The sequence below is a fragment of the Rhodococcus sp. ARC_M12 genome (assembly GCF_022810385.1).
GTDB lineage: Bacteria > Actinomycetota > Actinomycetes > Mycobacteriales > Mycobacteriaceae > Rhodococcoides > Rhodococcoides navarretei.
In genome coordinates, this window is sequence record NZ_JALGQI010000001.1 from 461,372 (window position 1) to 519,042 (window position 57,671).

Annotated in this window: 57 protein-coding genes (1 of these 57 cut by a window edge); 13 read left to right on the forward strand and 44 right to left on the reverse strand. The window is 65.5% G+C overall.

Annotation, left to right across the window (positions count from 1 at the left end; genetic code table 11):
- Positions 1 to 126: 126 nt before the first annotated feature.
- Complete coding sequence (locus MTX35_RS02145) at positions 127 to 645, forward strand: M23 family metallopeptidase (RefSeq protein ID WP_374230214.1); 519 nt, start codon at positions 127 to 129, stop codon at positions 643 to 645.
- A 3-nt stretch (positions 646 to 648) separates the two neighbouring features.
- Here MTX35_RS02145 and MTX35_RS02150 read toward each other — a convergent pair whose 3' ends face one another.
- The 13 genes from MTX35_RS02150 to MTX35_RS02210 form a co-directional block, all read right to left on the reverse strand.
- The gene (locus MTX35_RS02150; protein ID WP_308198094.1) at positions 649 to 1,818 is read right to left on the reverse strand and encodes a MinD/ParA family protein; all 1,170 of its coding nucleotides are present in this window, start codon (positions 1,816 to 1,818) and stop codon (positions 649 to 651) included.
- Positions 1,819 to 2,026: 208 nt separating this feature from the next.
- Positions 2,027 to 2,953 (reverse strand): tyrosine recombinase XerC, encoded by a 927-nt coding sequence (locus MTX35_RS02155; RefSeq protein WP_243593367.1) that lies wholly within the window; start codon positions 2,951 to 2,953, stop codon positions 2,027 to 2,029.
- 69 nt (positions 2,954 to 3,022) lie between these two features.
- The gene (locus MTX35_RS02160) at positions 3,023 to 3,805 is read right to left on the reverse strand and encodes a siderophore-interacting protein (protein WP_308198095.1); all 783 of its coding nucleotides are present in this window, start codon (positions 3,803 to 3,805) and stop codon (positions 3,023 to 3,025) included.
- A gap of 97 nt (positions 3,806 to 3,902) precedes the next feature.
- A complete protein-coding gene (gene dprA / locus MTX35_RS02165) occupies positions 3,903 to 5,027 on the reverse strand; it encodes a DNA-processing protein DprA (RefSeq protein WP_243593368.1) in 1,125 nt (374 codons plus the stop codon).
- Entirely contained in the window at positions 5,024 to 6,529 is a 1,506-nt protein-coding gene (locus MTX35_RS02170; protein WP_243593369.1) for a YifB family Mg chelatase-like AAA ATPase, read from the reverse strand. Before MTX35_RS02170 ends, dprA begins: the two co-directional genes overlap by 4 nt.
- Positions 6,529 to 6,885, reverse strand: a complete 357-nt coding sequence (locus MTX35_RS02175; protein ID WP_243593370.1) for a YraN family protein — start codon at positions 6,883 to 6,885, stop codon at positions 6,529 to 6,531. The genes MTX35_RS02170 and MTX35_RS02175 overlap by 1 nt, the downstream gene beginning before the upstream one ends.
- A gap of 350 nt (positions 6,886 to 7,235) precedes the next feature.
- Positions 7,236 to 7,580 carry an Lsr2 family protein gene (locus tag MTX35_RS02180; RefSeq protein WP_243593371.1) on the reverse strand — a complete coding sequence of 115 codons (345 nt, stop codon included), beginning with the start codon at positions 7,578 to 7,580 and terminating at the stop codon, positions 7,236 to 7,238.
- A 416-nt stretch (positions 7,581 to 7,996) separates the two neighbouring features.
- A complete protein-coding gene (locus MTX35_RS02185; RefSeq protein ID WP_243593372.1) occupies positions 7,997 to 8,302 on the reverse strand; it encodes a DUF2469 domain-containing protein in 306 nt (101 codons plus the stop codon).
- A 37-nt stretch (positions 8,303 to 8,339) separates the two neighbouring features.
- Complete coding sequence (locus tag MTX35_RS02190; RefSeq protein ID WP_243593373.1) at positions 8,340 to 9,134, reverse strand: ribonuclease HII; 795 nt, start codon at positions 9,132 to 9,134, stop codon at positions 8,340 to 8,342.
- On the reverse strand, positions 9,131 to 9,907 hold the full coding sequence (lepB, locus tag MTX35_RS02195; protein WP_243593374.1) for a signal peptidase I: 777 nt from the start codon (positions 9,905 to 9,907) through the stop codon (positions 9,131 to 9,133). Before lepB ends, MTX35_RS02190 begins: the two co-directional genes overlap by 4 nt.
- Before the next feature lie 186 nt (positions 9,908 to 10,093).
- Positions 10,094 to 10,435 carry a 50S ribosomal protein L19 gene (gene rplS / locus MTX35_RS02200; protein ID WP_243593375.1) on the reverse strand — a complete coding sequence of 114 codons (342 nt, stop codon included), beginning with the start codon at positions 10,433 to 10,435 and terminating at the stop codon, positions 10,094 to 10,096.
- A gap of 132 nt (positions 10,436 to 10,567) precedes the next feature.
- Positions 10,568 to 11,422 (reverse strand): hypothetical protein, encoded by an 855-nt coding sequence (locus MTX35_RS02205; protein WP_243593624.1) that lies wholly within the window; start codon positions 11,420 to 11,422, stop codon positions 10,568 to 10,570.
- 113 nt (positions 11,423 to 11,535) lie between these two features.
- A complete protein-coding gene (locus tag MTX35_RS02210) occupies positions 11,536 to 13,896 on the reverse strand; it encodes a Tex family protein (RefSeq protein WP_243593376.1) in 2,361 nt (786 codons plus the stop codon).
- A gap of 68 nt (positions 13,897 to 13,964) precedes the next feature.
- Here MTX35_RS02210 and MTX35_RS02215 point away from each other — a divergent pair, with 68 nt between their 5' ends.
- Entirely contained in the window at positions 13,965 to 14,918 is a 954-nt protein-coding gene (locus MTX35_RS02215; RefSeq protein ID WP_243593377.1) for a serine hydrolase, read from the forward strand.
- A 5-nt stretch (positions 14,919 to 14,923) separates the two neighbouring features.
- On the opposite strand, the gene trmD is transcribed toward MTX35_RS02215, so the two are convergent.
- The 12 genes from trmD to ftsY all read right to left on the reverse strand — a co-directional run bounded on the left by trmD (position 14,924) and on the right by ftsY (position 27,677).
- Positions 14,924 to 15,604 carry a tRNA (guanosine(37)-N1)-methyltransferase TrmD gene (trmD, locus tag MTX35_RS02220; protein ID WP_243593378.1) on the reverse strand — a complete coding sequence of 227 codons (681 nt, stop codon included), beginning with the start codon at positions 15,602 to 15,604 and terminating at the stop codon, positions 14,924 to 14,926.
- A 3-nt stretch (positions 15,605 to 15,607) separates the two neighbouring features.
- On the reverse strand, positions 15,608 to 16,150 hold the full coding sequence (rimM, locus tag MTX35_RS02225; RefSeq protein WP_243593379.1) for a ribosome maturation factor RimM: 543 nt from the start codon (positions 16,148 to 16,150) through the stop codon (positions 15,608 to 15,610).
- 14 nt (positions 16,151 to 16,164) lie between these two features.
- Positions 16,165 to 16,407, reverse strand: coding sequence for an RNA-binding protein (locus MTX35_RS02230; protein WP_027496687.1), 243 nt, complete (start codon positions 16,405 to 16,407; stop codon positions 16,165 to 16,167).
- Positions 16,404 to 16,880 carry a 30S ribosomal protein S16 gene (gene rpsP, locus MTX35_RS02235; RefSeq protein ID WP_243593380.1) on the reverse strand — a complete coding sequence of 159 codons (477 nt, stop codon included), beginning with the start codon at positions 16,878 to 16,880 and terminating at the stop codon, positions 16,404 to 16,406. The genes MTX35_RS02230 and rpsP overlap by 4 nt, the downstream gene beginning before the upstream one ends.
- Before the next feature lie 187 nt (positions 16,881 to 17,067).
- On the reverse strand, positions 17,068 to 17,829 hold the full coding sequence (locus MTX35_RS02240) for a CPBP family intramembrane glutamic endopeptidase (protein WP_243593381.1): 762 nt from the start codon (positions 17,827 to 17,829) through the stop codon (positions 17,068 to 17,070).
- 65 nt (positions 17,830 to 17,894) lie between these two features.
- Positions 17,895 to 19,001, reverse strand: coding sequence for an amidohydrolase family protein (locus tag MTX35_RS02245; protein ID WP_243593625.1), 1,107 nt, complete (start codon positions 18,999 to 19,001; stop codon positions 17,895 to 17,897).
- Between the two features lie 17 nt (positions 19,002 to 19,018).
- Positions 19,019 to 20,578: a signal recognition particle protein gene (gene ffh, locus MTX35_RS02250; protein ID WP_243593382.1), complete on the reverse strand. Its 1,560-nt coding sequence runs from the start codon at positions 20,576 to 20,578 to the stop codon at positions 19,019 to 19,021.
- Positions 20,579 to 20,708: 130 nt separating this feature from the next.
- Positions 20,709 to 21,653 (reverse strand): M23 family metallopeptidase, encoded by a 945-nt coding sequence (locus tag MTX35_RS02255; protein ID WP_243593383.1) that lies wholly within the window; start codon positions 21,651 to 21,653, stop codon positions 20,709 to 20,711.
- A gap of 202 nt (positions 21,654 to 21,855) precedes the next feature.
- Positions 21,856 to 24,387, reverse strand: coding sequence for a [protein-PII] uridylyltransferase (locus tag MTX35_RS02260; RefSeq protein ID WP_243593384.1), 2,532 nt, complete (start codon positions 24,385 to 24,387; stop codon positions 21,856 to 21,858).
- Entirely contained in the window at positions 24,377 to 24,715 is a 339-nt protein-coding gene (locus MTX35_RS02265) for a P-II family nitrogen regulator (RefSeq protein ID WP_019664269.1), read from the reverse strand. The genes MTX35_RS02260 and MTX35_RS02265 overlap by 11 nt, the downstream gene beginning before the upstream one ends.
- Positions 24,716 to 24,787: 72 nt before the next feature.
- Positions 24,788 to 26,077 (reverse strand): ammonium transporter, encoded by a 1,290-nt coding sequence (locus MTX35_RS02270; protein WP_243593626.1) that lies wholly within the window; start codon positions 26,075 to 26,077, stop codon positions 24,788 to 24,790.
- 202 nt (positions 26,078 to 26,279) lie between these two features.
- Positions 26,280 to 27,677 carry a signal recognition particle-docking protein FtsY gene (gene ftsY, locus MTX35_RS02275; protein ID WP_374230215.1) on the reverse strand — a complete coding sequence of 466 codons (1,398 nt, stop codon included), beginning with the start codon at positions 27,675 to 27,677 and terminating at the stop codon, positions 26,280 to 26,282.
- 103 nt (positions 27,678 to 27,780) lie between these two features.
- On the opposite strand from ftsY, the gene MTX35_RS02280 reads away from it, so the two are divergent.
- Positions 27,781 to 28,413, forward strand: coding sequence for a pyridoxamine 5'-phosphate oxidase family protein (locus MTX35_RS02280; RefSeq protein WP_243593386.1), 633 nt, complete (start codon positions 27,781 to 27,783; stop codon positions 28,411 to 28,413).
- Positions 28,414 to 28,429: 16 nt separating this feature from the next.
- Here the strand turns inward: MTX35_RS02280 and smc are convergent, their stop codons facing one another.
- The 14 genes from smc to MTX35_RS02350 all read right to left on the reverse strand — a co-directional run bounded on the left by smc (position 28,430) and on the right by MTX35_RS02350 (position 45,962).
- Positions 28,430 to 32,092, reverse strand: a complete 3,663-nt coding sequence (gene smc, locus MTX35_RS02285) for a chromosome segregation protein SMC (RefSeq protein WP_243593387.1) — start codon at positions 32,090 to 32,092, stop codon at positions 28,430 to 28,432.
- Between the two features lie 60 nt (positions 32,093 to 32,152).
- Entirely contained in the window at positions 32,153 to 32,428 is a 276-nt protein-coding gene (locus tag MTX35_RS02290) for an acylphosphatase (protein ID WP_243593388.1), read from the reverse strand.
- The gene (locus tag MTX35_RS02295) at positions 32,425 to 33,324 is read right to left on the reverse strand and encodes an SMP-30/gluconolactonase/LRE family protein (protein WP_243593389.1); all 900 of its coding nucleotides are present in this window, start codon (positions 33,322 to 33,324) and stop codon (positions 32,425 to 32,427) included. The genes MTX35_RS02290 and MTX35_RS02295 overlap by 4 nt, the downstream gene beginning before the upstream one ends.
- Positions 33,324 to 33,752: an OsmC family protein gene (locus MTX35_RS02300; protein WP_243593390.1), complete on the reverse strand. Its 429-nt coding sequence runs from the start codon at positions 33,750 to 33,752 to the stop codon at positions 33,324 to 33,326. The genes MTX35_RS02295 and MTX35_RS02300 overlap by 1 nt, the downstream gene beginning before the upstream one ends.
- Positions 33,753 to 33,843: 91 nt before the next feature.
- Entirely contained in the window at positions 33,844 to 34,710 is an 867-nt protein-coding gene (mutM, locus tag MTX35_RS02305) for a bifunctional DNA-formamidopyrimidine glycosylase/DNA-(apurinic or apyrimidinic site) lyase (RefSeq protein ID WP_243593391.1), read from the reverse strand.
- On the reverse strand, positions 34,710 to 35,492 hold the full coding sequence (gene rnc / locus MTX35_RS02310) for a ribonuclease III (RefSeq protein ID WP_243593627.1): 783 nt from the start codon (positions 35,490 to 35,492) through the stop codon (positions 34,710 to 34,712). Before rnc ends, mutM begins: the two co-directional genes overlap by 1 nt.
- A 26-nt stretch (positions 35,493 to 35,518) precedes the next feature.
- The gene (gene rpmF / locus MTX35_RS02315; protein WP_032397784.1) at positions 35,519 to 35,701 is read right to left on the reverse strand and encodes a 50S ribosomal protein L32; all 183 of its coding nucleotides are present in this window, start codon (positions 35,699 to 35,701) and stop codon (positions 35,519 to 35,521) included.
- Entirely contained in the window at positions 35,702 to 36,310 is a 609-nt protein-coding gene (locus MTX35_RS02320; protein ID WP_243593392.1) for a DUF177 domain-containing protein, read from the reverse strand.
- Between the two features lie 91 nt (positions 36,311 to 36,401).
- A complete protein-coding gene (locus MTX35_RS02325) occupies positions 36,402 to 37,193 on the reverse strand; it encodes a DivIVA domain-containing protein (protein WP_243593393.1) in 792 nt (263 codons plus the stop codon).
- 135 nt (positions 37,194 to 37,328) lie between these two features.
- On the reverse strand, positions 37,329 to 37,817 hold the full coding sequence (gene coaD / locus MTX35_RS02330) for a pantetheine-phosphate adenylyltransferase (RefSeq protein WP_243593394.1): 489 nt from the start codon (positions 37,815 to 37,817) through the stop codon (positions 37,329 to 37,331).
- A 35-nt stretch (positions 37,818 to 37,852) separates the two neighbouring features.
- Complete coding sequence (gene rsmD / locus MTX35_RS02335; protein ID WP_243593395.1) at positions 37,853 to 38,407, reverse strand: 16S rRNA (guanine(966)-N(2))-methyltransferase RsmD; 555 nt, start codon at positions 38,405 to 38,407, stop codon at positions 37,853 to 37,855.
- Entirely contained in the window at positions 38,404 to 41,820 is a 3,417-nt protein-coding gene (locus MTX35_RS02340) for a pyruvate carboxylase (protein ID WP_243593396.1), read from the reverse strand. Before MTX35_RS02340 ends, rsmD begins: the two co-directional genes overlap by 4 nt.
- Positions 41,821 to 41,998: 178 nt before the next feature.
- Entirely contained in the window at positions 41,999 to 44,272 is a 2,274-nt protein-coding gene (recG, locus tag MTX35_RS02345; protein ID WP_243593397.1) for an ATP-dependent DNA helicase RecG, read from the reverse strand.
- A gap of 13 nt (positions 44,273 to 44,285) precedes the next feature.
- Positions 44,286 to 45,962: a DAK2 domain-containing protein gene (locus MTX35_RS02350; RefSeq protein WP_243593398.1), complete on the reverse strand. Its 1,677-nt coding sequence runs from the start codon at positions 45,960 to 45,962 to the stop codon at positions 44,286 to 44,288.
- Positions 45,963 to 46,238: 276 nt separating this feature from the next.
- On the opposite strand from MTX35_RS02350, the gene rpmB reads away from it, so the two are divergent.
- The 6 genes from rpmB (at position 46,239) to MTX35_RS02380 (ending at position 50,868) form a co-directional block, all read left to right on the forward strand.
- Positions 46,239 to 46,430, forward strand: a complete 192-nt coding sequence (gene rpmB, locus MTX35_RS02355; RefSeq protein ID WP_008717389.1) for a 50S ribosomal protein L28 — start codon at positions 46,239 to 46,241, stop codon at positions 46,428 to 46,430.
- Positions 46,431 to 46,628: 198 nt separating this feature from the next.
- Positions 46,629 to 47,195: a M15 family metallopeptidase gene (locus tag MTX35_RS02360; protein ID WP_243593399.1), complete on the forward strand. Its 567-nt coding sequence runs from the start codon at positions 46,629 to 46,631 to the stop codon at positions 47,193 to 47,195.
- A gap of 2 nt (positions 47,196 to 47,197) precedes the next feature.
- On the forward strand, positions 47,198 to 47,842 hold the full coding sequence (locus MTX35_RS02365; protein ID WP_243593400.1) for a phosphatase PAP2 family protein: 645 nt from the start codon (positions 47,198 to 47,200) through the stop codon (positions 47,840 to 47,842).
- A gap of 52 nt (positions 47,843 to 47,894) precedes the next feature.
- The gene (locus MTX35_RS02370; protein ID WP_243593401.1) at positions 47,895 to 48,596 is read left to right on the forward strand and encodes a response regulator transcription factor; all 702 of its coding nucleotides are present in this window, start codon (positions 47,895 to 47,897) and stop codon (positions 48,594 to 48,596) included.
- Positions 48,596 to 49,990: a HAMP domain-containing sensor histidine kinase gene (locus tag MTX35_RS02375; protein WP_243593402.1), complete on the forward strand. Its 1,395-nt coding sequence runs from the start codon at positions 48,596 to 48,598 to the stop codon at positions 49,988 to 49,990. Before MTX35_RS02370 ends, MTX35_RS02375 begins: the two co-directional genes overlap by 1 nt.
- Positions 49,991 to 50,073: 83 nt before the next feature.
- Positions 50,074 to 50,868 (forward strand): enoyl-CoA hydratase/isomerase family protein, encoded by a 795-nt coding sequence (locus MTX35_RS02380; RefSeq protein WP_243593403.1) that lies wholly within the window; start codon positions 50,074 to 50,076, stop codon positions 50,866 to 50,868.
- Between the two features lie 21 nt (positions 50,869 to 50,889).
- Here MTX35_RS02380 and MTX35_RS02385 read toward each other — a convergent pair whose 3' ends face one another.
- The 3 genes from MTX35_RS02385 to MTX35_RS02395 are packed head-to-tail and all read right to left on the reverse strand — an operon-like array spanning position 50,890 to position 53,076.
- Positions 50,890 to 51,582: a uracil-DNA glycosylase gene (locus MTX35_RS02385; protein WP_243593404.1), complete on the reverse strand. Its 693-nt coding sequence runs from the start codon at positions 51,580 to 51,582 to the stop codon at positions 50,890 to 50,892.
- Positions 51,579 to 52,103: a gamma carbonic anhydrase family protein gene (locus MTX35_RS02390; RefSeq protein WP_243593405.1), complete on the reverse strand. Its 525-nt coding sequence runs from the start codon at positions 52,101 to 52,103 to the stop codon at positions 51,579 to 51,581. The genes MTX35_RS02385 and MTX35_RS02390 overlap by 4 nt, the downstream gene beginning before the upstream one ends.
- Before the next feature lie 37 nt (positions 52,104 to 52,140).
- Positions 52,141 to 53,076 (reverse strand): thiamine-phosphate kinase, encoded by a 936-nt coding sequence (locus tag MTX35_RS02395; RefSeq protein WP_374230216.1) that lies wholly within the window; start codon positions 53,074 to 53,076, stop codon positions 52,141 to 52,143.
- Between the two features lie 245 nt (positions 53,077 to 53,321).
- On the opposite strand from MTX35_RS02395, the gene MTX35_RS02400 reads away from it, so the two are divergent.
- Both MTX35_RS02400 and MTX35_RS02405 read left to right on the forward strand, forming a co-directional pair.
- Positions 53,322 to 53,570 (forward strand): Lrp/AsnC ligand binding domain-containing protein, encoded by a 249-nt coding sequence (locus MTX35_RS02400; protein WP_243593406.1) that lies wholly within the window; start codon positions 53,322 to 53,324, stop codon positions 53,568 to 53,570.
- 3 nt (positions 53,571 to 53,573) lie between these two features.
- Entirely contained in the window at positions 53,574 to 54,179 is a 606-nt protein-coding gene (locus tag MTX35_RS02405; RefSeq protein WP_243593407.1) for a DUF3515 domain-containing protein, read from the forward strand.
- A gap of 19 nt (positions 54,180 to 54,198) precedes the next feature.
- Here the strand turns inward: MTX35_RS02405 and MTX35_RS02410 are convergent, their stop codons facing one another.
- Complete coding sequence (locus MTX35_RS02410) at positions 54,199 to 55,305, reverse strand: D-alanine--D-alanine ligase family protein (protein WP_243593408.1); 1,107 nt, start codon at positions 55,303 to 55,305, stop codon at positions 54,199 to 54,201.
- 73 nt (positions 55,306 to 55,378) lie between these two features.
- On the reverse strand, positions 55,379 to 56,377 hold the full coding sequence (locus tag MTX35_RS02415) for an NAD(P)H-dependent glycerol-3-phosphate dehydrogenase (RefSeq protein ID WP_243593409.1): 999 nt from the start codon (positions 56,375 to 56,377) through the stop codon (positions 55,379 to 55,381).
- 120 nt (positions 56,378 to 56,497) lie between these two features.
- Here MTX35_RS02415 and cofC point away from each other — a divergent pair, with 120 nt between their 5' ends.
- Together cofC and MTX35_RS02425 are read left to right on the forward strand one after the other, a co-directional pair.
- Entirely contained in the window at positions 56,498 to 57,274 is a 777-nt protein-coding gene (cofC, locus tag MTX35_RS02420) for a 2-phospho-L-lactate guanylyltransferase (protein ID WP_243593410.1), read from the forward strand.
- 193 nt (positions 57,275 to 57,467) lie between these two features.
- A protein-coding gene (locus MTX35_RS02425) for an RNA degradosome polyphosphate kinase (protein WP_243593629.1) crosses the window boundary here: on the forward strand, positions 57,468 to 57,671 show its 5' portion. It continues 1,917 nt past the right edge of the window; the window shows 204 of its 2,121 coding nt (coding positions 1-204); its start codon is at positions 57,468 to 57,470; its stop codon lies beyond the right edge, outside the window.

The following is a 57,671-nucleotide window of genomic DNA, read 5'->3' on the forward strand; positions in this document are numbered from 1 at the left end:
CCGCGGCCCCCGTCATAACCAGGGCCGACTGTCAAGAGATTCCGTCACCTGTGGACAGAGTTTCCACTTGTCCACAATCGACGGTCGTCGTCGTTTCCACGTCCGAATCCACGAGATGGTCGACGGGTGAACGTCTCACTCACTCGCCGCACACTCGCGATCTGCGTCGCGATCTGCGTCGCGACCTCGGTAGCACTCTCGACGCCGGTCGCATCGGCGCGGCCGGATGCGTTCGGCTGGCCGCTGCAGCCGAGGCCGCAGGTCGTCACCTCGTTCGACCGGCCCGAGCAGAACTGGCTGCCCGGCCACCGTGGTGTCGACCTCGCCGCGCAGGAAGGCCAATCGGTACTGGCCGTCGCCGACGGCATCGTGGTGTTCGCCGGGCCGGTCGCGGGCAAGCCCGTCGTGTCTGTCGACCATTCGAGCGGACTCAGATCGACCTACGAGCCGGTGGTGGCATCGGTCGCCGCCGGCAGCCGGGTTCGCCGCGGGACGATACTGGGATCGGTGGCCGGAGGGCACGAGAGTTGCTCGGCCACATGCCTGCACTGGGGCATCAGACGTGGCCGCGAATATCTCGACCCCACGGCACTGGTGCGTGCGAGTCCGATCAGGTTGAAGCCGCTGGAGGCAGCGCCTCGGTGATCCCTACCGCTGTGGGCCGGAGTGCCTGCCCGACGCGGCAGGGAAATCGTCGGCCACCATGGCGGCAAGCTCGACGAAGGCGTTTCGCGTCTGGGGCCGCAACAGCTCGAGATCCACCACGGCACCCTCGGCCAGGTGCTCGTCGAACGGGATCACCAGCACGGCGCGGCATCGCTCGAGGAAGTGCTGCTGCAGCAGATTCATGTCCACTGCCGACGAGCCCGGCCGAACAGAGCTGATCACGACGACCGTTCGCTCGACCAGATGTCCGTAGCCGTGCAGCTCCAACCAGTCCAGCGTGGCCGCTGCACTGCGAGCACCGTCGACCGCCGGAGAGCTGACCAGCACCAGAGCGTTCGCCAGCTGCAGTACTCCGTTCATCGCCGAGTGCATGATGCCGGTACCGCAGTCGGTCAGAATCAGGTTGTAATAGACCTGCAGCATGTCGATGACTGCGCGGTAGTCCTCTTCGCCGAACATTTCCGACGCGGCGGGGTCACGCTCGCCGGCCAGTACTTCGAGTCGACTCGGTGCCTGCGAAGTGTGCTCGCGAATGTCGGAGTAGCGACGAATACGCGGGGCGGCGGCCAAGAGATCGCGGACCGTCGACGACGTCTGACGCGGCACACGCTCGCCCAGGGTGCCGAAGTCGGGGTTCGCATCCACGGCAATGACGCAATCTCCGCGCAGCGACGCGAAGGTCGAACCGAGGCCGAGCGTGGTGGTGGTCTTGCCGACGCCGCCCTTGAGCGACAGAAACGCGATCCGATAATCGCCGAGCACCGGCTGCCGGATGCGCTCGACCTGGTTTCGGTACCGCTCCTCCGCCGTCGATTCGCCAGGATTGATGACGCCGCCGGTGAGCCTGTGCACTCCACGTCGCCACCCCGAATTCGAGGCCCTCTTGGGACGCTTGAGCAGCGAATCCGCGCCCAGTTCCTGGCTGGCGGGTCGATAGGCGTTGGGTCCCCCCGCCCACGGCTGCGGCGACCCACGATCGGGGTATACGGGGAAGTCGTCGGACTGCGGCCGGACGGGCTCGTGCCGATCGGAGGGCGGACCGGGCTGCAGCGGCACCGGTGGGTTGTACCGCGGCAGGAGGGGCTGCCGGCCGACAGAATCGGGCGTCTGCCAGGGGGGCGGCTGCCGCGGCGTCGAGCGGGGAGTCTCCATCGGATCCGACGATACGGCTGTGCCGGACTCGTCGCGTGCACTGTCGGACGACACGGGAGAGTTCCGATGGTCGGCGGTCGAGCCGCTACGGACATGCATCGACCACGTCTCCGAAGTACCTTGCGGTCGGTCGCGGTCCACGGTCCCCCGTATTCGGTGTAGTCAGTCGGCCATGACGCTACCAAACGTTGCGCAGTGGACGCTCGGCTCAGGCTCGGGGGTGAGCCTGATCGTGCACAGCCCGTAACCGCTCGACGGATACGTGCGTGTAGATCTGAGTGGTTGCCAGAGAGGCGTGGCCGAGCAGCTCCTGCACCACTCTCAGGTCGGCTCCCCCCTCCAGGAGATGGGTCGCAGCGGTGTGGCGCAGGCCGTGCGGACCGAGGCTGGGACCACCGGGGACGGTCTCGAGAATCTCGTGAACGGCCGTTCGGGCCTGCCGCTGGTCGAGCCGTCCACCCCGACGCCCCAGCAGCAATGCCGCACCGGATCGGTCACCGGCCAGTTCGGGCCTGCCGCTGACCAGCCACTTCTCGACCGCCTGCCCTGCCGGTGCACCGTACGGAGCAGAGCGTTCCTTGTTGCCCTTGCCGACCACACGGATCAGGCGACGCTCGGTGTCGACATCGTCGACGTCGAGTCCGCACAACTCTCCGACACGGACTCCGGTTGCGTACAGCAACTCGACGATCAACCTGTCCCGCAGCGCGATCGGATCGAGCTCGGCGGCACCCGATTCGGCAGCGGCCAGCGCGCGAGTCGCTTGACTGTGGCGGAGAACACCAGGAAGCGTGCGATGTCCGATGGGCGCTGTCAAGCGTTCCGCCGGTGTCACCTGCACCGCACCGACCCGTTCGAGCCACTTCCCGAAAGTCCGCGCCGACGAGGTTCGCCTCGCCATCGACGTCCTTGCCGCTCCGGCCGCCGAATGCGTGGCCAACCACGAGCGCACTGCGCGAAGGTCGAGATCGGCGATCGTCGCACCCGGCGACGACTCGGCGAAGTGCGCGAGCAAGGAGCGAGCGTCGGCCACGTACGCGCGGACAGTGTGCTCGGAGCGCTCTCGACCGAGTCGAAGGTGTTCGGCGAACTCCTCGACGTGTATGCCGAGATGAGGCGGCAGCGAATCGGTCATCGTCTCAGCTTGGGCGCTCGTACCCGGTGCGACAACCGGACACGCCGACCGAGACGCGTTGTCGCCGGATCAGGCGTCGACTCCGGATTCGGCTTGTGCGAGTTCGCGCTTCCACACTCGGAACGTCTCTTCGGTTCGGCCGCGACGCCAGTAGCCCGAGATCGAGGCCCACTCGGCCCCGACCCCGCGCTCCTTGCGGATGTAGGGCCGGATGTTGTGCATGACGGCCTGCGCTTCTCCGTGTACGAATACCTGGGCTTGCCCCGGCAGCCACTCGGTTCCCTTCACTGCTGCGATCAACGGTGCGTTGTCTCCGGCCCGATCGTCCCCGACCTCGTTCGAGGACGCACCCCGGTGGACCCAGGTCACATCGACGACGGCGAGCGTCTCCATGTAGATCTCGTCGTGCCGGTCGGCGACTTCGATGAAGACCTTGGCGATGGCGTCTTCCGGGAGCGCCTCGACTGCAGCCGAGATCGCCGGAATCGCCGATTCGTCGCCGGCGAACAGGTGCCAGTCCGCGTCGGGGCGCGGGGCGTACCCACCGGAGGGGCCGAAGAACGACATCTCGTCTCCCGGCTTCGCCCGGGTGGCCCACGGCCCGGCGACTCCCTCGTCTCCGTGCACCACGAAGTCGATGGCGATCTCCCGCGCGTCGGTGTCGACCGAACGAACGGTGTAGGTGCGCATGATCGGTTCGTCATCGGTTCCGAGGAACAACTTGACGTAGGCGTCGGTCTCGTCGATCGCATCGAAGTCGTCGAAGTTGGCCCCACCCAGGTAGACCCGGTGCATGTGCGGGGTGAGCGCTTCGGTGCGCAGGACGGACAGGGTGGTTTTCTTGCGTGGCACTTCGGACCCCTCTTCGAGCGAACGACGCCGATACCCGATGCATCGACTAAGCATTACCTAACACCCTACCTTTTCGGGCTCGGCGATCGTGGTGCGCTCATCCACGCACGACCCGGAACCAGCCGGTCTCGTCACTGCCGACAAAACCTTCCATCTCCAACACCGGCAGCGATGCACGCACCTTGCTCAACGGCACACCGGAGTTCTCGGACAGCTCACGACTGGACAGCGATCCCGTTGCCGGCAGCGCGTCGTAGATCAGCAATGCGGTTTCCGAGAGTGCATCCGTCTCACGGAAGAGGTCCGGTCGAGACTCCTCCGTAGACCCGAGAGCGCCCGCCTCGGCGACCACGTCGTGCGAGCTCGACACCAGAACCGCCTCACCGTCGCGGATCATGCGGTGACACCCTGTGGACGTCGGCGAGGTGACCGGACCGGGTACCGCGAGCACCGGGCGGCCCAGTTTGGTGGCCCACGCCGCAGTATTGCGAGCTCCGCTGCGCCACCCGGCCTCGACAACCACCACGGCCGATCCGAGTGCGGCGACGAGTCTGTTGCGAGCGAGGAAGCGATGCTTGGCCGGAGTGGTACCCGGCGCGTATTCGCTCAGAACCAGCCCGCGAGCGGCGATCTGCCGCAGCAGCCGAGAATGTCCCGCGGGGTACGCACGATCGACGCCACAGGCGAGCACAGCCATGGTCGTACCCTCGACGCCGAGAGCCGCGCGATGCGCCGCTGCATCGATACCGAAGGCCGCGCCCGAGATGATCGTCCAGCCGTCGAGAGCCAGATCGGCGGAGATCTCGGCCGTCACATGGTCGCCGTAGGGACTCGACGCGCGGGTCCCGACGATCGAGACCGATCGTTCGGTGACCGCATCGACCGGCTGTGTTCCCAACGCCCACAACGCGATCGGCGGACATGTGTCCACCCCTGCGGACAGACCCGAACCATCGAATCCGAGGAAGCGCCATGCCGGCCACTCGTCGTCGTCCGGCGTGATCAAGCGGCCACCGAGCGCAGCGATGTGATCGAGATCTGCTGCGGCGGTATCGATGTGGGCGCGAACTGCCAGCCGCTCCCCCAACCCGCCCGCCCGCACTGCTTCTGCCGTCGATTCGGGACCGTGAGCTGCGGCGTGATCGACCACCGGTCGATGCGGGCCCTGCGCCACGCGAGAGAGATACGCCCAGGCGAGCCGGCGCGGGTCGTGCGTCGTCATGCCACTCCCCTGTCACGGAAGTCCAACGCGGCCCCGACGTCGTCTGCACCGGGGACCGAACCACCGGCCAGATCGTTCAGCGTCCACGCCACCCGAATGGCGCGGTCTGCGCCGCGTGCGGTCAGCGATCCGTTGCGCAACGCGCGCTCGACCGGAGCGAGCGTCGAGCGCGCCAACCGAAATCGTTGACGCAGAGCGGGTCCCGGAACCTCCGCATTGGTTCTCCAGCCGAACTCCCGCCACCGCTGCGCAGCGGCGTCTCTGGCTCCGGTGACGCGTGCGCGGATCTCGCTCGTACCCTCCCCCACCTCGTCGACCAGTGCACCTGTCGCGACACCCATCATCTGAATGCGCAGATCGACACGGTCGAGCAACGGCCCGGACAGCTTGCCGAGATATTTGCGTCGCGCCGTGGGCGGGCAGACGCAGTCGACCTGCCGCGCAGGCGCACACGGGCACGGATTCGCCGCCAGTACCAACTGAAATCTGGCCGGGTACCTGGCAACACCGTCGCGACGAGCGATGCGAATCTCGCCGTCCTCCAACGGAGTACGCAAGGCCTCGAGGACGCGAACGCTCATCTCGGCGCACTCGTCCAGAAACAGGACTCCACGATGCGCTCGACTGACCGCTCCGGGCTTGGCCATTCCGGTTCCGCCCCCGACCAGCGCACTCACCGACGTCGAATGATGCGGCGCGATGAACGGCGGTGACGTGATCAGCGGCCGGGTGGTGGTCAACAGCCCTGCCACCGAGTGAATGGCCGTCACTTCCAGCGCCTCGGACTCGGTCAGCGGCGGGAGAATCCCCGGCAGACGTTGCGCCAGCATCGTCTTTCCGATACCCGGTGGCCCGGTCAGCATGATGTGATGTGCGCCCGCGGCCGCTACTTCCAGAGCCCATCGCGCATCCGCCTGTCCCGCGACGTCGCTGAGGTCCGGATACAGCTCCTCGTGCCATTCGGTCGGACAGGGCGATTCGAGAGCCTGTTCACCGCGAAGCCAGGCCACCACCTCCCCGAGCGAGCCCGCACCCAGCACCTCGATCCCGTCCACCAGACCGGCTTCCGGCAGACACTGCAGCGGAACGACCACCCGCTGCCACCCTGCACCCTTGACCGCGAGCACACCGGGCAGTACTCCTCGAACTGCCCGCAGCCTGCCGTCCAGTGCCAACTCGCCCAGAAACACCGTCTCGGCAAGACAAGAACGCGGAATCGCTTTCGCGGCATCGAGAACCGCCAACGCGAGAGCGAGGTCGTACACCGATCCGCCCTTCGGCAGGGTCGCAGGAGACAGAGCGAGAATCACTCGGCTGTCCGGCCAGGTACCGCCCGAATTCTTGACGGCGGCTTTGACTCGGTCACGCGATTCGTTCAAAGCAGTGTCCGGCAAGCCGACCAGATGCGTACCGGGCAGGCCCTGACCGATGTCGGCTTCGATCTCCACCAGCACACCATCGACTCCGTTGACCGCCACCGAGTGGGCTCGTCCGAGGGGCATCAGAACGCAGCCCGAACGTGCGTGATGACCGGGCTGCCGTCACGACCGACCACGATCGCGATGACATCGAACCTGATCTGCACCCAGGGACCCTGCTGCAGCGACAACCAGTGCAACGCAAGTCCTCTGATTCGGGTCTGTTTGGTATAAGTCACCGCTTCGGCGGGCGTTCCGTATCCGATTCCCGAGCGGGTCTTCACTTCGACGAACACCACCGCGTCGCCGTCGCGCGCAATGATGTCGAGTTCCCCGGTTCGATGCCGCCAGTTCCGCTCGATCACCTCCAGCCCGATGTCCTCGAGATGGCGCACCGCGAGCTGCTCACCACGCGCCCCGAGTTCTTGGTTGGTCGCCATGTCCGCATTCCTCCACTCTCCGGCCGTGCATTACGGCCGATTCGGTCGTACCGACGGTGGCACGAACGAATCGAGGAGAAGCCGAGAAAGCGCAGGTGGGACATTGGCCTGTGGACAACCCCTCCACGTGTGGAACAACGGGCTCGTCACCTGTGCAGAACGACCACTCTGTCGGACCGCTGTGTTAGGGCTCAGGCACGTTCGACGGCGACGCGGGAATGGCTCCGAACACGAGAAAAGCTCCGTCCGAATTCGGAATTCGGACGGAGCTGATCGAGACATCGGGGTGTGAACACGCTGCCGATGTGGCAGAGCGCGGCCGAGACGACAGTCTCGGCACTGGAGGAAGGTCAGTGAGCAGCCTCGTAGGCTGCCTGCACGTCCTGACTGATGCGGCCGCGGGCACTGACCTCGTGGCCGTTTTCGCGTGCCCATGCGCGAATGTCCTGCAGATCGACCTTGCCGCGAACCGGTGCTGCGCTTGCCCCACCCTTGCGAGTGCGACGACCGGAGATCTTCTCGGCGTGCTCGATCCAGAATGCCAACTGTTCGTGCAATTCGTTGGCGTGTTTGAGATTCAAATCGATGCGGTACTGGTTTCCACCGATGCCGAATTCGATGGATTCACCTTGGCCGTCTTTGATGACCGACCCATCCACGTCGTCGATCATCTGCACAAGCGTCTTGCGTGCCATCTCGTACCTCTTACACGTCGGGGAGTGTGATATTCAAGTTCTACCACCCATTCTCGTTTGGACGCAAAGAACTGATGGCGTTTCGGGACATGTCGAAACGACGAATATGGGTGCAGAATTTCGGTCGCTTTCGAGATATCGACCGATAAATCCGAATCATGTTGTCGTACAATTGATTTCGCACATCCGATTTCCTCGCACGATTCAACCGAGCACAGCAATGGCCGGCACCGAACGCGAAACAGAACACCCGGACCGATTTGGTCGGGTATCCAATTCGTGTGGAGCGATACGGACGGAATCGAGATGAAGGTTCGAATCATGCGGTGCGCAACCATCGCGACGGCGCGGGACGAAGGTACCTTCGCCGCGGACCACGGCGACCACACCAGGACCCCGGCTCCGTGAGCCCGACCCTATTCGGGAAGTCGAAGATCCGGTTTGTCGAGCTCCTCGATGTTCACGTCCTTGAAGGTGATCACCCGGACATGCTTGACGAAACGAGCGGGACGATACATGTCCCACACCCAGGAATCCGACATTCGCAATTCGAAGTAGATTTCACCGTCGACGTTGTGCGGAATGAGTTCGACGGAGTTCGCCAGATAGAACCGACGCTCGGTTTCGACGACGTAGTTGAACTGACCCACGATGTCCCGGTACTCGCGATACAGCGAGAGCTCCATCTCGGTTTCGTACTTTTCGAGATCTTCGGCACTCATCGGTCTCTTTCATCCTCCAGTCGGGCGTGAGAAGCAATCATCGCGCACCTGCGTCGCGGCAGTCCATTCGCCCCAGCGCGTCGACCCCGGGAGTGGAGCCTGCGGAACGACTCACGGACAAATCGCGCGACATGCCTGCGGCCGCGGCGGCAACGTTGGCGTACGACATGCGGTGTTCTCTGCTCGGCCCGAGTGCCGTCATCGCGGCGGAATGCGCGCGGGTGCTGTAGCCCTTGTGCACGGCGAATCCGTAGCCGGGAATCGTCTCGTCCAGCTGCACCATCAATCGATCACGGGAGACCTTCGCCAGCACACTCGCCGCGGCGATGCACGCTGCGGTGGCGTCGCCGCCGATCACCGGTAACGACGGGACCGGAAGACCGGGTACTCGAAAGCCGTCGGTGAGGACGTAACCCGGGGTCATGCCGAGCCCGGCAACCGCGCGTCGCATCCCTTCGATGTTCGCCACATGGACTCCGATGCGGTCGACCTCGGCCGCATCGACGAACACCACACTCCATGCCAGTGCCAGCCTCTGGATCTTGGGAAAGAGCTCCTCGCGCCGCCGCTCGGTCAACTTCTTCGAGTCGTCCAGGTCCACGAGAGCTGCATGCGCCCGCGCACCGAGAACACACGCCGCAACCGTCAGCGGCCCGGCGCATGCTCCTCTTCCCGCTTCGTCGACGCCCGCGACCGGCCCGAGACCACCCCGCTCCAGCGCCGATTCCATCGTTCGTAAGCCGGCCGCCCGTCGGATGATCGGACGCGGCGGCCACGACGATCGGGTCAGGGTTGCGCGCGCACGCGGCGCACGTCGGGGGGTCGCCGTCATCGACCCTGGATGTCGGGCGAATCCAGAATGCCGGTTCGTGACGGCGGCAGAGCGATGAACACGGCCTTGCCGATCACGTTGTCGAGGGGAACGGTGCCGGTGAATTCGTCTGTGACGTGATACCGAGAGTCTCGCGAGTTGCTCCGGTTGTCACCCATGACCCAGACGTTGCCGTCCGGCACGGTGACGGGGTCGAAGCATCGTCCGGACTTCAATTCGGTGTCGCACGTCATCGTCCCCGGGGTGAAGGGGAAATCCATCTGTATGTACGGCTCGTCCAACGGCTTTCCGTCGACGAGTACTCGCCCCTGCTCGTCGCAGCATTCGACGGTCTGACCGCCGGTGGCGATGACTCGTTTGACGAGATCGTTCTCGTCCGGAGCCACAACCCCGATCAACGAGCCGACTTCCTGTGCCCCACGAATCACCGAGTTGTCGGACCGCTGTGACACGAATTCGTCGTTCCACGAATCCGGACCACGGAACACCACGATGTCACCCGGCTTCGGGTCGCCGAATCGGTAGCCGATCTTCTCCACCACGATGCGGTCACCGGTGCAGCCGGTGCAGCCGTGCAGCGTCGGCTCCATCGATTCGGACGGGATCAGATACACCCGAGCGACGAAGGTCTGGAGCAGGAAGCTCAGTACCAGCGCTACCAGAATGAGAATGGGGAGCTCCCGCCAGAACGAGCGGGGCTTGCGTTCCCGACGGTTCTTCCGTGAAGACTCGTCGTCGGGCTCGTCGGTTGGATCCTGTGGGGACTGCGTCACGTGATCAGGTTAGCCGGAACCGTCGCCCGCACGGCCGGACGGTCTGCGCATGGGTGGGTCGCGGCTGTCGATCCACTTGTCGGCCAGGTCGACCGCGGGTCGATCGAGGGCAGAACGCACCATGCCGCGCCGCCCGTGAGGGCGACGCGGCATGGTGTGAACTGATGTGTGTCCGGGCGGAACCGGTCAGCGCTTTTCCTTGATCTTGGCGGCCTTGCCACGCAGATCGCGAAGGTAGTAGAGCTTGGCGCGACGGACGTCACCGCGGGTGAGGACCTCGAACTGAGCGATGTTGGGGCTGTGCACCGGGAAGGTGCGCTCGACGCCGACGCCGAACGAGACCTTACGAACGGTGAACGTTTCGCGAACGCCGCCGCCCTGGCGTCGGATCACGACGCCCTTGAAGATCTGTACGCGCTCCTTCGAGCCTTCGATGACCTTGACGTGCACGTTCAGCGTGTCGCCGGGGCGGAAATCGGGAATGTCGCTACGCAGCGACTGATTGTCGAGAAAGTCCAGTGTGTTCATCGGTTGTGCCATCCTTGCGTTCTGCGCATGAGCAGAGGAACCGAGCGGCTCGCCGATACAGCGGCTCGACTGGTTCGTACTCCGAGTGAGGTCTGTGCCTGCCAGAGGCAACCCGACCATTGTGCCAGACCGTCAGGCGTTCGACGAAATCGCCTCTGCTGAGCTTGTGCCCGTGCCGCCCGCCATCGGCGCAGGTAGCACCGTCCGCGCCAATTCCTGCTCGGTGGCCTCGCGTGCGTGGACGATGCTCGGCTTGCCGGCGATCGCGTCCTGCACGTAGATCTTGGCCCGGATGAGCGGCCGTCGCCACCGCTTCTCTCGGCGCAGAGCGCGTTCCATCTTCTTCGGCCTGGTGGTGTAGCGCCACCTCGCCCACGGCGCACTCGGCCTGCTCAGCCGCACTGCTGCCAGCACGAGGATCGGGAGGACGAACAGCCCCAGCAGGCCGGTCCAGATCTTTCCCTTGAGCAGGACCACGACACCGAGCGCAAGGTTTGCCAGTGCCAACACAGCCAGTGTGCCGCGGACCCACGGGTCGGGATCGGCCCGGAAACTCGCCGGGCTCAACAACTCCAACGGGTGGAGGCCGAGAAGCAGCAGTCCGGTGAACGCCACCGCGGCGAAGACTGCATCGACCGAAGTACGTCCTTGTTCGGACCAATAGACGTCACGCAGGTAGAAGATCAACGCGAACTCGTCGAGAACGAGCGCTGCACCTATCCCGAAAATCGCTGCCAACACCGCACCGACGGACTCGGAACCATCGACGTACACCGTGATCAAGCCGATCCCGGCCAGCAGCATCAACACGATTCCGAACACGACATGGTGGATGTGTTGACCGCCGGGAGTGATGTTTCCCGGCCACCACTTCACGTCTGCGCGAATCATCCTGACGCTGAGCCGGATCAAAACGAAGCCCGCCAACAGTCCGAGCAGGAAGCACAGCAGCGGCAGGCGCCCGTGATCGATGACCCCGTTCTGCAACCACCTCACGTGTGCCTCACGTCCTTCCTGCCGATCAGCGGGACAAGCTGTGACCTGCGCTTCAGCCTATTCGCGTTCGGCATCGCTCAGGACGGCATCGGCGAAGGAACCTCTCACTGTTTCCCGAATCCCGCCTTTCGTAGCGCGTCGGCCATCGAACCGGCTGCCGGTGCCGCCGTCGCGCCACCGGCCGTTCGGCGATCGCGTTGCGGTCGAGCACCTTGACCACGACCACCCTGGTTGCCGCCCGAGCCCCGCCCTTGGCCCTGATTTCGCGGGCGATCACCCTGCTGCCCGCGGGTGGAATCCTTGCCGCCCGGCGCACCGGGCTCGTCGTCGAGTCGCAGGCTCAGACCGATGCGCTGGCGCGGGATGTCGACCTCCATGACCTTGACGCGCACGACGTCGCCGGACTTGACGACCTCACGGGGGTCCTTGACGAAGTTGTGCGACATCGCCGAGACGTGAACGAGCCCGTCCTGGTGCACCCCGACGTCCACGAAGGCACCGAACGCCGCGACATTGGTCACGACGCCTTCGAGAGTCATACCCGGCTTCAGGTCGGCGACCTTCTCGATACCGGCGGCGAAGGTCGCGGTCTTGAACTCGGGACGCGGATCGCGTCCCGGCTTCTCGAGTTCGGAAATGATGTCCGTGACGGTGGGCAGACCGAATCGATCGTCGGCGAACTCGGCCGGATCGAGACCGCGCAGCAGCGCCGTGTTGCCGATGACCTCACGCACTCCGACACCGGCCTTGCCGACGATGCGCCGCACGACGGGGTAGGCCTCCGGGTGCACACTCGACCGGTCGAGCGGATCATCGCCCCCGGAGATGCGGAGGAATCCGGCGCACTGCTCGAATGCCTTGGGCCCCAGTCGAGGTACGTCCTTGAGTGTGCTGCGTCGCGAGAACGGACCGTTCTGGTCGCGGTGCGCCACGATGCTCTCGGCAAGAGAGCCGGCGATACCGGAGACCCTCGACAGCAACGGCACCGACGCGGTGTTGACGTCGACGCCGACGGCGTTCACCGCGTCCTCCACGACGGCACCGAGGGATCGGGCCAGCAGGGTTTCGGAAATATCGTGCTGGTACTGCCCGACGCCGATGGACTTGGGATCGATCTTGACCAGTTCGGCCAGCGGATCCTGCAACCTGCGGGCGATCGAGACGGCACCGCGGATCGAGACGTCGAGTTCGGGTAGCTCGCTCGAGGCGTACGCGGAGGCGGAGTACACCGACGCTCCGGCCTCGGACACCACCACCTTCGTCAGGTTGGCGGCAGGGAACTTGGCGATCAATTCTGCTGCCAGCGAGTCGGTTTCACGCGATGCGGTGCCGTTGCCGATGGCGATCAGTTCGACCTTGTGCTTTGCCGCGAGACCGGCGAGGGTGGCCACCGCCTGATCCCACTTGCCCTGCGGCTTGTGGGGGTAGATGGTGTCGTAGTCGACGACCTTGCCGGTGGCGTCGACGATGGCGACCTTGGTGCCGGTACGGAAGCCGGGGTCCAGGCCCATCGTGGTGCGGTTACCCGCCGGAGCGGCGAGCAGCAGGTCCTTGAGGTTGCTCGCGAACACGTCGACGGCGTCCTTCTCGGCGGACTGACGCAGGCGCATCCGGGTATCGAGGGAGACGGTGACCAGCATCTTGGTGCGCCACGCCCATCGGACGGTATCGAGGAGCCACTTGTCGGCCGGCCGTCCTCGATTCGCGATTCCGAACTTGGTGGCGATCCGACCCTCGTAGACGCTCGGCACCCCGGGGGTCGGTTCGTCACGCTCGGGCTCGAAGCCGAGCGAGAGCACCTCTTCCTTCTCGCCTCTGAGCGTGGCGAGGATGCGGTGCGAGGGCAGGCTCGTGAACGGTTCCGAGAACTCGAAGTAGTCGGAAAACTTGGCACCCTCCTCTTCCTTACCCTTGCGGACCGTCGCGACGAGCTTGCCGGACGTCCACATCAGTTCTCGCAGTTCACCTACGAGGTCCGCGTCCTCGGCGAATCGCTCGACGAGAATCGCCCGCGCCCCGTCGAGTTGCTCCTGATCGAACTGGGCCGGGTCGGTGGTGGGGTCGGAGAACAGGGCATCGGCGACGGGCTCGTGCCCTGCCTCACGCGCGATCTGAGCCTTGGTTCGGCGCTTGGGCTTGAACGGCAGATAGATGTCCTCGACGCGCGCCTTGGTGTCGGCCAGCAGCAACGACTGCTCCAGTGCGTCGTCGAGCTTGCCCTGCGAGCGAATGGACTCGATGACGGCGTCTCTGCGCTCGTCGAGCTCGCGGAGGTACCGCAGCCGCTCGTCGAGCTGGCGCAGTTGCGCGTCGTCGAGGGTGCCGGTGACTTCCTTGCGATAGCGCGCGATGAACGGGACCGTCGAACCTCCGTCGAGCAGTTCCACGGCGGCGCGAACCTGTTCTTCACGAACGTCGAGTTCTTCGGCTATGCGCTTGTTCACAGATTTCAGAGCAGTGGTCACGGCGATGGACCCTACCGCTACTGTGAGACACGTCGGTCAGCGGTTCAACGTGTGGGAGAGATGCGCGGATGGTCAGGGGCCCTCGATTCCTGGCTGCGGTCTGCGCCTGCGTGCTGTTGGCCGGCTGCTCGGCTCCCTCGGACGACCAGATCGGTGACCTCGCCTCGAAGGCGACCGCCGAGACGTCGGCATCGCCCTTTCCCGATATGAAGAAGGTCGACGGCGTTGCCCTCGGGTCTCGTATCCCGATGGCGATCGCGTCGGCCCAGGCCCGTGGTGCCGATGTGGATTTCGCTCTGCTGGATCGCCGGACAGGCTCGTACTACAGCAGCAACGCCGACCTCCAGGTCGAAACCGCGTCGGTGTCCAAACTCTTCATCGCCGACGAGGTGTTGTTCCGAGCTCAGTCGGAGAACCGCCCGGTCTCTGCCGACGAGCTGGCCGTCATGACCAGCATGTTGGAGTTGTCCGACGACAATGCCGCGTACACGCTCTGGTATCGCTACGGCTCGTCCGAGATCGTGCGCACGGTCGCGGCGCGTTACGGCTTGACCAACACCACGGCGCCCGGCGACGACCAGTGGTACAACACCGAAACCACGCCCAGCGACCTGGTCGGCTACTACGCGGGGTTGCTCAACGGCAGCGGCGGTCTGACGACTGCGTCGACGGACGTCGTGATCGGCATGCTGCGGCAATCGGCACCGATTGCCGCGGACGGCTACAAGCAACATTTCGGGATCGTCGACGGTCTGCCCGGTGAGAGCGTGCACGCTGTCAAGCAGGGCTGGATGTGCTGCGTATCCGATAGGTGGGTACATCTGTCGACCGGCACGATCGGGGTGGACAACCGCTACGTTCTTGCTCTGTCGTCTCGCGAGGACATCTTCTACGCAGACGACATGGAGCAGTATCCGGACACCGCTGTCGTCGACGTCAGCGACGACGCCAGCGCTCTGCATGCCAGGGAGACACTCACCGGCTTCGTGTCGATGCTCTTCCCCGACGGTGCCATCGGCTGAATTCGTCAGTCCTGCAGCAGGTCCGGCCGACGCTCGGCGGTCCTGGCGAGCGATTGAGCGCGGCGCCACGCAGAGATCTTCGCGTGATCGCCCGACAGCAGTATCTGCGGAACGTCGAGGTCGCGCCACTGTGCGGGACGCGTGTAACTCGGCCCTTCGAGCAGACCGTCGGAGAACGAATCCTCCTGGTGAGACTGCTGATTGCCGAGCACCCCTGGCATCAGCCGAACCACGGCCTCGGCCATGACGAGGACGGCCGCTTCGCCGCCGATGAGCACGTAGTCGCCGATGCTGACTTCCTCGACACGGACGCGGCGTGCGGCGTCGTCGAACACCCGTTGATCGATGCCTTCGTACCGACCGCAGGCGAAGACGAGGTGCTCTTCGGAGGACCACCGCTCGGCTGTGCGCTGGGTGAACGGCACGCCGGCAGGCGTCGGGACAACGAGGAGGGAGTCTTGTGTCAGGACCTCGTCGAGGGCGTCACCCCAGACGGTCGGCTTCATGACCATTCCCGGCCCGCCGCCGTAGGGCGAGTCGTCGACGGCCTTGTGCACGTCGTGAGTCCACGATCGTAGATCGTGAACCTCGACCGAGACGAGACCGCGATCGATTGCCTTGCCCAACAACGCAGTTCGGAGTGGTGTGAGGTATTCGGGGAAGATGGTGACGACGTCGAGGCGCACGATCTACTCCGGATCCAGCAGACCCTCGGGCGGGTCGATCTCGATCGTCTCGTCGGCCAGCGACACCGAGGTCACGATGGCCGCGACGAACGGCACGAGGATTTCGGCGCGGGTGGCCTCGCCGAAATCCGGACTCGGCGTGATGGAGAGCAGCTCCCCCGCTGCAGAGTGGAGGACCTCGCGGACCGTTCCCACCACGGTGCCGCCGGTCAGGATCACCGTGAGGCCTTCGAGTTCGTGGTCGTAGTACTCGTCCGGGTCGTCGGACGGCGGGAGGTCCGTGGATTCGACGACGAACAGAATGCCGCGGAGTTGGTCGGCGGCCGTCTTGTCGTCGATACCGTTCAGACGCAGCAGAAGCCGCCCGGAGTGTTCCCGGACGGCATCCACTGTGTACGAGGCCGGTGCAACGTTCGATCGGGGCTTGCGGCCCGAGAGAACGGTTCCCTCGGCGAAGCGGTCGTCGGGGTTGTCGGTGCGAACCTCGACGACGACTTCGCCTTTGATGCCGTGCGACTTCGCAACACGACCGATGACCAGCTCCATGATGTGTGCGTGACCTACTGGTCCGTGTCGACCACGTCGACGCGGATGCCGCGACCACCGATTCCCGAGACGAGTGTGCGCAGCGCCGTAGCGGTGCGACCGCCACGGCCGATGACCTTGCCCAGATCGTCGGGGTGCACGTGGACTTCCACGGTGCGGCCACGACGGCCGGTGATCATCTCGACGCGAACGTCATCGGGATTGGCGACGATGCCACGAACGAGATGTTCGACGGCATCGGCGACAACGGCACTCACTTCTCAGCAGCCTCGGCGGCCGGCGCGTCTGCCGTCTCGGTTGCTGCAGCGTCGGTGGTCTCCGCAGCGGAGTCGTCGGCCTTCGGAGCCTTCTTCTTCTTGGCGGTGGTGGCCTCACCCTGGGGCTCGGAGTCTGCCTGCGCCAGAGCGGCGTTGAACACGTCGAGCTTGGACGGCTTGGGCTCGGCTACGCGGAGAGTTCCCTCTGCGCCGGGCAGGCCCTTGAACTTCTGCCAGTCACCGGTGATCTTGAGCAGTGCCTCGACAGGCTCGGTCGGCTGTGCGCCGACGCTCAGCCAGTACTGCGCCCGCTCGGAGTTGATCTCGATGATGCTGGGGTCCTGCTTCGGCTCGTACGTGCCGATGGTCTCGATCGCACGGCCGTTACGACGGGTGCGGGCATCGGAGATGACGACGCGGTAGTGCGGGGTGCGGATCTTGCCGATACGCATGAGCTTGATCTTGACAGCCATGTTCTGGTGGAGCCTTTCGAAAGTTGGTCACGGCGCAATTCAGCGGTCCGCACGGCATGCGAACCCGGTTTTGCGTTGAAGGTTGTTGTGACCGCCGCTCGGTACGTAACCGGATGACGGGCGAACAGCTGTTCATTGTGCCAGACGGGCACCAAGATCGGTGAATCGGCCCGCAGAACCGCTCCCGTCATGCCAGCAGGATCACCAGGGCAGGGAGGGTGTTGTTCAGCGAGTGGGCCGTGGTCGACGCGACGATCGAACCGGAGCGCATTCGCGCGATGCCGATCGCGAACCCTCCCCACAGCAGCACCACGAAGCGCCACCACTCGCGGTGCCAGACCGCAAACAACACCGCGGTGATCGTCAGTACGACCCAACGATTACCCAACCAGGCCATCGGCATCGGGCGGGTGCGCTTCTCGAGCGCTCCCCACAGCATGCCGCGGAACATCGTTTCCTCGCAGATCGGCGCACCTAACCAGATCCACACCGCCAGAACAATTTTCCAGCCGATGGCCGTGTCGGTGACGTTGCCCAGCGGGGTCGGATCGTCCAACTCGATACCGGACAACAGAATCAGCGCCAGCAGGAGGCCACCGACCACCGCAACGCCACCCCACGCCAAGCCAGATCGGACGTGACCGACGAATTCGGGGGTGGACCTGGGGAGACCGAAGTCGACGACGGGGCCGTTACCCCGTGACTTCGAGATCGCCACCGCCAGCCCCGCAGCGAGCAGGCTCGGAATCATGATGCCCACCACGAAGACGGCCGAGGCGTCCGACGTCACGACGAGACCGAGCGCGAGGAATCCCACTAGGTTGAGCCCCAGCACCAGCGCCGCGGCGGGGAGCCCCCACCGTTGGCCGCTTCTGCGTTCGAGCGCGGCCTGCTCGGCCCGCCAGTAGGTTTCGGACAGTCCCGACCCCTGCTGCTGAATGTGATTCATCGGTGCCATTCCAGCCCAGCTGGGACGTGTCGGATCGGACTGTCCTGCACCGCTTCTCGGATCGGTCACCCTCGGGACGCCGATCCACTCGCCGTACGGCCGCGTCGGTCGGTCACGCGTCCGCGCAGAATCACCAGATCCGGGTTGGACAGCACATCCGGTCCCCCTCGCGGATCCTCGGAGTAGACGACGAGATCCGCGGGCGCGCCGTGCTCCAGCCCCTGGCGACCCAGCCATGACCGGGCGTCCCAGCAAGCAGCACCGAGTGCGTCGGTCGACGAGAGCCCGACGGCAGCGAGTGCGGCGACCTCGTCGGCGATGCGGCCGTGTGCGATCGAACCACCTGCGTCGGTGCCTGCGTAGATGGGAATGCCTGCATCGTGAGCTCGTCCGACGGTATCTGCAACGCGCTCGTGCAGCGCCCGCATGTGCCGTGCATAGACGGGATACCGGGTGGCGGAATCTGCGATGCCGGGAAACGTCTCGATGTTGATCAGCGTCGGTACGAGGGCGGTGCCGTGATCGACCATCATCTCGACCGTCTCGTCGGTCAGGCCGGTGCCGTGTTCGATGCAGTCGATTCCCGCCGCGATCAGTCCGGGCAGGGCATCCTCGCCGAACACGTGGGCGGTCACCCGCGCACCCTCGGCATGGGCAGCAGCGATGGCGTCGACGAGGATGGAGTCGTTCCACAGCGGACGAAGATCACCCACCGAGCGATCGATCCAGTCGCCGACGAGTTTGACCCAACCATCGCCGAATCGAGCTTGCTGAGCCACCGCCTCGGGCAGTTGCGACTCGTCCTCGATGTCGATCGCCAGACCCGGGATGTATCGCTTGGGCGACGCGATATGGCGGCCCGCTCGGATGATGCGAGGAAGGTCCTCGTACTCGTCCAGTGCCCGGGTGTCGACCGGGGACCCGGCGTCGCGCAACAGCAGTGCGCCGACGCCTCGCTCGGTCTCGGCCTGCCGGATCGACCCGGTCAGGTCGGTGTGTCCCCCGCCGTATTCGATTCCGACATGGCAGTGGGCGTCGACAAGACCAGGCAGAATCCAGCCGCCGTCGTGCAGTACTTCTGCGTCCGCAATCGATTCGGTCGACAGAACCTCGCCATCGATCCAGAGGTCGATCTCTGTCCCGTCCGGCAGTCCACGGCCCCGCACCCGCATTGCCGACACGTGCGCGCTTACTTCTTCGGCAGTTTGAGCTGCGAGAGGTCGATGCCTTCGAGCCCGGGCGGCAACTGGTCGAGACCCTTGGGCATGGACGACAGATCGGGCATTCCTGCAGGCATTCCACCCGGCATACCGGGGAATCCGCCGCGCATCTTGGGCTGCGTAGGGCCGCGGGCACCCTTCTTGCCCTTCTTGCTCTTCTTGTTGTTCCGCACCTGCTTGCGTGCGCCCGGCATACCCATTCGGCCGGCCATGGCCGACATCATCTTGCGGGCCTCGAAGAACCGATCGACCAGCTGATTGACATCGGAGACCTTCACGCCCGAACCGTTCGCGATACGCAACCGACGTGACGCGTTGATGATCTTCGGGTCGGTCCGTTCCTGGGGCGTCATGCCGCGAATGATCGCCTGAACGCGGTCGAGCTGCTTCTCGTCGACGTCGGCGAGTTCCTTCATCTGGCCGGCACCGGGCAGCATGCCCAGCAGGTTTCCGATCGGCCCCATCTTGCGGACGGCCATCATCTGCTCGAGGAAATCGTCGAGCGTGAGCTGGCCCGAGCCGATCTTGTTGGCCGTCGCCTCGGCCTGCTCGGCATCGAAGTGCTGTTCGGCCTGCTCGATCAGGCTCAGCACGTCGCCCATGCCGAGGATGCGGCTGGCCATACGATCGGGGTGGAAGACGTCGAAATCTTCGAGCTTCTCGCCGGTCGACGCGAACATGATCGGCTGGCCGGTGACCTCGCGGACGCTCAGCGCGGCACCGCCGCGAGCATCGCCGTCGAGCTTGGTGAGCACAACGCCGGTGAAGCCGACGCCGTCGCGGAACGCCTCGGCCGTGCTGACGGCGTCCTGGCCCACCATCGCGTCGAGAACGAACAGTGTCTCGTCCGGCTCGACCGCGTCACGAATTCCCGCGGCCTGGCTCATCAGCTCGGTGTCGATGCCGAGGCGACCTGCGGTGTCGACGATGACCACGTCGTACTGCTTGCTGCGAGCCTCGGCAATGCCGGCCCGGGCAACCTCGACGGGATCCGCTGCCGAGACTCCGAGTGCATTCTCGCCGCCGCCGATGGACGTGCCCGGGTGCGGCGCGAAGACCGCGGCACCGGCGCGCTCGCCCACGATCTGCAGCTGACTGACGGCACCGGGACGCTGGAGGTCGCACGCGACGAGCAGGGGGGTGTGGCCCTGGCCCTTGAGCCATTTGGCGAGCTTGCCCGCCAGCGTCGTCTTACCCGAACCCTGCAGACCGGCGAGCATGATCACCGTGGGAGGGTTCTTGGCGAAGACGAGCCTGCGAGTCTCGCCGCCGAGGATGCCGACCAGTTCCTCGTTGACGATCTTGACTACCTGCTGGGCGGGGTTGAGCGCGCCGGAGACCTCGGCACCCTTGGCCCGGACCTTGATGCGGTTGATGAATTCACGTACGACGGGCAGTGCCACGTCCGCTTCGAGCAGGGCCAGACGGATCTCACGGGCGGTGGCGTCGATATCCGCGCCGGACAGTCGACCTTTGCCACGCAGGTCCTTGAGAGTCCCGGTCAACCTGTCGGAAAGGGATTCGAACACCGATTGCACTCCTGAGCTAGCCGATCACCGAAAACGAGCCGAATCCGGCACGGTCACCAGACTAGCGTCAGCGCGCCGCGTCGGCGTTGGGGAGTTCGACAGTCGTGTCGAACACGGCGATGATGCCCGGTCAGGCGCTGATTGCGGGATCGGTCCACGTCACTGCCACGCCACGCGTCGCGAGCCACTGCGCGGGATCGACCTTGACGCCGGCCGAATCGTGTACCTCGAAGTGCAGATGCGGACCTGTCGACTGGCCACGGTTGCCCACGGTCGCGATCTGTTCACCGGCCGCCACGCGCTGGCCGACTCGGACGGAGAAGTCGTTGACGTGCCCGTAGACCGTCTCGGTCCCGTCGTCGTGCACTACCTTGACCCAGAGACCGAACCCGGCTGCAGGTCCGGCATCGGACACCGTGCCGTCGGCGGCGGCGTAGATGGGCGTCCCGATGGGTGCCGCGATGTCGAGTCCGCTGTGCTGAGTGCCCCATCTCGATCCGAAGTTGGACGTCAGCACCCCTGCCACGGGCTGCACTGTCGCCTTCTTCAGCGAGCGCAGACTCTCCAGAGGCGATGCCACTCCTGTACCCGATCCACCGAGGCCGACGTCGTCGAGCCACTGCTGGGCTGCAGCTCCCACCTCGGGGCCGAGGGCGGCCAGCGGCTCCGGAGTCGGTACCTGCGTGACGGCATCCGACGGGACTCCGGACAGATCACTCGGCGGGGCCGGAGCCAGGTCCGGTGCGGCCTGCGGCGGCGCACCGACAGGCGGCGCGAACGTCGGTAGCTCGAACTGCGGTGGCGTGAACTGGGGGAGCTCGAATCCTGCCGGCAGCAGACCCTCCGGGATCGCGAAAGGGAATCCGGCCGTGGGCGGCTCCGGCACCGGTGCCGCGCCTGCGGTACCTGCTCCCATCGTCGTGGCACCGACGACGATGGCACCGGTGGCGGCCACGATGGTGGCCGCACGCCGACCGGTCTCCTGAACGTCCTCTGCGGCGCGATGTTTGCCGCCCGATGCAGCCGATGACGTGTCGGCCGGTACGTAGATGTTCGACCGTCGGTGTGATCCCACAGTTCGTGCCTCTCGAAATATAAGAATTGGTGCCTGCACGAACGCCGAGACGCTCGAGCAGCGGAGCCGGCAGTCCGACCCGAGGGGCCCGCTGCGCCAGGTGACGAACATAACAAATCGGTATCGAGGGTAAACCCATCGGCCGATAGTTCGTGAAATGTCACCACGACATGTCGATACCCGACGTGCTTCCGACCAGCGGTCAGGTGCCCTCCGGCTTTTCCGGGGGTTTCGGCGGTTCCGGTGCCGGGACGACCGCGAGGATGGCGCGCTCGAGGTCCTCGCGAACCGCCCTGCTGTCTGCTCCCGCCAGATCGATGCAGAACGAGTCGACCACCGAGCTGCCCAGCGTCGAGACGCGGGCCCAACGGATGTCCGACCCCTGCTGTTCGATCGCACTGGCCAGCCTGCAGAGCAGACCGAGCCGATCCTCGGCTCGCAGTTCGAGTACCACCTGACCGGGTTCGTTGTCGTCGAACCACAGCACGCGAGGCGGAGCCTGGGCGTAGAGAACAGGCACTGCGGATTCCTCGCCGTCGTCCTCGACAGCTTCGGCGCGGGCGTCGCGTTCCTTGGCATCGAGCACGGCAACAAGGTCCAGTTCACCGGCCTGAGCGCGAATGATCTCCTGCCGAAGCAGGCCTGCCTGTGGCGGCGCTCCGAAGAGCGGCGCAACATCGAACGAGTTGATCGCCGACCCCTCGTGACTGCCGAGAGAGGCCGAGAGCACGCGTAACGAATGCAGAGCCAGGACTCCCGCGGCATCGGAGAGCAGTCCTGGGGTGTCGGGCGCGATGACCGTGACGACGAAGGTGTGCAAACCCTCGGTCGGCGCGATGTCGACGTGAACACCTCCTCGCGACGCGAGTTCGATGTGCGCCGGGTCGAGCGGATCCGGGGAGGGCAGGGACTCCCCCGCCATCACCAATCGGCAGCGACGCACGAGCTCGCGAATGAGCGAGGCCTTCCAGTCGCCCCACACCCCGGGTCCAGTGGCGAGCGAATCCGCCTCGGCCAGAGCATGAAGCAGCTCGAGCAGGATGGTGTCGGCACCGAGCGCGTCGACGACGGTTTGCACGGTTGCGGGATCGTCGAGGTCGCGCCGGGTTGCGGTCTCCGGCAGCAGTAGGTGGTATCTCACCATCGCTGTCAGCAGCGCCACATCGGAGGGCCACAGCCCGAGCCTGTTACCGATCTGGATTGCCAGATCGGCACCGACGACGCTGTGGTCGCCACCGCGTCCCTTGCCGATGTCGTGAATCAACGCACCGAGCACCAACAGGTCCGGTCGGGCGACACGGGTGGTCAATGCGCTTGCGTAAGCTGCAGTTTCGACCAGATGCCGATCGACCGTCCAGGTGTGCACCGCATCTCGCGGCGGCAGATCTCGAACCGCACCCCATTCCGGAATCAGCCTGCCCCACAAACCGGTTCGATCCAGTGCTTCGATCGCTGCGATGGCCTTGCGACCCGATCCGAGCAATACGAGCAGATCGTTGAGGGCTTCTTTGGGCCACGGTTCCCGAAGTTCGGGAGCGCTGTCGGAGAGCCGATTGAGGGTCGACGCAGACATCGGCATTCCGGTCTGGGCCGACGCCGCAGCGACGCGCATGATCAGACCTGGGTCCTTGTTCGGTCGAGCGTCGCGGGCGAGAACGACTTCGCCGCCGTGCTCGACGACACCCTCGTCCAGCGGCCGCCTGACCGGGACTCGACGCAATCGCGAAAGACCCCGCCTCGGAAGCGAATTGCCTGCGGTTCGCAATCCGACGTCGACCGAATAGCTGATGGTGCGGGCCGAATCGCTCAGTACGCGAGCAAGATCGAAGCGGTCACCGATGCGCAGCGCGGCACCGATCTCGTCGGCGTCCTGTGCGCGCAGTTGATCCCGTGCTCGACCGGCGACGCGATGCAGCTCGGTGCGCACATCGAGCAATCGCCCGTGAGCGAATGCCAGACCGCCACCGGGTGATTCGGGCCCGAGACCGGGCATTCCGTCGGTCAGTTGGGCAATGGACAGTGCGTCGAGCAACTGCACGTCGCGCAGTCCGCCGCGGCCGCTCTTGAGATCGGGTTCGGCACGGTGCGCGATCTCACCGCTACGCGCCCACCGCCCGCGGGTCTGCTCGATCAGCTCGTCGAATCGTCCGCGAATGCCGTTGCGCCACTGACGTCGCACGCCGCCGATGAGGAGGTTGCTCAATTCCACGTCACCGGCGATGTGACGCGCTTCGAGCATTCCGAGCGATGCCGTCATGTCGGCTGCGGCGACCTGCAAGGCCTGCGGCACCGTTCGCACGCTGTGATCGAGCTTGATGTGCGCGTCCCACAGCGGGTACCAGAGCTTGTCGGCAACGTCGGAGACGATGCGAGGTTCCAGATCGTCGTGCAGAAGAATCAGGTCCAGATCGGAGTACGGCAGCAATTCACGGCGTGCCAGTCCGCCTACTGCGACGATCGCGAACCCGGAGTCGGGCTTGATCCCGAGCTCTGCACCTTTGGTGGTCAACCAGAATTCGTGAAGATCGACCAGAGCCTGTCTGAGGGAGGGTGCATCGAGACGACGGTTGCGTGTTCCTCCGTCGAGTAGTTGTTTTCTGGCTCGAGCGAGATCCGCTGCAGCATCGCTCGTGCCCTTCGATGCGGAGCCCGTGGAGACCGAAGGCCCCGATCCTGACGCTTTCGCGCCAGAACCGGGGCCCCCGGCCCGAGACCCTTTGGGGTCAGAGTGCATCGGCGCCACGTTCTCCGGTGCGGACTCGGATGACCGAGTCGACCGGGGAAACCCAGACCTTGCCGTCACCGATCTTGCCGGTGCGTGCAGCCTCGACGATGACCTCGACGACCTTCTCCACAGCGGCGTCGTCGACTACTACCTCGACACGGACCTTCGGGACGAAGTCGACCGAGTACTCCGCACCACGGTAGACCTCGGTGTGGCCCTTCTGACGACCGTAACCCTGAACTTCACTGACGGTCATTCCGAGTACGCCGGCCTGCTCCAGCCCCGTCTTGACGTCCTCCAGGGTGAACGGTTTGACGATTGCCGTGATCAGCTTCATTTTTGCTTCCCTTCACAAGACCTCGAGTGCCCGTTGTCGTACGGTGCAGCGTTCACGTCTATCTCTACCTTGTCAGGCGAAATCATATGCAGTCTCGGCGTGCTCGGCTTCGTCGATGCCGTTCGCCTCCTCCTCGTCGGTCACACGCCAGCCGAGAGGCTTGAGGGCGAGCGCGATGACCGCGGTGACGATGGCGGTGAAGACCAGTGCGAACAACGCGATGACGATCTGCACGACGAGCTGCTTGTAGTCACCGCCGTAGAACAGGCCGGTTTCGGATGCGAGGAAGCCGATTCCGATCGTTCCCCAGAGACCTGCGACGAGGTGAACGCCCACGACGTCGAGTGAGTCGTCGTAGCCGAACTTGAACTTCAGGCCGACAGCCAGTGCGGAGAGCACACCGGCGATGACGCCGAGGATCATGGCGCCGACCGGCGTGAGTGCACCTGCGGCCGGGGTGATGGCGACGAGACCGGCGACGATGCCCGAGGCAGCGCCGAGGCTGGTGGCGTGGCCGTCACGGATGCGCTCGGTGATGAGCCAGCCCACGATGGCGGCGGCAGTGGCTGCGGTGGTGTTGACCCAGGCCACCCCGGCGATGCCGTCGGCAGCGAATGCGGAACCGGCGTTGAACCCGAACCAGCCGAACCAGAGCAGTGCTGCGCCGAGCATGACGAACGGCAGGTTGTGCGGGCGGTAGGCGACCTTGCCGAAGCCGGCACGCTTGCCGATGATGATCGCCAGAATCAGGCCTGCGATACCGGCGTTGATGTGCACCACGGTGCCACCGGCGAAGTCGATCGGAGCCACACTGGCGACGAGTCCCCCGTCACCGTCATCCGTGGTCCCGAAAATCATTGCGGCCAGACCGTTCTCGGATCCGGAGAGCAGTCCGCCGCCCCAGACCATGTGTGCCAGCGGGAAGTAGGCCAGGGTGACCCAGATACCGGCGAACGCGAGCCAGGTGCCGTACTTGACACGACCGGCGATCGAACCACTGATCAGTGCGACCGTGATGATGGCGAAGGTGACCTGGAATGCCACGTCGATGACGTTGGCGTAACCCCATGCGCCGGCGATGTAGTTACCGTCCGCATCGGTGATCGAATCCTTGAGTCCGAAGAACTCGAACGGGTTGGCGAAGACACCGCCGATGTCCTGGGTTCCGTAGGACATCGACCAGCCCCACAGGAAGTAGAAAATCGAGACGACGGCCATCGCTCCGAACGACATCATCATCATGTTCAACACGGACTTCGACTGCGACATACCGCCGTAGAAGAACGCCAAGCCCGGCGTCATCAGCAGTACCAGCGATGCTGCCATCAGCATCCACGCGGCGTTGCCGGAGTTGGCCAACATATCCTCGGGACTCACGTACACCCTCCATTCTCCTGCACACCGGTTGGCGCGCCGTTACGCAAGAAGAGTGGTTTCACGAGGTTTCATCCGTGACACTCGGGTGTTTCGGACATGTGAACGGATGACCGAATTCTGTTGCTAAAAGGTTTCGTGCTGGCGTTTGTGCTTTTTCCCCGGTTCGTGGGCCACCCGCCGGGAGACGTCAGCCCAACAGAGCATCGACGAAAGCGCCCGGCTCGAACGGAGCCAAATCGTCGGCACCTTCACCGAGCCCGACGAGCTTGACGGGCACCCCGAGTTCGCGCTGCACCTGAAAAACGATGCCACCCTTCGCGGTTCCGTCGAGCTTGGTCAGCACGACCCCCGTGATGTTCACGATCTCGGCGAACACCCGGGCCTGTGTCAGTCCGTTCTGGCCGACGGTTGCGTCGAGAACGAGCAGAACGTCGTCGACGTGGGCCCGCTTCTCGATGACTCGCTTGACCTTGCTCAGTTCGTCCATCAGACCCGATTTGGTGTGCAACCGTCCCGCGGTGTCGATCAGAACCACATCGACGCCGTTCTCGATCCCCTTGCTCACCGCGTCGAAGGCGACAGCGGCCGGATCTGCGGCCTCCTTGCCGCGCACCACCTCGGCACCCACTCGCTCGGCCCAGGTCTGCAGCTGATCGGCCGCAGCGGCGCGGAACGTGTCGGCGGCACCGAGCACCACCCGCCGCCCGTCCGCGACCAGCACGCGAGCCAGCTTGCCGGTGGTCGTGGTCTTGCCGGTGCCGTTGACCCCGACCACCAGCAACACGGCCGGCGTGCCCTCGTGCGGCAGCGCACGAATCGACCGATCGAACTCGGGGTGCAGCTGGGCCACGAGAATCTCGCGCAACAGGGCTCTGGCATCGGCCTCGGTGCGAATACTGCGCGCGGCCATCTGCTCACGCAGGGTCCGCATGATCTCCGCAGTCGTAGCCGATCCGATGTCGGCGATCAGCAGGGTGTCCTCGACCTCTTCCCAGGAATCCTCGTCCAGGTCACCGCCGCCGAGCAATCCGAGCAAGCTCTTGCCCACCGCGGACTGAGACCGCGCCAGGCGGCCGCGAAGACGATCCAGCCGACCCTCGGTCGGATCGATGGTGTCGAGTGCTCGAGGCGCGGGATCAGCCGTCTCGGGGGCGGTCGGCTCGGCGACCGGCTCCTCCGACACTGCAGGCTCGGGTTCGAGCACCTCCGGATCGATCCGAACGGGGTCCGATTCGACAGGTTCGGGTGTGGCCACCACCGGCGGCGGCTCGATCGGCGTGGTCTCGCCGGGGACGTCCTCGACCGGCTCGATCTCGGCAGGCTTCGGCTCGGCAGGCTTCGGCTCGGCGGGCCTGGGGGCCTTCGGGACGACGGGCTCGGCTGTTGCCGTTCCTTGGCTGAACGAGAAACCGCTGCCCGCGGTGTACCCACCGGATCTGTCCTTGGTGGCCGCGTCCTCGATCCGCGCCGCCTCGTCCGACTTGAGCGACACTCTCCGTCGGCGGGAGAGCACCAGCCCGACGACGAGAACGACCAGTAGGACAGCGGCGATCGCCGCGACGATGATCCACGCTTGGTTACTCACGTACCCCATCCTGTCAGGCGTTCACGGCCGTTCGTCACCGGTGGTGCTCCGCCCGAGAAAAGCACTGTCCCTCACCCGAGCCGTGTCGATAGCATCGACGCCCATGGAGTGGACCACGGTGCGCGACGCCGCCGAACTGACCGAGATGTTCGGAGAGCCGAGCTTTCGAGCCGCGAACAAGGACCGCAGCACACTGCACCCGCTGGACGTGCAATGGCTCGCTGCCTCGCCTTTCTGCTTGCTGGGTACTTCGGACGCAAGCGGACGATGCGACGTCTCCCCCAAAGGTGACCCGCCCGGCAGCCTGGTGCACGTCCTCGACGACGCCACGATCGCTCTCGCCGAACGCCCCGGCAACCGCCGGATGGACGGCTATCGCAACATTTTGGAGAACCCGTTCGTCGGGCTGAACTTCTTCGTCCCCGGTCGCGGCGACACCCTCCGAATCAACGGCCGAGCCTCCCTGGTCACCGACGCCCCGTTCTTCGACGAACTTCAGGTCAAGGGGCATCGCCCGATCATGTGCCTCGTCGTCGACATCGAGCAGGTCTTCCACCACTGCGCCAAGGCGTTCATGCGGTCCAAGTTGTGGCAGCCGGAGACGTGGGATGCGGAGTCCATTCCCGATGTCGCGTCCCTGACGAAGGCGCTGATTCCGCAGGCCCCCGAGACCGTCGAGGAGCTGCGCGAGTACTACGGGCCGTCCTACGCCGAGCAGCTCTACCCGAAGCAGTAGCTCAGCAGCTCGAACCTCAGCTGTCGGATTCGGCGGCAGGTGCCGCATCCGGCTCGATCGCATCCGGCCCGGTCGCGTCCACTGCGACGCGTTCTCGGTTCAACCGCTGCGAGATGACCGTGGTGATGCCGTCGCCGCGCATGCTGACGCCGTACAGCGCGTCGGCCACTTCCATCGTCGGTTTCTGGTGCGTGATGACGATCAACTGCGACTTCTCCCGGAGCTGCTCGAACAGGCCGATCAGTCGACGCAGGTTGGTGTCGTCCAGTGCAGCCTCGACCTCGTCCATGACGTAGAACGGTGACGGGCGGGCGCGGAAGATGGCGACCAACATCGCCACCGCGGTCAGCGATTTCTCGCCTCCGGAGAGCAGCGAGAGCCGCTTGACCTTCTTACCGGGTGGCCGCGCCTCGACCTCGATTCCGGTGGTGAGCATGTCCGACGGGTCCGTCAGAATCAGCCGGCCTTCGCCGCCGGGAAAGAGTTTGGCGAACACTCCGGTGAATTCTCTTTCGACGTCCAGCCAGGCCTCGGTGAAGACCTGCAGGATGCGCTCGTCGACGTCGGCGACCACGCCGAGCAGGTCCTTGCGCGCGGATTTGACGTCTTCGAGCTGAGTGGACAGGAAGTTGTAGCGCTCCTCGAGGGCCGCGAACTCCTCCAGGGCGAGCGGGTTCACCTTGCCGAGGGTGGCGAGGTCACGCTCGGCGCGTTTGGCGCGCTGCTCCTGCGCCGCTCGATCGAACGGCATCGGGGCCGGTGCCACCACCTGCTCGCCCCGCTCCTTCGCCGCTTCGTACTCCGCCATCTCGAGTTCGGTGGGAGGCAGCGCCACATCGGGCCCGTACTCGGCCACCAGGTCGTCGAGGCCGATGCCGTGTTGCTCGAGAATCGTCGTCTCGAGTTGTTCGATCCGCAGCGCTGCCTGTGCGCGGGCCACCTCGTCCCGGTGCACGGCGTCGGTGATCGACGCCAGCTGCCCCTGCAGAGCTCGAACCTGCTCCTTCACTTTGTCGAGTTCGATTGTGCGCGTTGTTCGTTCGGCGGAGAGCTCGTCACGCCTACGGGCAGCAGCAGCAACGACCGTGGCCAACCGCGCGGCGACTTCTTCACCCGATTCTCCGACGGCCGCTGCCACTGCGGCCGCATGCCGGCGCGCTGCGCTCTCGCGTTCGGCTCGAGCTCTGGCCTCACGTTCGGCTCGCGCCGCACGTCGAAGCGAATCCGCCCGGCCTCGCACGGACTGTGCGCGCTCTTCTGCGGTCCGCACGTTCAGCCGGGCTTCGACCTCCACTGCGCGCACTTCGGTGAGCGCAGCTGCTGCCATCTCCCGTTCCATGGTGATTGCTGCATCACCGTCTTCGCCCTCTCCCGCGAAACCGGACTGTTCGTTCTCCGCCGTCCGCACGCTCTCCTCCAGCTCGGCCAGCCGCTCGATCGCTTCTTCGCGACTCGCTTCGGCAGAGCTACGCTGCGTGGACAATCGCGCGGACTCCGCATGCGCCGAGCGTGCGAGCTGACCCAACCGGCCCAACTGCTCGTACACCGCGGCCATCGCGGCATCGGATTCGTTCAGCGCTGCGAGCGCTTGTTCAGCCGATTCGCGCCGGTCACGCTGCTCCTCCAATGCTCCCGAGAGTGCTGCATCGAGCTCCTCGGAACGGCGCACGGCCGCAGCCAACTCGACCGTCGACGTATCGATCGCCGACTGAACTTCGAGAGTGCTGGGTCGACGGTCCGAGCCGCCGGTGACCCAGCCGGGTTCGACGACATCGCCGTCCTTGGTCACCGCGCGAAGCTCACCGGCGTCCGAGACGAGCCGGTGCGCTGCATCGAGCGAATCGACGGCCACCACGCCGTCGAGCAATGCCTCCATCGCCCCTGCCAGCCGATTCGGATACTCGATCAAGTCGAGAATCCACCGAGCGCCACTCGGGAGGTCTGGACGTCGAACCGATTGTGCTGCAACGACACTGCCGTGCACGATGGACGCGCGGCCGCCGTCGGCCGCACGCAGAGCGAGCACGGCATCACGCGCGGCATCGAACGATTCGGCGTGTGCGGCATCGGCAGCCGGACCCATGGCCACTGCCACCGCGATCTCGTATCCCGGTTCGACCGTGAGGTGGCCTGCGAGGAGACCCGACAGACCGTCCTGCTGGTTCTCCACCAGCCACCCGGCACCGTCCTTGCGTTCGAGGCCCATCGTGAGCGCTTCGATCCTGGCCTCGAACGACGCCACCTTCTTGCCCGCGATGCGTTCTTCGGCCTCCAGTTCGGTCACTCGGGCGTCGGCATGTCGAAGCGCGGCGACGGCTCGTTCGTAATTGGTGTCGAGGCTCAGTTCACTCGCATCGAGGGTGCCGATCTGATCCTGCACACTCTCGAACTCACGCTGAGCCGATTCGCCCCGCTCTCGGGCCTCGTCGATGGCCACCGACAAGCGCTCCACCTCCGCGTCGATCGACTCGACCTTGGTTCGGAAGGTGTCGACCCGGCCGGACAGGCGCGCGAAACCCTCGCGGCGGTCGGCCACTGCGCGCACCGCGGCGAGGTGGGCACGCTCGGCGGCCGCAGCAGCCGCTTCGCGCTCGGCCAGCTGCTCACGTGCCGCCTCGAGGGTTTCGCGCGCCATCTCGACGGCCTCGACGAGTTCCATCTCTTCCTCGGCGACTCGTTCGGCCTGCGCTTCGAGCTCGTCCGGATCCTGTCCGCGACCGGTGCTCTGAACGGCGTCGAGATGCCGAGCGCGTTCGTGCGCGATACGCACCGTCGCATTCACGCGTTCGGCCAAGGCGGAGAGGCGAAACCACGTCTGCCCGGCCGCCTCGGCGCTGGGGGTCAAACGGGCGACGGCCTGCTCGTGTTCTCCGAGCGCAACGGTCCCGGCTTCGAGTGCGTCCTGCACCATCGCGTACTGCTCGCGCGCCGCTTGCTCGTCCTGGGTCTGATTCGCGAATTCCTCGCGTCTGGCCACCAGATCGTCGGCCACCAGTCGCAACCGGGCATCGCGCAGGTCGGCCTGGACGGTCTGCGCACGACGCGCAACCTCGGCTTGCCTACCGAGAGGCTTGAGTTGACGGCGCAATTCGGTCGTGAGGTCCGTCAGCCGCGCCAGATTGGCCTGCATCGCGTCGAGCTTGCGGACGGCTTTTTCCTTGCGCTTGCGGTGCTTGAGCACCCCGGCTGCTTCTTCGATGAAGGCTCGGCGGTCCTCGGGGCGCGATTCCAGGATCGCTGCGAGTCGGCCCTGGCCCACGATCACGTGCATCTCGCGGCCGATACCGGAGTCGCTGAGCAGTTCCTGGACGTCCATCAAACGGCACGAGCTGCCGTTGATCTCGTACTCACCGGCACCATCGCGGAACATACGCCGGGTGATCGAGACCTCGGAGTAGTCGATCGGCAACGCGCCGTCCGAATTGTCGATGGTCAGAGTCACCTCGGCTCGGCCGAGCGGGGCTCGACCCGACGTGCCGGCAAAGATGACGTCTTCCATCTTCCCGCCGCGCAACGCTTTGGCACCCTGTTCACCCATCACCCAGGTCAGGGCATCCACGACATTGGATTTGCCGGAGCCGTTGGGACCGACGACACAGGTAATTCCGGGCTCGAAACGAAGAGTCGTCGCCGAAGCAAAGGACTTGAAGCCCTTCAGCGTCAGACTCTTGAGATACATAGCGTCCGTACTTTACCGGCACGCTGACCGAAAGTGCGCCGAGCCTCCCGCAACGGACGATCAGCGTTCGACGAAGCCCGTCAGATCCCCGCGGGCCGCGTCCCAACTCTCCACGACAAGGGTGACGGTGCCCGGGGTCCGATCCCCTCGGAGCAAAGCGAGAAGTGCCTCGAGACGCTCACGTGGGCCCTCCGCTATCACCAGGACTCGTCCGTCCGCGTGGTTGGTCGCGTGACCGACAAGTCCCAGTTCGAGCGCGCGCGAGCGAGTCCACCACCGGAAACCGACGCCCTGAACCAGGCCGTGCACCCATGCCGTCAGCCGTTCGTCGCTCACGAGCGAGCCAACTGTCGGACGGTTCCGTCGAAACTGGTGGCGTACAACGCCGTCTCGTCGAATCCGACCCCGCCGAAGGCGACCGACGAGGTCAGCGGGACACCGGTGGCTATCACGCAGGTACCGCCGGATTCCGGGTCGATACGGACCACCCTGCCGGCGAGATTCTGTGCGAAATAGATACTTCCGTCGTCGCCGACGGTCAGGTCGTCCGACATCGCCAATGTTCCGACACCGTCGATGCGAATGCGCGCGAACGGCCCGGACGGGTTCTTCTCGTCGAGCACGGTGAGCGTCGTCTTGAGATCGAACGTGTTGGCCACGTAGATCTTTCCCCCGCCGATACCGATTCCGTTGGCCGATCCCAGGTCGGTACGCACCGTCGACACCGAACGGTCGACCGCAACGCGCGTCAGGCCGGAGCTGCTACCCAGATTGCGGGTGGTGAACAGATCACCCGACTCCGATCGCGCCAGCCCATTGGGCATCGCCAGGCCCGACGCATACGTCGACCGAGTCCCCGTACCGAGATCGATGGTGTCGACGGTGCCGGTTCGGGTGTCGAGAAGCCCTGCGGCAGCGCTGTTTCCGGTCGTGAAATACAGCGTGTCATCATGGGCGACCAGTCCGCCAGGAGAATCGACGTCGGCCACGAGTGTGCCCCGGTCACCGTTCGGCGCGACGGTACGCAGAGCGCCGGGTCCGATGGGAGAGGTCTCGGACACGATCATCGAACCGCGGCCGTCGAACTCCAGATTCTCGAGCATGCCGAATCCCGACGCCACCGTGCTCACCGACCACAGAGCGCAGCTGCTCGACGCCTCCGCGGTGGGAGCAAGGGCGGCCGACGCCGCGAGAACAAGGCCCGCCACGACGGCCGCTGCCCCCACCTTCATCAGGCGTCCACGTCGATGTCCAGGTTGATCGTCGTACCGGCCTTCAGGGTCCGCCCGACGGTGCACACCTTGTCGATGGCGCGCTGGACGACCGTGAGCAGACGCTCCTGAGCCTCGGGGTCCATTGCGCTGAGGTCGACTCGAAGAATCTCGTTCAGTTCCGGATACCGCTCGTTCTCGCGATCGGCGGCACCGGAGACCTCGACGGTGGCGGAGTAGTCATCGCCCAGTCGACGCGAGAGCGGTAGGTCCGAGCTCATGCCGGTGCAGGCGGCGAGTGCGATTTTCAGCAGCTCGCCGGGGGTGAAGACGCCTTCCACCGACTCGGACCCGATGAGCACTTCGGCTCCTCGGGAGCTGCGGCCGGTGTAGCGACGGGTGCCTGTGCGCTCGACCCAGAGGGTGGTCGGCGTGCTCTGTTCTGCCATGACGGAGATACTAGGCGGGTCGTTCAGGAGTGGAGCCTGCGGAATGACCCGTGCACTCAGGAGTGGAGCCTGCGGAATGACCTGTTGACTGTCAGCCGCGTACGTGTCGGGGTCGCGGCTGGCAGGTGGGGCAGCTGAACGACGAGCGATTCATGAACTTCTCCCGCCGGATCGGTGCTCCGCACCGCGAGCAGGGCAGGCCCTCCTGACCGTAGGCGTCGAGGGAACGGTCGAAGTAGCCCGATTGTCCGTTGACGTTGACGTACAGGGCGTCGAACGAGGTTCCGCCCTGCGCCAGGGCCTCGCCCATCACCGCGTGCACCGCGGTGAGAAGGCGCCGCAGCGCCGGCCGCGTCAGAGTCTCCGCGATTCGATTGCCGTGGATCTTCGCGCGCCACAGCGCCTCGTCGGCGTAGATGTTGCCCACGCCCGAGAGCACGGTCTGATCGAGCAATGCCCGCTTGATCTCGGTGTGCTTGCCGCGCAACACGTTCACCACGGATTCGGCGTCGAACAATGGATCTATCGGGTCGCGGGCGATGTGTGCGACCGGTTCGGGTACCTCTGTGCCGTCCACGGTGACGATCGGGGCGAGCGCCCAGCCGCCGAACGTGCGCTGGTCGACGAAGCGCAGATCGGTGCCGTCGTCGAGTCGAGCACGAATTCGCAGGTGCTTCTCGTCCGGGGCGGACGGCGGCTGCACCAGCATCTGACCGCTCATACCCAGGTGCACGACGGTCGCGAAATCGCCGGGTTCCATCACCAGCCACAGGTACTTTCCGCGCCGTCGAGCGGAGGAGATGCGCTGACCGCGCAGCTGGCCGATCAGGTCCAGGCCACCGAGATCGTGACGCCGCACGGCGCGGGGGTGCAGCACCTCCACCGACCGCACCGTCCTGCCGACGACATGAGATTCCAGACCGAGCCTGACGACCTCGACCTCGGGCAGTTCCGGCATCAGGATTCGTCGGGTGCCGACTCGGCCGGAATCGCAGTGTCGTTGTTCGACAGCGTGTTCCACGCCAGACTGGCAGCCTTCTGTTCGGCTTCCTTCTTCGACCGACCGATACCGACACCGCGCGGGAATCCACCGACCAACACGGTCGCCGTGAATTCCTTGTCGTGATCGGGCCCGGTGGACGAGATCTCGTACGCGGGAACGCCGAGTGAACGTTCGGCGGTCAGTTCCTGCAGGCTCGTCTTCCAGTCCAGCCCTGCACCGAGCTTGGGAGCTCGGTCGAGTAGGCCCGCGAACAGCGTCAGAACAACGGTGCGCGCGACGTCGATGCCGTGCTGGAGGTGAATTGCACCGAGCATCGATTCCATGCCGTCCGCGAGGATGCTCGGCTTGTCGCGTCCACCGGTCTGCTCCTCGCCCTTACCCAGCAGCAGGTGACGGCCCAATCCGCCGTCACCGAGACCGCGCGCGACCTCCGCCAGGGCATGCATGTTGACCACGCTCGCCCTGATCTTGGCCAGCTGCCCTTCGGACTTGTCGGGATGAACCGTGTAGAGATGCTCGGTGACCGCGAGACCGAGAACCGAGTCCCCCAGGAACTCGAGGCGCTCGTTCGTCGGCAGACCGCCGTGCTCGTACGCAAACGACCGGTGTGTCAGAGCCAGGGTCAACAACGGCTCCGATAGAGAGACACCGATAGCGGCGAGGAGCGACTCTCGGTCGTCCCCGCCGCTGACGGCAGTGGAGCTATTTTTCTGTGAACCGCTGTTGTGCCGATCCACTACTTCGTGTGTCACGTAAGCGGAAATCAGACCGCTGCGACGACCTGGCGGCCCTTGTAGGTGCCGCACGAGGGGCATGCGATGTGGGGCAGAGTCTTCTCGCCGCAACCGCGGTTGGGGCACGTCACGAGGGTGGGCGCAGTGGTTTTCCACTGTGCACGACGCGACCTCGTGTTGGAACGCGACATTTTGCGCTTCGGGACAGCCACTTACTTCTCCTCGGCTTCGTTGTTCACAAGTTCTGTGCTCGGTTCTGGATCCACGCCAAATTTGGCTGCAAGACCAGCCCAGCGAGGATCAATTGTAACGTGACTGTGGCCGGATTCAGCAATCGCCAGGCGAACGCCGCATTCTGGGCACAATCCCTCGCATTCGTCACTGCACACGGGGTGGAGTGGAAGCTCCAGACCGACCGCGTCGACAATGACGGGTTCGAGATCTATCAGGTCGTCGACGATGCGGTGTATCTCGTCCGCATCGGTGGTCTCCTCGGTGATGCTGTTCGGGTAAGCGAACAACTCGGTCAAGTAGACGTCGACGGTGCCACCGACCGGATCGAGGCACCGCGTGCACTCTCCGGCGGTGACTGCTCGTACGGAGCCGGTGACGAGAACGCCCTCCGAGACCGCCTGCAACTGCAGATCGAGCGAAACCGGGACACCGGCTTCGATGGCAATGGCATCGAGGCCGATTCGGGAAGGAGCAGGAACCGTCCGCTCGACGGCCTTCGTCGACCCGGGTCGACGACCGAGGTTGAGAATGTCCAGAACGAATCCGTCGTCCAGTTCCGGACGGGTCGTTCTCTTGGGCGGGGGCACGGCTGATCTTCCTTACTGTCGGTATGCCTACTGTCGGTAAGCAACCCCACAACGGTACGCATGCGTGCATACGAGGGCAAATCGCTGCCGTTCAGTGTCGGCTGCGACGCCCCTGCTCCTGGTTTCCGTATGCGGATTCGCCGTACGGTTCGCTGCCGTATTCCGGCACACCGGAACCTGTTCGCAGTTGCTGACGCCCACGGCCGACCGACCGAATGGTGCCGCTGAGGAACTCCTCGAACTCGGCCAGCTTGGTGTCGACGTACACGTCGCACTCGCTGCGCATCCGATCGGATTCGGCGTGAGCACTGTCGATCACCCGAGCCGATTCGGCGTGGGCTGCCTGGACGACCTCGGTTTCCGAAACGAGCCGGTTCTGTTCGGCGGTGCCGTCTGCGACCGACCGCTCGTACGACGCCGTGCCGGACTCGATCATCCGGTCGGCCTCGGTGCGAGCGCGAACGGTCAGGCCCTCGTACTCACGCTGGCCTTCGAGCACCGTTCGCTCGGCCTCCGCCTCGGCATCGGCCACGAGCTGGTCGGCATGCGCGGATGCCTCGGACACCATGCGATCTGCCTGAGCCTTGGCGTCGGCGAGAATGCGATCGGCAGAATCCCGAGCGTTCTCCACCGTGTCCTGGGCCTCGGCATTGGCGGTGCTGACCGTCTTCTCCGCAGAGGCCCTGGCATCGCCGACGAGCTTGTCGCGATGGTCCAGTACGTCCTGTGCATCGTCCAGTTCACCGGGGATGGCGTCGCGGACATCGTCGAGCAGTTCCAGTACATCTCCGCGAGGGACGACGCACCCGGCAGTCATCGGAACGCCGCGCGCCTCCTCGACAATGGCGACGAGCTCGTCGAGCGCCTCGAATACGCGGTACACCGGTTACCCCAATCGTCGAATCTGCCACTGTCGATCCCGCCCGCGTCGCGGTCGAGACCCACAGCTCTCTACTGCTCAGTCTGCCCGGCGATGCGTGCGTCTGCGCTATACCTGCTCGGTGTGTCGCTGCGCGAACTAGTCTGCTGCCCTCTCGGCGATCCGGGCCAGCAACCGTTCCTGGACGAACGGCGGAAGCATCCCGGTCACGTCTCCCCCGAAGGTTGCGACCTCCTTGATCAACGAACTCGACAAGAAGCTGTGCGCAGGATTCGCCGGCAGAAACAGCGTGTCCACGCCGGTCAACGTTCTGTTCATCTGCGCCATCTGCAGCTCGTAATCGAAGTCGTTCGCGCTGCGCAGACCTTTGACTATCGCCGAAAAGCCCTCTTGCCGAGCGTAATCGACCAGTAGGCCGTACCAGGAACCGATTCTCACGTTGGGCAGGTGATCCGTCGCGACCTCGAGCATCTCGATGCGCTCGTCGACGCTGAACATGCCCTTCTTGCTCTTGTTCACCATCACCGTCACGACGACCTCGTCGAATGCGGCGGCAGCCCGCTCGAAGATGTCGATGTGACCGGTGGTCACCGGGTCGAAGGATCCAGGACACAGTGCGCCAGTCATTCCGCGAACCTATCAGCCGATCCCGGGTTCGATCGCTACGATCGTGCCGCGATCTCGATTCGACTCTCGCCGTACTTCTTCGACTTCTCCGGAACCAGCCCGGTCGGCCATTCGGTTTCCGGCGAACGCGACGATCGCTCGAGCACGACCACTGCGTCGGGCGCTAGCCATCCCCCGGTGACGAGCCTGTCCAACAGGCCGGCGACCGCGGCGTCCGTGACCGCATACGGCGGGTCGGCCAACACCAGGTCGTAGGCGGTGTCCGCCGCCCCGGCCAGCACCGAGGCCACCGGGGCACACCGAACCGACGCGCCGGGTAGACCCACCGATTCGATGTTCTTCCGCAGCACTGCCGCCGCTCGGGCGTCCGATTCGACCAGCACCGCCGACGATGCTCCCCGCGAGATCGCCTCCAGCCCCAGCGCTCCCGATCCCGCGAACAGATCCAGTACCGCAGCACCATCGAGTTCCATCCGACTCTCCAGCGAGCTGAACAGAGCTTCCCGAACTCGCTCGGAGGTGGGGCGGGTGCCCTGGCCCGGAACCGACAATCGTCGACCGCCCGCGACACCCGCCACGATCCGCGTCATTCGCTGCCTGCCTCTTCGCCCGTCGACCCCCCACCGATGACGACGAGCAGATCTCCGCCCTCCACCTGCTGCACGCCCGAGATCGCCAAGCGTGTCACGGTGCCGCCGCGAGGAGCAGTGATCGCGGCTTCCATCTTCATCGCCTCGATCGTGGCGACGGTATCGCCGGCCGAGATCTTCTGTCCCTCTTCGACGGAGAGTGTCACGACACCCGCGAACGGTGCCGGGATATGACCGGAATTCGATCGATCCGCCTTCTCGACCGTGGGTGCCTCACTCGAGATCGACCGATCGCGTACCGACACCGGACGCAACTGTCCGTTGAGGATGCACATCACGGTGCGCATTCCGCGCTCGTCGGGGTCGGAGATCGCCTCCAGCCCGATGAGCAGTTCGACGCCCTTCTCCAGTGCCACCCGATGCTCCTCGCCCTGCCGCAGCCCGTAGAAGAACTGGTTGGCCGACAGCCGCGTCGTATCGCCGTATTTCTCGCGGTGAGCAGCGAGTTCGGCAGTGGGACCGGGAAACAGTAGACGGTTGAGAGTCTGCCGACGCTGAGCCGAGGTGCCGTCGAGGTTCTTCTCGTCCTCGTCGGTGAGCGGTGTCACCGGCTTGCCCTCGCCGCGACCCTCCAGCGCCTTCGTCCGCAACGGTTCCGGCCATCCACCCGCAGGAGTACCGAGATCGCCGCGCAGGAATCCGATCACCGAATCGGGGATGTCGTAGCGACCGGGATTCTCGGCGAATTCCTCAGCGGACGCGCCTGCACCGACCAGAGCCAGAGCCAGGTCGCCGACTACCTTCGAGCTCGGCGTCACCTTGGTCAAACGGCCCAACATGCGGTCGGCCGCAGCGTAATTGGCCTCGACGGTCTCGAACCGATCACCGAGCCCGAGCGAAATAGCCTGCTGCCGTAGGTTCGAGAGCTGCCCGCCGGGGATCTCGTGGGTGTAGACGCGGCCCGTCGGTGCCGGCAGCCCGGACTCGAACGGCGCGTACACCTTTCGCACGGCTTCCCAGTACGGCTCGAGGTCGCAGACGGCCTGCAGATCCAAGCCGGTGTCACGCTCGGTGTGCGCGGCAGCCGCGACGATCGCGGACAACGCAGGCTGGCTGGTGGTGCCTGCCATCGCCGCGCTGGCACCGTCGACGGCGTCGGCCCCGGCCTCCCACGCCGCCAGGTACGTCGCGAGCTGTCCACCGGGCGTGTCGTGCGTATGCACGTGCACGGGTAGATCGAAGTTCGAGCGCAACGCCGTCACCAGCGTCTTGGCTGCGGGTGCACGGAGCAGCCCTGCCATGTCCTTGATGGCGAGGACGTGCGCGCCTGCGTCGACCATCTGCTCGGCCAGCTTCAGGTAGTAGTCCAGCGTGTAGAGGTTCTCGTTCGGGTTCGACAGATCACCCGTGTAGCTCAGTGCTACCTCGGCGAGCGCCGTGCCGGTCTCGCGCACGGCATCGATGGCCGGACGCATCTGATCGACATTGTTCAGCGCGTCGAAGATACGGAAGATATCGATGCCGGTGTCGGTGGCCTCGGCGACGAAACTACGGGTCACCTTCTCCGGATACGGGGTGTAGCCGACGGTGTTCCTGCCGCGCAGCAACATCTGAATTGCGATGTTCGGCACGGCCTCTCGCAAGCTCGCAAGTCGCTCCCACGGATCCTCGTGCAGGAATCGCAGTGCCACATCGTAGGTGGCACCGCCCCACGCCTCGATGGACAGCAGCTGCGGCGTCGTGCGGGCAACATACGGGGCGACGCCGAGCAGTCCGCTCGTGCGCACTCGCGTCGCGAGCAACGACTGGTGTGCGTCACGGAACGTGGTGTCGGTGACACCGAGGGCCTTCTGGTTGCGCAGATCGCGGGCGAAGCCCTCGGGCCCGAGTGCGAGCAGACGCTGCCTCGAACCATCGGGAATCGGAGCCGAGAAGTCCACCGCGGGGAGCTTGTCGTGCGGGTACACCGGGGACGGACGCTCGCCGTGCGGCTTGTTGACCGTCACATCGGCCAGGTACGCGAGAATCTTCGTGCCGCGGTCGCCCGAGGATCGCGAGGTGAGCAGTTCCGGGCGCTCCTCGATGAACGAGGTGGTGACGCGACCGGCGGTGAAGTCGGGATCGACCAGAACCGCCTGCAGGAACGGGATATTCGTCGCGACACCGCGAATTCTGAACTCTGCCAACGCTCGTCGAGCACGCGCCACGGCCGTGTCGAAGTCTCGACCGCGGCAGGTGAGCTTGACGAGCATCGAGTCGAAGTACGCGCCTACCTCCGCGCCGAGCGTCGTACCACCGTCGAGGCGAACGCCTGCACCGCCCGGCGTGCGATACGCGGTGATGCGTCCGACGTCCGGTCGGAATCCGTTCGCCGGATCCTCGGTGGTGATGCGGCACTGCAGAGCCGCTCCGCGCAGCACGATGTTCTCCTGCTGCAGACCCAGATCCGCCAGTGTCTCGCCCGACGCGATCCGCAGCTGAGACTGCACCAGGTCCACATCGGTCACCTCTTCGGTGACGGTGTGCTCCACCTGGATTCGAGGGTTCATCTCGATGAAGACGTGATTGCCACGGGTGTCGAGCAGGAACTCGACGGTGCCGGCGCACGAGTAATCGATCTGCTTGGCGAACGCGACGGCGTCGGCGCAGATCTTCTCACGCAATCCTTCGGGCAGGTTCGGAGCCGGAGCGAGCTCGATGACCTTCTGATGCCGACGCTGCACGCTGCAGTCACGCTCGAACAGGTGCACCACGTTGCCCTGACCGTCGGCGAGGATCTGAACCTCGATATGCCGGGGATCGATCACGGCCTGCTCGAGGAACACCGTCGGATCGCCGAAGGCCGATTCCGCCTCGCGCGCAGCAGCTTCGATGGATTCGCGCAGCTGCTCGGGCTCGGCAACTCGGCGCATGCCTCGACCGCCGCCGCCGGCGACCGCCTTGACGAACAACGGGAACGTCATCGATTCCGACGCGGCGACGAGCTCGTCCACATCGGACGACGGTTCCGACGACGCCAGAACGGGGAGCCCTGCAGCCTTGGCCGCCGCGATGGCCCGCGCCTTGTTACCGGTCAGTTCGAGCACGTCGGCGGACGGGCCGACGAAAGTGATACCGGCCTCGGCGCACGCTGCGGCCAGATCCGGGTTCTCCGAAAGGAATCCGTACCCGGGGTACACCGCGTCCGCACCGCTCCGCTTGGCGGCGGCGACGATCTCGTCGACCGAGAGATAAGCGCGAACGGGATGCCCCTTCTCTCCGATCTGATAAGCCTCGTCGGCCTTCGTCCGGTGCACCGAATTTCGGTCCTCGAACGGGAACACCGCAACGGTCGAGGCCCCGAGTTCATAGGAGGCGCGGAAGGCACGGATCGCGATTTCACCGCGGTTGGCAACCAAAACTTTGGAGAACATTGGCTCAACTTACCCGGCGGCATGAGCCACCGAGGTGTACTGATCCCACGATGCGGGACCAATTGCTCGATTTCGCCGACTGAAACGGTGCAGTGAGTCCCTACGGTCGTTCCTGATCGTTCCCGCAGGCTCCACTCCTGCCTTCCCGGTCGTTCCTGCAGGCTCCACTCCTGCCCCGTCAGGACTTCTGGAGGTAGTCGACTCGATCCGACCGCCAGGCCGACCGCATCATCGATGCGATGCCGGGATTGTTCGCCAGCGACGGGTCCCGCGCGAACAGTGACCGCGCACAGTCCTGCGCGTCGGCGATGATGTCCTCGTCGTCGATGAACGACAGCAGCCGTAACCCGCTGACCGTGCCCGACTGCGCAGCTCCGAGAACATCGCCTTCGCGACGAGTGGCCAGATCCAGTTTGGCCAACTCGAACCCGTCGTTGGTGGCTGCCACCGCTTCGAGTCGGGCGAAGGAACCGCCCCCAGGGCTGAGGTAGCTGATCATGATGCACAGGCCCTGATGCCCGCCTCGGCCGATCCGGCCGCGCAGCTGATGGAGTTGGCTCACGCCGAAGCGGTCGGCATCCATGATCACCATGACCGTGGCGTTGGGAACGTCGACGCCCACTTCGACCACCGTGGTGCAGACCAGAACGTCGATCTCGCCGGAGTTGAACTCGGACATGGTGATGTCCTTGTCGTCACCCGGCAGCCGACCGTGCAGCAGGCCCACCCGCAGATCGTGCATGGGACCGGTCGAGAGAGTCTCGTACAGGTCCACCGCAGCTGTCGTCTCGGGGCCGTCGTCCGACGTCGCTTTCTTCTTCGTAGCGCCCTTCTTGCCGGTCTCCGAATCCTCGTCGTCGCCGATGCGTGAGCACACCACGTAGGCCTGGCGACCGGCCGCGACCTCCTCGTGAATGCGCTGCCACGCGCGGTCCACCCAACCCGGTTTGCTTCGGGCGGGCACCACGTTGCTGACGATCGGCGATCGGCCACGAGGTAGTTCGGTCAATACCGAAGTCTCGAGGTCGCCGAGGGTCGACATCGCAATGGTGCGCGGGATGGGTGTTGCCGTCATGACCAGCAGGTGCGGACTGGTGTTCTCACGAGCCTTCGCGCGCAGCGCATCTCGTTGCTCGACGCCGAACCTGTGTTGCTCGTCCACGACCACCATCGCAAGATCGAGGAACTCGACCCGGTCCTCGATCAGCGCGTGCGTGCCGATCACGATGCCCGCGTCACCGGTGACGGCGTCGAGCAGCGCGGACCGCTTGGCCGCAGTGGACATGGAACCGGTCAACAAGGCGACCTTGGTTGCCAGCTCATGCGATCCGAGTTCCCCACCCGCTGCCAGGCTGCCGAGCATCGACCGAATCGACCGTGCGTGCTGGGATGCGAGAACCTCCGTCGGTGCCAGCAACGCACACTGGTGTCCGGCATCGATCACCTGCAGCATTGCCCGCAACGCAACGATCGTCTTTCCTGAGCCCACTTCACCCTGCAACAGCCGTGACATCGGATGTGGTGCCGACAGGTCGTTGGCGATCTCGGCCGCGACCTCGTGCTGCCCGGCCGTCAACTCGAACGGCAGGCGTCGATCGAACTCGGCGGCGATTCCGTCGGTGATCGGTGGGCAGCGCGCGGCCACCCGAGTGGACGCATCGCGTCGTCGGTCGGCGAGGACGAGCTGGACGGCGAGAGCCTCGTCGAACTTCAACCGCTCCCGCGCGGAGTCCTTGTCCGCCGCAGTGTCCGGGAAGTGAACCGATCGCAGCGCGGTGTCGATGTCGACGAGACCACGCTCGGCGCGTACCGACTCGGGTAGCGGATCGACCACGTCGTCGAGCTGATCCAGCACGTTCCGTACGCAGCGCATGAACGTCCAGCTCTCGACGTCCTTCGCGGCCGGGTAGATGGGCACGAACGCTCTGTCGAAGACCGACATGTCGACCGCACCCGAGGCGTCGACAGATCCGCGAGCGAGTCCGGCAAGCGTCCCTCCGCCGACGATGCGACCCGCGGGTACGACGGCACCGTCGTTGCCGTCGCCACCGAGAATCACGTAACTGGGGTGCGTGAGATTCCACCGCTTACCGAAGTACTTGACCTTGCCCGAGAACATTCCCCGGCGACCGGGCACGACGACGTGCTTGAGCTTGTGCGGACTGAAGAACGTCGCTTCGATGCGCTGTCCGTCGGCGGCGAGGGTCACGGCGAGGAACTGACCGTTGCGGTTCTTCATCGAACGCAGAGTCGCGGACTCGACCGTGGCGACGATGGTGATGTGCTCGCCCTCGGGCGGCTCCTTCTCCCCCAGCTCCGAACCGTGCGTCATGTATCGGTGTGGATAGTGCCGAAGCAGGTCCTCGACGGTATGTATTCCGAAGACGTCTGCCAGCGGAGCTGCCGCCGCGGCTCCCAGGACGTCGTCGAGTGGGTCCATCAACGTTGCCATTGTCCGAAATTCCCTATTCCACTCCGAATTGCACGAGATCTCCCGGCTGTCCACCTGCGTAGACGACCACGTCGACACCGGGATGCGCGCCCGTCACGTACTCCGCCAGCTGGGCACCGAAGTCCTGCGATGCCTGGGCCCCGACGAGCACTGTCACCATCTCTCCACCGGTAGCCAGGAGCTGATCCAGCAACCGACATCCGGCGTCGAGCGGCCGAGCGGCAACGATCACCACTTCCTGCCCCGCCAGCCCGATGCTGTCCCCCGGCTCGCACATGCCGACCCACGTCAACGAACGCTCGTGGGCGATCCGAAGAGAACCCCACCTCGTCCCCGCAGCTGCCTCGGACATCGTGAACGCATCGTCGACCGCTGCTCTGGCGGCATCATGGACCGCGAGCGCGGCCAAACCCTGCACCATCGCCGAGCACGGCAACATCACCACGTCCTTACCGTCCGCTCGGGCGGCTGCGCCGACGGCGACCAGCTCCTGCGCCGACAACGCGCCGTTCGGCAGCACCAATACCTCGCGATGCTTCATCCCGACGATCGCTCGATGCAGCACCGAGGAGTCGATCGCCTCGTCGCACCGGACCACCGTTGCGCCTTCCTGAACGTAAAGATCTGCGGCACCGTCACCGGCAACCAGTGCCAAAATATCGCGACCCACCGACACTGCTGCTCCGCCGCGAGCGCCGGGGAACGGCGATTCGGCGAACTCGACCGCACCGAAGCACGAGATACGCACCCCGCGAACATCTCCGGCAGCGATACCGCGATCGACGGCACCGCCCGGATCGGTGGTGTGCACGTGCGCGGACCAAGCTCCGGAACCGTCACCGGCGACCACGACCGAGTCTCCGAGGTCTGCCAGAGCTCGGCGCAGTTCCGCCGCCGTCGCGTCGTTCGGACCGTGCACGACGTAGACCACCTCGTACCCGAGCGGGCGTCCCGCCGCATACCCCGACGTCGCCGGCGCACCGCCGCACTCCGAGGTCGGAGTCGACACGTAGGTGCCTGCCTGCCGTTCGGGCTCGCGTGGGCGTCGGTACCGCCGCCGCGGCGGAGTGCGGCCGATCACCACCTCCACCAACGCATCGACGATGACCGACAGACCGAGAGCACCCGCGTCGACCACGCCCGCCTCACGGAGGTCGACCAGCTGGTCCGTCGTACTGTCCACAGCGCGGGCCGTGGCCTCGGCTATGTCGACCACCAACGTGGAGAGGGCGACGTTGGCATCGTGAGCCGAGGCCTCACGATCGGCGGCGGCCAGAACGGTGAGCATCGTGCCCTCGACCGGAACGCTGACCGCGTCCGCGACCAGCACTCTCGCGCGGCGCAGCATCGCCTGGATCGACACCGTGTCCAGTGGTCCGTCCGCCGCGGCCTCGGCGACGGCACGCAGCAGCTGGGACACGATCACCCCCGAGTTCCCACGCGCACCCGCAACGGCCCCCACGGCAAGTGCCCGCCCCACCGTGCGGGCGTCGGCATCCGGTCCGGCAGCGCGCATCGACTCGACCGCCGCGCGAAGGGTGAACATCAGATTGGTGCCGGTGTCCGAGTCCGGGATCGGGAACACGTTGAGCGCATCGATCTCGTCGCATCGAGCGGTGAGGGCATCGACGCAGCGGTAAGCCCACCGTCGCAGGGCCCCGGCATCGATCGAATCGAGAACGTCGACCACCTCGAGCAGCCTCCCCCCGCGTGACTTCCGGTACCTCGTCCGCACTCGCGCCCGGACAGTGCCAGAAGCTTAGTCGCGCAGGATCCGTGGCGCGCCGTGCGTGAGCCGTCGCGCAGCGTCTGTCGTGGCAGTTTGGTGATTGCGTGCGACGCCGCTATTCTTGCAGGGTTGCCTCGAGGCGATCTTCACGCATTGCAATCCTTGCATCTGCTCGTAGTTCGTTTCGATGTCTTCGACCACATGTATCGATCAACATCTATCAAGGAGTTCGCGACTATGGCTGCCGTCTGCGACGTATGCGCCAAGGGGCCCGGCTTCGGTAAGTCGGTCTCGCACTCGCACCGACGGACCAACCGTCGTTGGAACCCGAATATCCAGACCGTTCACGCTCAGGTTGCGCCTGGTAACTCCAAGCGCATGAACGTGTGCACCTCCTGCTTGAAGGCAGGCAAGGTGGTCCGGGGCTGATTTCGGCCTCGCTCTTCGATTTCCTCCACGGCTTGTCTCCGCGTGCGAGAACTGTGCCCCGCTCCGTACTCGGAGGCGGGGCACAGTTGTATGTGCTCCCGGATCCGTTCTGTTCTGTTACACAACCGGTCGGGACCGTGACGAACATGGCGAATCACGGGCACCGGCCGGTGACACCGGCCGAGCAGTCTCGAACGCATGGCGACCACACGCACACTCCTCGTCACTGCGCTCCTAGCGCTCACGCTCACGGCATGCTCGAACACAGTGCCCGACACGCCGACTGCCGCGCGCCATCTGGCCAGTCAGCCCGACTCGGGGCCGGCCGGCGGTGAGATAGACGACCGGATAGGCCTCGACAACACCGATCTTCCCGCACTGGCCCGTCTCGACCACGGCCTGCTGATGGCGCTGCAGGCTGCTGCCGCCGACGCGAGATCGTCCGGAGTGGATGTGTACGTCACCTCCGGATGGCGTTCCGCGGCGTACCAGCAACGCTTGTTCGACGAGGCCGTGACCCGCTACGGCAGCACCGACGACGCAAGACGCTGGGTGCAGACCCCCAACAATTCCAAGCATGTCACCGGACGAGCGGTGGATGTCGGACCGACGGATGCCGCCGACTGGATGATCCAACATGGCAGCGACTACGGCCTGTGCCAGACCTACGCCAACGAAATGTGGCACTTCGAGATGGCGACCACTGCCGGCGGTACCTGCCCGGTCCCACTCGACGACCCGTCCGCCGAACGATCGGTGGGCTGACGATGACACGGGTAGAACCGAGGCGACTGGTCGCCTCGCTGGCACTGCTGAACCTGGGAGTTCTCGTCTACTGCCTGTGCGTAATGACGACCACAGGCCAAACGGTGGATCAGAAACTGATGGTGAGCGCCGAATCACTGTCCGGTGACCTCGTCGAGATCTGCGCCGAATTCGTCGACCTCGTCGCACCGGTCTCGGCCGCAGGAACGGTTCTCGTCGCATGTCTGATCATGTTCAGCGGCAACAGGATTGCCCTTTCGCTGCGAGTGGGAATCATGACACTCGGACCGATTGCGACGGCCTGGATTCTCAAGTACTCGCTCGAACGACCGAACCTGGACGGCCTCGTCCAGCACAATTCCTTTCCCAGCGGCACCCTCACCTGCGTCACAGCTGTCGTCTGTGCGGTCTACCTCGCAACCGCTCGCCGCTGGCGGATCGTCGTCGCGATCAACGGAGCACTGCTCGTCCTCGGAACTGCCGTGTCGGTCGTCGTCCTGAAATGGCACCGCCCCAGTGACGCGCTCGGCGCGCTGCTGCTCGTCGGATGCTATGCCCTGGCGGTCTCAGCATTTCCGATCAGGATCTCCGACCCCCGACATTCGACGCTGGCCGACCCCGACAACGAACGTCTCGCGCAGGTGTGAGCCCTGTACCCTTGGCCGATCGCGATTGCCCCTACTACTCAAGGTCTTCGACATGGTGAACATTCTCTTCGTGGAGGACGATCCAGCGGTGGCCGAAGCAATGACGTTGGGGCTGAACCGACTCGGTCACCGCGTCGACCACCGCCCCGACGGCAACGGTGATCTCGACAACGCGCTCACCTCCGCCGAGATCGTCCTGCTCGACCTCGGTCTCCCCGGAGCAGACGGCTACGAGATCTGCCGACGGATCCGCGCGCAGAGTTCGATCCCGATCATCATCCTCACGGCCCGCTCCGATGACATCGACACCGTAGCGGGTCTGGAAGCCGGTGCAGACGACTACGTGGTCAAACCCGCAAGCCCACGAGTCCTGGACGCTCGCATCAAAGCTGTGGTCAGACGATCGACCGACACGACAACCGCCGCGGCAACGGCGGCGGCAATCGTCGAACAGTATCGCGATGTGACCGTCGACCGTTCGTCGCTACAGGTGAGGAAAGGCGGTGCTCTGCTGACGCTGACACCGACCGAGCTTCGGCTCCTGCTCGCCCTGACCGAGAACGTGGGTCACGTGCTCAGCCGAGGCCAATTGTTGTCTGCAGCATGGGATCAGGACTACCTCGGTGACTCCCGAATCGTCGATGCCGCGATCCAGAGACTGCGCGGAAAAATCGAGGACGATCCCGCTGCACCGGCCACCATCGAAACGGTGCGCGGGTTCGGATATCGATTCGATCCCGGTCCGGTTCGTTGATGCGGTCCCGGCTGCGAGTCGCCGGCCTGCGTACCCGACTCGTCCTCGTGTTCATCACCATCGTCGTGATCATCGCCGGCGCAACAGCCGGTGTGGTGTCGTTCATGGCGCGGTCGTGGATCTACTCCAACGCACAGGATGTGGCGACGGCGCAGTTCCGCGACGAGCTCCGGGATGCCGACGGGGCCCAGGTGACCCGAACGACAGCATCCGAACTGATTCAATACTTTCCGTCCGACACGACGTTGCTCGTCGGCGATGACGAAGTACGACGGGGATCCGTCGACCCGACCACGCTCTCCCCCGACTTTCTGGCCGGGGTCGGCAGTCGCGGAATCATCCGTTTCGTCCGACTCGACTCCGAACGGATCATGCTGGCCATGTCGGTCCGTGTGTTCGAGGCGACCGACTCGGACGGCGGCGAAACCCTGGTCACGGCGGTCGCCATTCGGCCGCTCGAGGGCGTGCAGGACAAGTTCGACGACCTTCTGCGCGCCGTGGCCCTTACCCTGGCGGGCGGAGTGTTGGTCAGTGGGCTGCTCGGAATGTGGATCGCCTCGACCCTGGTGCGTCCACTGCGACGCATCGATCAGGCCGCTGCCCGCGCCGCCGATGGTGATCTGAGTGTTCGACTCTCCGAAGAGGGCGTGACCGAACTCGCCGAGCTGACGACGACCTTCAACACCATGATCGCCAGAAACGAGACGGTCATTCGCGGGTTGGAGGAGTCGGAAGAGCAGGCGCGCAGGTTCGTCGCCGACGTCTCCCACGAGCTGAGAACTCCACTGGCAGCACTCGTTCCGGTCGGTGAGATACTCCGAGAGGAAATCCCCCAACTGTCGCCCGATGCGGGAGCAGCCGCCCGGATAGTCAGCGGTGAGATCGGGAAGCTCACTCGGCTCGTCGAGGATCTCATCGAGATGTCTCGTCACGACGCACTACAGGCGCGCCTCGTTCTCGACGATGTGGACCTCGTCGAACTCGTTCGACAATCACTGACCCGCCGCGGATGGGGAGAGAGCGTCGAACTACGTGGGCCGGACAGTATCGACGCGACCGTGGATCCGCGACGCATCGACGTGGTGGTCGCCAACCTCGTGGGTAATGCACTTCGTCACGGCGAGCCCCCGGTACGCGTGGAGCTGCACGCTCGTCCCGAGTGGGTGGACGTGTCGGTGGTGGACCACGGGCCCGGGATATCACCGGAGGACAGCCACGCGATCTTTCGTCGGTTCTACAAGGTGGACACCGCTCGTGGCCGCAGCGAGGGCAGCGGCCTCGGACTGTCCCTCGCGGTAGAGAACGTGCGCCTGCACGGCGGCACCATCACCGTCGACCGGGTGGATTCGAGCACGGTATTCAGCGTCCAGCTGCCCCGTCTGCGACCCCGGTAGCGGTCCTGTCAGTGGGCTCGCGCATCCGTACCCGAGCACGGCGGCCCCACGGCGGAACGGAAGAGTCGGTTAGAGTCCCGAACGTGACTTATTCGGACGCAGACATTTCCAGCAAGGTCAGCATCGAGGACGGTGTACTGAGAATTGTCGTCGCCACCGAGGACGGGGGTGCCTCGCTCGACCTACAGGGCATCGAGGAGGGAACGGCCGCACTTCGGTCCGTCCATTCCGGCACCACCGCGATCGGCAGCGTCCTACTGATCAGCCGCGGACCCAACTTCTGTGCGGGCGGAAACGTACGCGATTTCGCCGGAGCCGCCGACCGCGGCGCTTTCGTCGGATCCGTTGCCGACGCGTTCCATGCTTTCGTCCGCGAGCTGGCCGCGGTCACCGTCCCGGTCGTTGCCGGTGTGCACGGGTGGGCGGCCGGTGCAGGCATGAGCCTGGTCTGCCTCACCGACATCGCGATCGGCGGGCCGTCGACCAAGCTGCGCCCCGCGTACCCCTCGATCGGTTTCACCCCTGACGGCGGCATGTCGTGGACGCTCCCCCGCATCGTCGGTTCGGGACGTGCGATGGACATCCTCCTCAACGACTCGATCATCAACGGAGAGGAAGCGGTTCGCCTCGGGATTCTCAGCCGACTGGTGGGCGACGACATCGTCGACAGCGAGGCCGAGCGCCTCGCCCGAACCCTCGCCATCGGGCCGACATCGGCGTACCGGGGCATCAAGACGCTGCTTGCGAACTCCGAATCGGCAACTCTGACACAGCAATTGGATGCCGAGGCCGCATCGATCTCGGAAGCTGCCTCGTCACCGGCCGGACGTGAAGGCGTCGACGCGTTCGTCGAGAAGCGTCGTCCCGATTTCTCCTGATCCGATCACGGCAGCGATCGATCACGGCAGCGTCCAATCGATCGGCTCGTCACCGCCCTCGACCAACAACTCGTTCACACGACTGAAGGGCTTGGAGCCGAAGAACCCGCGTGATGCGGACAGCGGTGACGGGTGCGCGGACTCGATGTACGGAACCGATCCGAGCATGGGCTTCAGAGTCGCGGCGTCACGTCCCCAGAGGATCGCGACCAGCCCGGTCGCGTCGGGATTCTCGGCACGGGCAACGAGTGCTCGAATTGCCTGCTCTGTGACCGCTTCCCATCCCTTCTTCCGGTGCGACGCCGCCTGCCCTGGCTCGACGCTGAGCACCCTGTTGAGCAACATCACACCTCGGTCCGCCCATGGTGTGAGGTCACCGTTGCTCGGCGTGGGTAGACCCAGATCGTCCGAGTACTCCTTGAAGATGTTGTTCAGACTTCGCGGTACCGGCCGCACATCCGGTGCTACGGAAAAGCTCAGCCCCACTGCATGTCCCGGCGTCGGATACGGGTCCTGACCGACGATGAGCACCCGAACCCGGTCGAAGGGGTAGCGAAACGCCCGCAGTACGTCCTCGCCCGCAGGTAGGTAGTGCCGTCCGGCGGCGAGTTCGGCTCGCAGAAAGTCGCCCATCGCAGCAACATTCGGCTCGACCGGAGCCAGAGCCCGCGCCCATCCCGACTCGACACTCTCGGCGAGTGGCCGGGGCGTCACCGGTCGATCCGACGCAGCGCATCGCGGTAGTACGCGGCGTTGGCCGAGTACATCTGCACGTTGATGTCGACGTGTCCTTCCGGAACCTGGTAGCCCTCGCGAATCTTCGCGGGTACGCCGAGCGCCATGGAGCGTTCCGGCACAACGAACTTGAACGGCACGACAGCGCCTGCACCGACGATCGAGCCCGCCCCGATCTTCGAGCCGTTCAGCACGACCGAGCCCGACGCGATGAGGCAGTTGTCGCCGATGGTCGCGCCCTCGACATGCGCGTTGTGGCCGAGTACGCACCCGGAACCGATGACCGTTGCGTCTATCGGGGTGCAGTGCACCACAGTTCCGTCCTGCACGTTGGTGCCCTCGCCGACCGAGATGGTGCCGTAGTCGGCTCGCAGAACTGCCGTGGGCCACACCGACGATCCGGCTGCCAAGGTCACCGCCCCGATGACGACCGCGTCGGGATGAACGTAGGCGTCGGGGTGGATGTCGGGTTCTCGATCACCGAGTGCATAGATAGCCATCTCTGCAACTTAGCCGACACGATCGACCCGACCGTGTTCACTCGCTCTCGAAACTCGACCATCCCGACCGACCTGCGTGGACGCGTCCACCGACCGTCACTCGCCCCGCCTGCTCACCGTCCTGGTGCTCGACCCGACCGATCACCGTCCAGCCCTGCGGAACGGCGGCAGCATCGGGGAAGGTGCCGACGAGGGCATGATCCTCACCGCCGGTGAGTACCCAATCCAGCGGATCGTGCCCCACCTGCGTTGCCGCCGACTGCACTTCACGACCAACCGTCACCAGGGCCGGATCGACATCCAGCCGAACGCCGGACGCCTCTGCGATGTGGCCGAGATCGGCCAACAGCCCGTCGGACACGTCGGTCAGACTGGTCGCACCCGCCTCGGCGGCATCGATCCCGGCGCGATACGGAGGGACGGGCACTCGGTGCGCGTCCACCACGGCGTCGTGGCCGGTTCTGTCCCCGTCCCCGAGCAGTAGGGCCAGTCCTGCCGCCGACCAGCCGAGCCGTCCCGCGTACGCGATCACATCACCGGCCCGCGCTCCCGATCGAAGAACCGGGGCCCGGCCCTGAAGATCGCCGAGCGCAGTGATCGAGATCACCAGTTCCGGCGATTGCACCACATCGCCGCCGACGATGGCCGATCCCGCAGCAACTGCTTCGAGCCACATGCCCTCGTTGAGTCCGTCGGTCACACTCACCGGTGTGTCGGCCGGGCATCCGAGCGAGACGAGAAAGCCCGAGCACTGCGCGCCCATTGCGGCGATGTCCGCGCCGTTCTGCGCTATCGCCTTGCGCCCGATCTGTATCGGACTCGACCAGTCGAGCCGAAAGTGCCTGCCGTGTACCAACATGTCGGTCGACGCCGCGATCCGGCCGTCGGACGCAGCGACGACGGCCGCGTCGTCGCCCGGCCCGACGATGGTCGACGGTGGTTGCACACGGTCTGCGATGGCGCGGGCGATCACGTCGAATTCGCCGACCTGAGCTACGGTGCGCTCGCTGCCGGTGTCCGAGTCGATGACGGTGTCGTCGATGATGTTCCTCCCTGAGAACGCAGTACGTGCGCGACGGTCTCACGCGGAGCACGCGCCGCGCCTGCGGTACCTTTTAGCGGCGGTCGGGACAGTACCGATGCAGCAGGTTACGTGCGAAGAGAACGTAGTCGACTCAACCTACAGTCGAGAAGTCCGGCAGGGGAAAGGGACCACCGATGGTGCAAGCATTCGTTCTCGTTCAGACCGAGGTCGGCCGTGCGACGGCCGTCGCACAGCAGATCGAGGCCGTAGACGGCGTCGTGTCGGCGGAGGCAGTGGTCGGGCCCTACGACGTGATCGCGCGCACCGACGGTGCCTCCGACGCCGAGATCGCCGAGATCGTCTCCCGCATCCAGAAAGTCGATGCCATCACTCGCACCCTCACCTGCCCCGTGGCCCCGCAGTCGACGACGTCCATCGGATAGATCGTGAATTCACCCGACACCGGCAACGACGCCGGCACCGAAGACAGCCCGGCCGAGACCGAGGGCACTCGCGAACAGCGCCATCCTGCAGTCATCGCCACCGCTATCGCGTTACCCGTCGCGCTGGTCGTCGGAGTTCTGGTTGCTGCCATCGCGGTCAACCGGTCACCCGTCCAGGATCCGGTCGCTCTGGGCCCGGTCGATTCCCCCGAAGCCGCGAGTGAGCAGTGCACGACACTGCTCGACGCCTTGCCCGAGAACCTCGGCGACTACACGAGAGCCGAGTTGGCCGACCCGGCCCCGGTCGGAGTCCTCGCGTGGGTCTCGGCCGAGGAGAACGCCGAACCGGTCGTGCTGCGCTGCGGCCTGCCCCGGCCGATCGGGTTCGACGTGGCTGCACCCTTGCAGGTGATCAACGGCGTTCAGTGGTTCGAGGTGTCCGGGGAAGACGACGGGATCGACGCCAGCACATGGTTCGTCGTCGATCGCGGTATCTACGTCGCGTTGACCATTCCGGGCGACTCGGGCCCCACCCCGTTGCAGGACGCGTCCTCGGCCGTGTCGGACGCACTGCCCCAACAACCTCTCGACCCGGCACCGCTGCAGTGAGCGCTGAGCCGCAACAGCTCTAACGCAAACCGGTACCGCGGGCGAGGGCGGTGTCGATCAAGGTGGCGATGAGCGTCGGGTAGTCGACGCCGGATTCGGCCCACATCTTGGGGTACATCGAGATCGAGGTGAACCCGGGCATCGTGTTGATCTCGTTGATGACCGGACCGTTCTCGGTGACGAAGAAGTCCACTCGCGCCAGTCCTTGGCAGTCCAGCGCCCGGAAGGCAGCGACGGCGAGTTCACGAATCCGGTCGCTCGTTGCGTCGTCGAGGGCCGCCGGGATGTCGAACTCGCTGACATCGTCGAGGTACTTGGTGTCGAAGTCGTAGAAAGCATGATCGTCGATGTCCGCGTCGGGAATTCGGATCTCGGCGATGGCGCTCGCCCGCACCGTGCCGTCGGGGAACTCGAGTACCCCGCACTCGACCTCGCGGCCGTGGATCATTCCTTCGACGATCACCTTGGGGTCGTGTTCGCGCGCCGCGGCGATCGCGGTCGGGAGTTGGTCCCATGCGGTGATGCGCGAGATTCCTATGGACGATCCGCCACGGGCCGGTTTGACGAAGGCGGGCAGGCCGATTCGGTCACGCTCGGCGGCCGTCAGGTCGTCGACTGCGCGCCGCAGTACGACCTGACGACCGATCGGCAGTCCCTCCGCACCGAGCAGCTTCTTGGTGAATTCCTTGTCCATCCCCGCGGCACTGGCCAACACACCCGGCCCGACATACGGAACGCCGGCCAACTCGAGCAGGCCCTGCAGGGTGCCGTCCTCGCCGTACGGTCCGTGCAGAACCGGGAACACGACGTCGACGGATGCGAGCACCGTCCCGCCTTCCCCCTCGCCGAGGGCGAGCAGCGCGCCTGCGTGGCCCGGGTCCGTACTGAGCGCAAGCGCTGCTCCGGTCTTGTCCACGGTCGGCAGTACCCGGTCGTGAATGCTCAGCGCATCGATGTCGGAGGAGCCCAGTACCCATTTCCCCTCCGGGGTGATCCCCACGGGAACCACCTCGTACGTGGCCGGATCCAGGTTCTGCAGCACGCTACCTGCCGATACACAGGACACAGCGTGCTCGCTGCTGCGGCCACCGAAGACGACGGCAACTTTGATGCGGGGAGTACTCACGATGAGAAACCGTACCGTCGCGACCGGCCGAACGCGGATTCGCCCTGTTGGTCACGAGACCGCGAACACTGGATCACTCGGGCTTGATACGTCTTCCCAGGAGGTGACCGACCGCCTCCGGAACGGACATGCCGCCGTGGCACACGCGGTGCACGGCATCGGTCAGCGGCATCTCGACGTCGTAGCTCTCGGCGAGCGCACGCACCGACGTACAGGATTTGACGCCCTCGGCGACCTGCCCGTGCGCTGCTTCCTGCGCACTCTCGAGGGAGCCACCCGAACCCAGTCGTTCTCCGAACGTGCGATTACGTGAGAGGGGTGACGAGCAGGTGGCAACCAGGTCGCCTACGCCGGCCAAACCGGACAGCGTCGACGGCGTGGCACCGAGTGCTACTCCGAGGCGGATGATCTCGGCCAGGCCCCTGGTCATGATCGACGCGAGGGTGTTCTCGCCGTATCCGACGCCGCTGGCCATTCCGCATGCGAGGGCGATCACGTTCTTGCAGGCACCACCGATCTCGGCACCGATGACGTCGGAATTCGTGTACGGCCTGAAATAGCCGGTGGCACAGGACTTCTGAATCTCGAGGGCTCGTTGGGAATCGGAACACGCGATGACGGTGGCGGCCGGCTGGCCCTCGGCTATCGGACGAGCCAGGTTGGGTCCGGACAGACACGCGACCCGGCTGGGATCGGCTCCGGTGACCTGCGCGATCACCTGGCTCATTCGCATGAGCGTTCCCGTCTCGATTCCCTTCGCCAGGGAGAGCAGTGTCGCGTGCGGCGGAATCGACTCGGTCCACGCCTCCAGGTTGGCCCGCAGACTCTGCGACGGCACGGCCAACACCACGATGTCGGCCCCCTCGAGTGCACGAACGGGATCACTCGTCGCGCGGATCGCCGACGGCAGCTCGATTCCAGGCAGGTAGTCCCTGTTCTCGTGGTGGTCGGTGATGGATGCAGCGAGTTCCTCGCGGCGGGCCCACATGGTGACGTCGGTGCCGGCATCGGCCAACACCTTGGCGAATGCGGTTCCCCACGAGCCCGACCCCAGTACCGCTGCTCTGCTCATTGCCGCCAACCCCTCGCTACTTCGCCGATACCCTGTCCACGCGCGCATCACCCTAACTCGCAGACCTGCTCGGGCGGTCGGAGTCGGCACAGATCGGTGACGCTGGCAGGATCGAGCGCCATGGGTGCATCACGAAGTGACGGCGGCGACGCAGTGGCCGCGTCGCCCGACCCCGCCCGCCGCGTCGTCAGGGTTCTGATCGCGGTGAAGGATCTCACCGCTGCGAAGTCGCGCCTGGCGGCGGAGTTCTCGACACTCGATCGGTCACGATTGGTGCTCGCGATGCTCAGCGACACCGTGACGGCGGCGAAGGCGGTGTCGGTGGTGGAATCGGTCACGGTGGTCACCCCCGATCCTCTCGTCGCACGGACCGCGCGCGACATCGGCGCGCGGGTGTTCGACGAACCGACCGGCGATCTCACTCAGGGACCGGACGAACGCCTCAACCACGCATTCACGGCCGCGGCGCAGGTACTGCGTCACGGTCACGGCATCGGGGACATCCGCAGGGGTGCGAGCGTCACTGCAGAACACGTCGACATCATCGCGTTGCAAGCCGACCTTCCGGCGATGCGTTCGGCCGAGCTCGCCCAGGCCTACACCGCTGCCCGTCGTGGGGGCAGGTCGCTGGTGGTCGACCATCACGGAACGGGGACCGCGGCACTGATCCTCAAGGACTCCCCCGAGGAACTGGCTCCACTGTTCGGCGGACACTCCGCGCGGCGTCACACCGATTCGGGCGCACAGGAACTCGACGGCTCATGGCCGGGCCTTCGACTGGACGTGGACACCGCCGACGACGTCAGGCGAGCACACCGTCTGGGAGTCGGACCGGCCACCTCGGCCGTGCTGCACTCGCTCGGGTGGAGTGGAGAAGCGTCCGCGACGACTGCGTGAGGAGGGCGGACAACGGCGCGTGCCGGTGAATACGGCACCGAGTTCGGCCATCGGAGTTTCACCGACGCCGGGTATGGGGGATGATCGTGCGGTGAGCAAAGAAGACGCGCAGCCAGCGATGGAAGATCCGCCGATCGAGACCGGAAAGGGCACCGGTTCGGAGACGGCGTGGAGCGCTCCGATCGCGTCGACGATGCCCGACATCCCCCAGGCGCTACCGGCTGCCACACCGGAGTCCGTCGATGCCGCCACTGTTCTCCCCGAAAATCGCTATCTCAACCGAGAATTGAGCTGGCTCGATTTCAACTCGCGTGTCCTCGCGCTCGCCCAGGACTCGTCGCTGCCCCTGCTCGAGCGCGCGAAGTTTCTCGCCATCTACGCGTCCAATCTCGACGAG

Bases quoted from the DNA above. Each gene is read 5' to 3' on its own strand.
- MTX35_RS02150 (WP_308198094.1), bottom strand. From the start codon at position 1,818: ATGGAGACTCCCCGCTCGACGCCGCGGCAGCCGCCCCCCTGGCAGACG.
- MTX35_RS02155 (WP_243593367.1), bottom strand. From the start codon at position 2,953: ATGACCGATTCGCTGCCGCCTCATCTCGGCATACACGTCGAGGAGTTC.
- dprA (WP_243593368.1), bottom strand. From the start codon at position 5,027: ATGACGACGCACGACCCGCGCCGGCTCGCCTGGGCGTATCTCTCTCGC.
- MTX35_RS02170 (WP_243593369.1), bottom strand. From the start codon at position 6,529: ATGCCCCTCGGACGAGCCCACTCGGTGGCGGTCAACGGAGTCGATGGT.
- MTX35_RS02175 (WP_243593370.1), bottom strand. From the start codon at position 6,885: ATGGCGACCAACCAAGAACTCGGGGCGCGTGGTGAGCAGCTCGCGGTG.
- MTX35_RS02180 (WP_243593371.1), bottom strand. From the start codon at position 7,580: ATGGCACGCAAGACGCTTGTGCAGATGATCGACGACGTGGATGGGTCG.
- MTX35_RS02185 (WP_243593372.1), bottom strand. From the start codon at position 8,302: ATGAGTGCCGAAGATCTCGAAAAGTACGAAACCGAGATGGAGCTCTCG.
- MTX35_RS02190 (WP_243593373.1), bottom strand. From the start codon at position 9,134: ATGACGGCGACCCCCCGACGTGCGCCGCGTGCGCGCGCAACCCTGACC.
- rplS (WP_243593375.1), bottom strand. From the start codon at position 10,435: ATGAACACACTGGACTTTCTCGACAATCAGTCGCTGCGTAGCGACATT.
- MTX35_RS02215 (WP_243593377.1), top strand. From the start codon at position 13,965: ATGGTCAGGGGCCCTCGATTCCTGGCTGCGGTCTGCGCCTGCGTGCTG.
- rimM (WP_243593379.1), bottom strand. From the start codon at position 16,150: ATGGAGCTGGTCATCGGTCGTGTTGCGAAGTCGCACGGCATCAAAGGC.
- rpsP (WP_243593380.1), bottom strand. From the start codon at position 16,880: ATGGCTGTCAAGATCAAGCTCATGCGTATCGGCAAGATCCGCACCCCG.
- MTX35_RS02240 (WP_243593381.1), bottom strand. From the start codon at position 17,829: ATGAATCACATTCAGCAGCAGGGGTCGGGACTGTCCGAAACCTACTGG.
- MTX35_RS02245 (WP_243593625.1), bottom strand. From the start codon at position 19,001: ATGCGGGTGCGGGGCCGTGGACTGCCGGACGGGACAGAGATCGACCTC.
- MTX35_RS02260 (WP_243593384.1), bottom strand. From the start codon at position 24,387: ATGCACTCTGACCCCAAAGGGTCTCGGGCCGGGGGCCCCGGTTCTGGC.
- MTX35_RS02265 (WP_019664269.1), bottom strand. From the start codon at position 24,715: ATGAAGCTGATCACGGCAATCGTCAAACCGTTCACCCTGGAGGACGTC.
- MTX35_RS02270 (WP_243593626.1), bottom strand. From the start codon at position 26,077: ATGTTGGCCAACTCCGGCAACGCCGCGTGGATGCTGATGGCAGCATCG.
- MTX35_RS02280 (WP_243593386.1), top strand. From the start codon at position 27,781: ATGGAGTGGACCACGGTGCGCGACGCCGCCGAACTGACCGAGATGTTC.
- smc (WP_243593387.1), bottom strand. From the start codon at position 32,092: ATGTATCTCAAGAGTCTGACGCTGAAGGGCTTCAAGTCCTTTGCTTCG.
- MTX35_RS02295 (WP_243593389.1), bottom strand. From the start codon at position 33,324: ATGAAGGTGGGGGCAGCGGCCGTCGTGGCGGGCCTTGTTCTCGCGGCG.
- MTX35_RS02300 (WP_243593390.1), bottom strand. From the start codon at position 33,752: ATGGCAGAACAGAGCACGCCGACCACCCTCTGGGTCGAGCGCACAGGC.
- mutM (WP_243593391.1), bottom strand. From the start codon at position 34,710: ATGCCGGAACTGCCCGAGGTCGAGGTCGTCAGGCTCGGTCTGGAATCT.
- coaD (WP_243593394.1), bottom strand. From the start codon at position 37,817: ATGACTGGCGCACTGTGTCCTGGATCCTTCGACCCGGTGACCACCGGT.
- rsmD (WP_243593395.1), bottom strand. From the start codon at position 38,407: ATGACGCGGATCGTGGCGGGTGTCGCGGGCGGTCGACGATTGTCGGTT.
- MTX35_RS02340 (WP_243593396.1), bottom strand. From the start codon at position 41,820: ATGTTCTCCAAAGTTTTGGTTGCCAACCGCGGTGAAATCGCGATCCGT.
- recG (WP_243593397.1), bottom strand. From the start codon at position 44,272: ATGGCAACGTTGATGGACCCACTCGACGACGTCCTGGGAGCCGCGGCG.
- rpmB (WP_008717389.1), top strand. From the start codon at position 46,239: ATGGCTGCCGTCTGCGACGTATGCGCCAAGGGGCCCGGCTTCGGTAAG.
- MTX35_RS02360 (WP_243593399.1), top strand. From the start codon at position 46,629: ATGGCGACCACACGCACACTCCTCGTCACTGCGCTCCTAGCGCTCACG.
- MTX35_RS02365 (WP_243593400.1), top strand. From the start codon at position 47,198: ATGACACGGGTAGAACCGAGGCGACTGGTCGCCTCGCTGGCACTGCTG.
- MTX35_RS02370 (WP_243593401.1), top strand. From the start codon at position 47,895: ATGGTGAACATTCTCTTCGTGGAGGACGATCCAGCGGTGGCCGAAGCA.
- MTX35_RS02375 (WP_243593402.1), top strand. From the start codon at position 48,596: ATGCGGTCCCGGCTGCGAGTCGCCGGCCTGCGTACCCGACTCGTCCTC.
- MTX35_RS02390 (WP_243593405.1), bottom strand. From the start codon at position 52,103: ATGGCTATCTATGCACTCGGTGATCGAGAACCCGACATCCACCCCGAC.
- MTX35_RS02400 (WP_243593406.1), top strand. From the start codon at position 53,322: ATGGTGCAAGCATTCGTTCTCGTTCAGACCGAGGTCGGCCGTGCGACG.
- MTX35_RS02415 (WP_243593409.1), bottom strand. From the start codon at position 56,377: ATGAGCAGAGCAGCGGTACTGGGGTCGGGCTCGTGGGGAACCGCATTC.
- cofC (WP_243593410.1), top strand. From the start codon at position 56,498: ATGGGTGCATCACGAAGTGACGGCGGCGACGCAGTGGCCGCGTCGCCC.